This is a genomic window from Sinomicrobium weinanense, from assembly GCF_018863395.1.
Lineage (GTDB): Bacteria > Bacteroidota > Bacteroidia > Flavobacteriales > Flavobacteriaceae > Sinomicrobium > Sinomicrobium weinanense.
This window is the reverse complement of record NZ_JAHKRR010000013.1, coordinates 57,672-107,438: the sequence shown is the minus strand read 5'-3', so window position 1 is coordinate 107,438 and position 49,767 is coordinate 57,672. Positions and strand designations below refer to the sequence as shown.

30 protein-coding genes and 1 pseudogene (1 of these 31 cut by a window edge) are annotated in these 49,767 nt (G+C 47.1%); 16 read left to right on the top strand and 15 right to left on the bottom strand.

The window, feature by feature from the left end; all coding sequences use genetic code 11:
• From KN811_RS22150 to KN811_RS22145, 7 genes and pseudogenes are all read left to right on the top strand, one after another.
• Nucleotides 1-169, top strand: a 169-nt coding sequence (locus KN811_RS22150; protein ID WP_216335010.1) for an SIS domain-containing protein, incomplete at its 5' end; no start/stop codon positions are given.
• Between the two features lie 84 nt (nt 170-253).
• Entirely contained in the window at nt 254-379 is a 126-nt protein-coding gene (locus tag KN811_RS22175; RefSeq protein ID WP_486669417.1) for a hypothetical protein, read from the top strand.
• A 140-nt stretch (nt 380-519) separates the two neighbouring features.
• On the top strand, nt 520-1,083 hold the full coding sequence (locus tag KN811_RS20850; protein ID WP_187967144.1) for a Crp/Fnr family transcriptional regulator: 564 nt from the start codon (nt 520-522) through the stop codon (nt 1,081-1,083).
• Nucleotides 1,084-1,167: 84 nt separating this feature from the next.
• A complete protein-coding gene (locus tag KN811_RS20845; RefSeq protein ID WP_187967145.1) occupies nt 1,168-1,995 on the top strand; it encodes an SDR family oxidoreductase in 828 nt (275 codons plus the stop codon).
• Nucleotides 1,996-2,028: 33 nt separating this feature from the next.
• A complete protein-coding gene (locus KN811_RS20840) occupies nt 2,029-2,898 on the top strand; it encodes a DJ-1/PfpI family protein (protein ID WP_187967146.1) in 870 nt (289 codons plus the stop codon).
• A gap of 98 nt (nt 2,899-2,996) precedes the next feature.
• Nucleotides 2,997-3,461 (top strand): redoxin domain-containing protein, encoded by a 465-nt coding sequence (locus KN811_RS20835; protein ID WP_187967155.1) that lies wholly within the window; start codon nt 2,997-2,999, stop codon nt 3,459-3,461.
• A gap of 12 nt (nt 3,462-3,473) precedes the next feature.
• Nucleotides 3,474-3,563 (top strand): annotated as a pseudogene (locus KN811_RS22145) (hypothetical protein); the annotation flags it as partial.
• On the opposite strand, the gene KN811_RS20825 reads toward KN811_RS22145, so the two are convergent.
• From KN811_RS20825 to KN811_RS20795, 8 genes are all read right to left on the bottom strand, one after another.
• The gene (locus KN811_RS20825; RefSeq protein WP_247716576.1) at nt 3,563-4,048 is read right to left on the bottom strand and encodes an Arm DNA-binding domain-containing protein; all 486 of its coding nucleotides are present in this window, start codon (nt 4,046-4,048) and stop codon (nt 3,563-3,565) included. The pseudogene KN811_RS22145 and the gene KN811_RS20825 overlap by 1 nt on opposite strands.
• A gap of 346 nt (nt 4,049-4,394) precedes the next feature.
• Nucleotides 4,395-5,933, bottom strand: a complete 1,539-nt coding sequence (locus KN811_RS20820; RefSeq protein ID WP_187967156.1) for a sulfatase family protein — start codon at nt 5,931-5,933, stop codon at nt 4,395-4,397.
• 75 nt (nt 5,934-6,008) lie between these two features.
• A complete protein-coding gene (locus KN811_RS21975) occupies nt 6,009-6,140 on the bottom strand; it encodes a hypothetical protein (RefSeq protein WP_282097938.1) in 132 nt (43 codons plus the stop codon).
• Between the two features lie 63 nt (nt 6,141-6,203).
• Nucleotides 6,204-7,481, bottom strand: a complete 1,278-nt coding sequence (locus KN811_RS20815; RefSeq protein ID WP_187967148.1) for a sulfatase-like hydrolase/transferase — start codon at nt 7,479-7,481, stop codon at nt 6,204-6,206.
• A 55-nt stretch (nt 7,482-7,536) separates the two neighbouring features.
• On the bottom strand, nt 7,537-9,480 hold the full coding sequence (locus tag KN811_RS20810; protein ID WP_187967149.1) for a heparinase II/III domain-containing protein: 1,944 nt from the start codon (nt 9,478-9,480) through the stop codon (nt 7,537-7,539).
• Between the two features lie 28 nt (nt 9,481-9,508).
• A complete protein-coding gene (locus tag KN811_RS20805; RefSeq protein ID WP_187967150.1) occupies nt 9,509-11,230 on the bottom strand; it encodes a RagB/SusD family nutrient uptake outer membrane protein in 1,722 nt (573 codons plus the stop codon).
• Between the two features lie 25 nt (nt 11,231-11,255).
• Nucleotides 11,256-14,381, bottom strand: coding sequence for a SusC/RagA family TonB-linked outer membrane protein (locus KN811_RS20800; protein ID WP_187967151.1), 3,126 nt, complete (start codon nt 14,379-14,381; stop codon nt 11,256-11,258).
• A gap of 269 nt (nt 14,382-14,650) precedes the next feature.
• Nucleotides 14,651-16,252: a hypothetical protein gene (locus KN811_RS20795; RefSeq protein ID WP_187967152.1), complete on the bottom strand. Its 1,602-nt coding sequence runs from the start codon at nt 16,250-16,252 to the stop codon at nt 14,651-14,653.
• Between the two features lie 313 nt (nt 16,253-16,565).
• Between KN811_RS20795 and KN811_RS20790 the strand changes: the two genes are divergently transcribed.
• From KN811_RS20790 to KN811_RS20765, 6 genes are all read left to right on the top strand, one after another.
• On the top strand, nt 16,566-18,080 hold the full coding sequence (locus KN811_RS20790; protein ID WP_216335005.1) for a sulfatase: 1,515 nt from the start codon (nt 16,566-16,568) through the stop codon (nt 18,078-18,080).
• A gap of 19 nt (nt 18,081-18,099) precedes the next feature.
• On the top strand, nt 18,100-21,645 hold the full coding sequence (locus tag KN811_RS20785; protein WP_187967153.1) for a T9SS type A sorting domain-containing protein: 3,546 nt from the start codon (nt 18,100-18,102) through the stop codon (nt 21,643-21,645).
• A 29-nt stretch (nt 21,646-21,674) separates the two neighbouring features.
• Entirely contained in the window at nt 21,675-22,853 is a 1,179-nt protein-coding gene (locus KN811_RS20780; protein ID WP_216335004.1) for a glycoside hydrolase family 88 protein, read from the top strand.
• A gap of 45 nt (nt 22,854-22,898) precedes the next feature.
• Complete coding sequence (locus tag KN811_RS20775) at nt 22,899-24,083, top strand: aldose epimerase family protein (protein WP_187967698.1); 1,185 nt, start codon at nt 22,899-22,901, stop codon at nt 24,081-24,083.
• Between the two features lie 32 nt (nt 24,084-24,115).
• A complete protein-coding gene (locus KN811_RS20770; RefSeq protein ID WP_187967699.1) occupies nt 24,116-25,519 on the top strand; it encodes a sialate O-acetylesterase in 1,404 nt (467 codons plus the stop codon).
• A 170-nt stretch (nt 25,520-25,689) separates the two neighbouring features.
• Nucleotides 25,690-29,769 carry a hybrid sensor histidine kinase/response regulator transcription factor gene (locus tag KN811_RS20765; protein WP_216335002.1) on the top strand — a complete coding sequence of 1,360 codons (4,080 nt, stop codon included), beginning with the start codon at nt 25,690-25,692 and terminating at the stop codon, nt 29,767-29,769.
• A 227-nt stretch (nt 29,770-29,996) separates the two neighbouring features.
• On the opposite strand, the gene KN811_RS20760 is transcribed toward KN811_RS20765, so the two are convergent.
• The 5 genes from KN811_RS20760 to KN811_RS20740 all read right to left on the bottom strand — a co-directional run bounded on the left by KN811_RS20760 (nt 29,997) and on the right by KN811_RS20740 (nt 39,806).
• The gene (locus KN811_RS20760; protein ID WP_187966308.1) at nt 29,997-32,027 is read right to left on the bottom strand and encodes an RICIN domain-containing protein; all 2,031 of its coding nucleotides are present in this window, start codon (nt 32,025-32,027) and stop codon (nt 29,997-29,999) included.
• Nucleotides 32,028-32,095: 68 nt separating this feature from the next.
• Nucleotides 32,096-33,586 carry an arylsulfatase gene (locus KN811_RS20755; RefSeq protein ID WP_187966309.1) on the bottom strand — a complete coding sequence of 497 codons (1,491 nt, stop codon included), beginning with the start codon at nt 33,584-33,586 and terminating at the stop codon, nt 32,096-32,098.
• Between the two features lie 41 nt (nt 33,587-33,627).
• A complete protein-coding gene (locus tag KN811_RS20750) occupies nt 33,628-35,064 on the bottom strand; it encodes a sulfatase (RefSeq protein WP_216335000.1) in 1,437 nt (478 codons plus the stop codon).
• 96 nt (nt 35,065-35,160) lie between these two features.
• Nucleotides 35,161-36,714, bottom strand: a complete 1,554-nt coding sequence (locus KN811_RS20745; RefSeq protein ID WP_187966310.1) for a RagB/SusD family nutrient uptake outer membrane protein — start codon at nt 36,712-36,714, stop codon at nt 35,161-35,163.
• Between the two features lie 11 nt (nt 36,715-36,725).
• Nucleotides 36,726-39,806, bottom strand: a complete 3,081-nt coding sequence (locus KN811_RS20740; RefSeq protein WP_187966311.1) for a SusC/RagA family TonB-linked outer membrane protein — start codon at nt 39,804-39,806, stop codon at nt 36,726-36,728.
• Nucleotides 39,807-40,117: 311 nt separating this feature from the next.
• Here KN811_RS20740 and KN811_RS20735 point away from each other — a divergent pair, with 311 nt between their 5' ends.
• From KN811_RS20735 to KN811_RS20725, 3 genes are all read left to right on the top strand, one after another.
• Entirely contained in the window at nt 40,118-44,269 is a 4,152-nt protein-coding gene (locus tag KN811_RS20735) for a two-component regulator propeller domain-containing protein (RefSeq protein ID WP_187966312.1), read from the top strand.
• A 165-nt stretch (nt 44,270-44,434) separates the two neighbouring features.
• Nucleotides 44,435-46,027 (top strand): fascin domain-containing protein, encoded by a 1,593-nt coding sequence (locus KN811_RS20730; RefSeq protein ID WP_187966313.1) that lies wholly within the window; start codon nt 44,435-44,437, stop codon nt 46,025-46,027.
• Between the two features lie 48 nt (nt 46,028-46,075).
• The gene (locus KN811_RS20725) at nt 46,076-47,500 is read left to right on the top strand and encodes a sulfatase (RefSeq protein WP_187966324.1); all 1,425 of its coding nucleotides are present in this window, start codon (nt 46,076-46,078) and stop codon (nt 47,498-47,500) included.
• 144 nt (nt 47,501-47,644) lie between these two features.
• On the opposite strand, the gene KN811_RS20720 is transcribed toward KN811_RS20725, so the two are convergent.
• Both KN811_RS20720 and KN811_RS20715 read right to left on the bottom strand, forming a co-directional pair.
• The gene (locus tag KN811_RS20720; RefSeq protein WP_187966314.1) at nt 47,645-49,243 is read right to left on the bottom strand and encodes a sulfatase; all 1,599 of its coding nucleotides are present in this window, start codon (nt 49,241-49,243) and stop codon (nt 47,645-47,647) included.
• A 257-nt stretch (nt 49,244-49,500) separates the two neighbouring features.
• Nucleotides 49,501-49,767, bottom strand: partial view of a DUF1735 domain-containing protein gene (locus KN811_RS20715; protein ID WP_187966315.1) — the 3' end only. 663 nt of this gene lie beyond the right edge of the window; only the last 267 of its 930 coding nucleotides appear in the window; its start codon lies off the right edge, out of view; its stop codon occupies nt 49,501-49,503.

The window sequence follows — 49,767 nt, the reverse complement described above, 5'->3', positions numbered from 1 at the left end:
TAAATACACCTTCGACACGTCCGACCTAATCATTGTGATCTCTAATTCCGGCCGGAATGCCCTGCCCATAGAAATGGCCATGAAAGCAAAGCAGGAAGGACTGAAAGTCATAGCCATCACCTCATTGAAGCAGTCCAAAAAAATAAATCGAAAGCCCAAAAGAAGCTGAAATGAAAAGGTAGCCGCAGAAAGCAAAGCCTATCAGCAAATACCGCAAATCTTATCTTTTGTGAATGAGCAGGGCGAGGATAAAATGAAACACCAGATTCATAGTAATTACAGTCGGATAAAATCAGATGTGCTGCACATTGTGGAAAGCGAAATGGAGCGCATCAAGAACGCCCCGATCTTAAATTACCTGATGCAGCAGAAATCTTAGCTAACTTAGGGGAATAAAATAAACGATTCTTTAAAGTTTCCAATTTCCATTTTTTGCATTTTGAACAACTTTCGCACTCTTTTTAGGTGGAGAAAATTTCAGGATTTTTTTGTAAGTTTATTAAAAATAATTGGATAAAAATGACTGATTTTTTGCAACGACATATTGGCGAACATATTGATTTGAATGATGAAGAATTTCACACCGTTTCCAAATTTTTCAATTCAGTTAAAATTCGCAAACGTCAGTTTCTCATTCAGGAAAATCAGTCGGTAGATACAATGTATCTGGTAAAAACAGGGCTTTTAAAAAGTAGCCTGATCGATGAAATAGGAAAAGAACATATCTTACAGTTCGCTAATGAAAACTGGTGGATTTCAGATTTTGCTTCATTTTTTAAAGGAGAAAAATCGACCGTTGCCGTAGAAGTTATAGAAGATGCAGAATTATTTAGCATTACTATTAACGACTTAGAACAACTTTGCAAAGTGATGCCCAAGATGGAGCATTTCTTCCGTGTGAAGTCAAATTTCGGATATGTTGCCCTTCAAAAAAGAATCCTTTCACTAATGTCACACACGGCAAAAGAACGATATGATGAGTTTTGTCTGATGTACCCTAATATCTTTTCACGAGTTCCCAAAAGATTAATTGCTAATTATTTAGGTGTTACAAGAGAAACACTTAGCCGTTTGCAGATGTGATCTACATCACACTATTTTTGTGAGGTATGTCCTTGTTAAAAACTGTATTGGCGTCATAACTTTACTCTATTAAAAAAACAAGTTATGGATACACCAAAAGTTTGGTTGGTAACAGGCGCTTCAAAAGGATTTGGATACGAATCGGTGAAACTTCTATTAGAGAAAGGTTATCGCGTAGCCGCTACATCCAGAGATAGTTCAAAATTAGAAAAACGAATTAACAGTGACCATTTTCTACCGCTTACAATGGAAGTGGCGAATGAAGAAAGTGTTTCTAAAGCAGTTTCCGCAGTAATGCAGCGTTTTGGTAAAATTGATGTTCTGGTCAATAATGCTGGCTACGGTTTATTGGGTGGAATCGAAGAGTTGGCGGATGAAGAAATAAGAAAGGTTTTCGCTGTCAACGTATTTGGACTGATAAACGTTTCTCGGTCAGTTTTACCAATAATGCGTAAACAACAATCCGGACGTATTTTAAATATAGCCTCTGTTTCAGGTTCTGTATCAGCTCCGGCTACAGGAATTTACAGTGCTACTAAAGCAGCCGTTATTCAAATTTCTGAAGCTTTATCTAAAGAAGCCGAAGAATTTGGCATCAAAGTTACTGCTATTTGTCCGGGAGGATTTCGCACAGATTTTCTGGATAAATCTTCGATGGCTACGCCAAAAAATGAAATTCCAGAATACACTTTGGTAAGAAACACAGTGGAACGTTTTGGAGAACTCAACAAAAACCAAGGTGGCGACCCCAAAAAAGCAGCTGCAGTTTTTATAAAAATTGGAGAAATGCCAAATCCTCCTTGCAGAATTTATCTGGGTTCTGATGCGCTAAGGATGATGAAGAAAAAAATAGCAGATGTCAGTCAATCTTTAGACACTTATTTTGAAACCAGTCAGGAAAGCGATTATTAAAATATTCAATCATAAATTTTAAATACAATTATTATGTCACAAGAATTAAGTAAATCACCGGTATTTGACGGAACAGGTTATGAGCCTTCATTTTTCTCACGTGGAGAATTTGTAGCTCCTAAAACCGATTACAAAGAAATAGATTACAAAAACCTCAATACGGATAAAAATAAAAAAGTATTGGTAGTTTGTACGGAAGAAAAATATATGGATATGGCCAACGGGAAAAAATTCGCAACCGGGAACCATCCTGTAGAAACTTTCGTTCCTATTTTGCATTTGCAGTCGGCAGGCTATGAAGTTGATTTTTATACCATCAATGGTAATCCAATCAATTTAGAATTATGGGCTCTTCCGCTAAAAGATGCTGTCGTAAGCAACGTTATCGAAAAATACAGCGAGCAGTTAGCTCGTCCAAAAAGCCTGAAAGAATTCGTAGCGGGTGGTTTCAAATCAGAGTCAGAATATGTTGCGGTTTTCTTACCAGGTGGTCACGGTGCAATGTTAGGTTTGCCGGAAAGTGAAGACTTGAAAAAAGTAATCAACTGGGTAGTTGCCGAAGACAAATTTATGTTGGCTATTTGCCACGGCCCTGCAGCGCTGTTGGCAGCCGGATACGATGCAGATCCTGAAAGTTTTCCATATAAAGGTTATAAAATCAATGGCTTTCCAGATACGATAGATGTTACGCTTCCGGAAATAGGCTATCAACCGGGAGAAATGCCTTGGTTTTATGGCGGAAAACTAAAAAATTTGGGCGTCGAATTTCTGAATGATGATATTTCAGGAGCTTGTCATACCGACAGAAAATTAGTGACTGGTGACAGTCCATTAGCCGCTAACAAGTTTGGTGAAATGTGTGCGGAAGCCTTATTAAAGGATTCCAACGCAAACAATGACTAATTGCTTTTGCAGTATTTATTTAGATTGAAATAATCAAAATATACATTAAACATCACTGCTTCTTGCAGTGATGTTTTCAACCTAAAAAATTTAAAAAGATATTAGAAGCATTTTCAAAAGCACCAGATTTTACACTAATTGACCAAAACGGGAAGAAAGTGACACTCAGCGAATTTGAAGCTAAGAAAAATGTTGTCCTTGCATTTTATCCATTCGATTGGAGTCCCGTTTGCAGCGATCAGATTTCTTTTTATAACGAGATGCATTCGCTTTTTGAAAAGCGGGATGCCATAGTTATAGGTATTTCTGTTGACAGTATGTTTTGTCACACCGCATTTGCCGAAAATAGAAAATTAACTCTTCCTTTATTGGCAGATTTTGAACCAAAAGGTGAAGTTGCTAGAGAATATGGCGTATATAATAATAAAGAAGGACACGCAAGCAGAGCACTTTTTGTGATTGATAAAAATAGAACCATCGTGCAGAGTTATTTATCTCCCGATAGTGAGAACCCAGGAGCTGACGGCATTTTAGAAGCACTGGATACAATGAATAAAGCCTAAAAACAAAATATTATGTCACATTTAAAAGAAGCCATTTCGGCAAATGATTATACAAGAGGTGCAGAAAACTCTCAAGTCCAGATTGTAGAGTACGGTGATTTTCAATGCCCATATTGCGGACAGGCAGAGCCTATCGTAGAGAAAATGTTGAAGGATTTCGGAAGTGCCATGTATCTTTCAGTGGTGTAATAGTTCTTCATTGTCCCCTTTTTCAGAACAAATGCCATATTTTCGTGATGATATGCAATGAGTTCCCGTAAGGTCTTACTATTATCGTCTTCTCCTAAATATCGGGCTTTAATGGCTTCTGAGGATATAATTTTATCTTCCTCCAAAAGTTCTTTATGACATTCCAGTAGCCTGTTATATACTTCGTCCAGATAGGCATTTAACGTTCTTACCTTTTGGGAACTGCCCCGACCTCGGCTTTTGTTGCTGTCCCAATCTTTGTTAGCAATGGATCTCTTTAAACTGATTTCTGCGCGTTTTCCGCTAATGGTAATACGCACATAGATGGAAAGTTGATTTGGATTGCTCCTTGATTTTCTGGTAAAGAAGATTGCCGTAAAAGTGCTTTTTGTCTTCATTTTCAATGACTTTAAATTAAACAATACGTTGCTAAATCGAAAGTCAAATCATATCTGAAAGCCCTCTAAAGATAGTACAATTTTAATGAAACATTGCACACCGAATTACACACCTTTTATATGGTTTTAAATGAAATCAATTGAATGCATAAAAAACAAAAAACACTGAAAACCATACGATTAACAGTGTTTTGTTGTGACCTATTTCTAGGTTCGTCGGGGTGGCAGAATTGGAATTCATTTCACACACCCTTTAAAATCAGCATTTTACATCTCATATTTTCAAATAGGACACCCATTAGGGCACCTATAACGGCTATTTCGGCTTTCTGCATTGTAAATATAATTATTTTAACTCCAATTGTTGAATTTCATTGTAATCCTTTCCCCGGACAACTTCAAAATCTTTTACCATTTCTTCCAGTTTCTCCAGATTTTCTTCTGCGAAGTTATTTTGCTGGGACATATCGTCCTTTAAATTGTACAACTGGAATGCGGAGGAGTTCCCCAGTTCAATATTCACCAGTTTGTTAACGGCAGGGCCGTTATAGGGCGGGATCATCAGCCAGTTTCCTTTTCTGAAAGCCGTCCGGGAAGATGCTTCAATGACCAACGATTCCCTGCCTTCGTTACTTTGTCCCAGGAAAACAGACAACAGGTCTTTGCTGTCGGTGGTATTTTCTTCTGTCCCGGCCAATCCGGCCAATGATGCCAGCAGGTCGAGCTGGCATACCAGGGCATCTGATACCCCAGGTTGGATCTTTCCTTTCCAATAGGTTATAAAGGGCACTCTTGTCCCGGCTTCAAACAAACTGTACTTCCCCCCTCTTAGTCCGCCTTTAGGATCGTGGTTCCCTGTTTTTTCAACGGTATTATCATTATACCCGTCATTCAGAACGGGGCCGTTATCGCTGGTAAAGACCAGCAGGGTATTTTCGAGCAGGCCTTCTTTTTCGAGGGTTTTCACAAACTCCCCGACAACCCAATCGGCTTCGAGGATGACATCTCCCCGCGGCCCCAGGCCCGATCTGCCCGCAAAACGGGGGTGCGGGGTCCTGGGCACATGGGGTTGTTGCAGTGCATAATATAAAAAGAACGGTTTGTCTTTATGTTCTTTTACATAGTTCTTCGCTTTGTCCAGGAAATGGTCTGCCATCTCCACGTCTTTCCATTTTGCAGCTTCCCCGCCTTTCATATACCCTATCCGGGGAATACCGTTGACAATGCTGTTATTATGTCCATGGTGCCATGTCATGGTCAGCATTTCCGGGTTTGAAATGGCTGTGGGTTCTCCCTCGAAATTTTTGTTATAGTCCACTTCGATCGGGTCTTCCGGGTCCAGGCCAACCACGTCACCGTCTTTTATATACACGGTAGGCACGCGGTCCTGTGTTGCCGCCATGATATAAGACGATTCAAAGCCCACTTCATTGGGGCCGGGGAAAATATGTTCGTTCCAGTTTACATGTCCAGTTCCCAGCCCTAAATGCCACTTGCCTACAATCCCGGTAGCATATCCCTGCGACCTGAACATCTTAGGCAGGGTCTTCTGCGTTGTTGAAATTAAAAGGGGGGCTGTTCCCGGTAAGATCTTCGCATCTTTATTGCGCCAGGGGTACATTCCGGTTAAAATGGCGTACCTGCTGGGGGTACAGGTGGCCGAAGCAGCATATCCGTTGGTAAAGCGGACCCCGCCCTCAGCCAGTTTGTCGATATTCGGCGTCTGTAACCCGGTTGCCCCGTAGCAACCCAGGTCGCCATAGCCCAGGTCGTCCATATACAGGATAACCACATTGGGCTTTTGCTGTGCCTGCGCTACAGATGTATTTTCCTTTTTCTCTTTTTTGCATCCTGTTAGTATCAATCCTGCCAGGATAAAGGCCATGATATATACCGACCGGGGGTTTAATACGGTCAAAAGTGCTTTTCCCTTTAATGTTAACTTCACGATAAGATGGTTTTAAAGTAATTTTTTTCCGTTTTGCATGGACGGGTCACCATCCCTTTCATAAATAGCCCTGTCTATATCCTGGGGGTAATTGTTATACCAGTCCAGCAATTCTTCTTTTAATTCTTTTGTTTTACCCGGCATATCGGCAGCAATATTGACCGATTCCCCTTCGTCCTTTGCAAGGTTATAAAGCTGAATATGGGTTCAGTCCACATCCATCAGCAATTTGTAGTCCCCTTTTCTTATGGCCAGGTCGGGGTCGTTATTGCCAAACAGGCCCGGCCTGTCCGGGGGGCGTAACCAGAACAGCGCTTTTTGCCTTTTGAGCGATGTTTTTCCGGTGATCGCCGAAGAAACATCAAGTCCGTCTACCTGCAGGTCCCTGTCATTGGCAACACCGGCTATGGCCGAAAACGAGGGCAACAGGTCTATGGCAGAAAATACCGTTTGGGTGTCTACCGTACCTTGTTTTTCCTCCGGGATCACACCGGGATGCCAGGTGATAAAGGGTTCCCTGACGCCTCCTTCGTAAATCTGGGTTTTATGCCCTTTGAGGTTCCCTGCCTTATTTACACCGGCATCGGGCCCGTTGTCACTGGTCAATACGATCAGGGTGTTTTCAGACAGTTCGGGGTCCTCCCTGATATAATCGAATAGCCGTCCCAATTGCCTGTCCATCTCGTGCATAACCCCCAGAAACCTGGCATGTCGGCTGGAATCTCCCCTCAGGTCTCCCGGAGGTTCGAGCGGGGTGTGGATATCATCGGGCCAGACATTGATATAGAACGGTTTATTTTCTTTTCGGGCATTCTTTATGGCTTCAATGGCCCTGTCTACAAATATTTTGGTAAAATTTTCCCGTTTTATCCAGTGCACTTTTCCCCTTCCCAGCGCTGCGGATTGCTTTTCGAGGTCGGGGCGTTCGGGGTCATCGCCCAGGTCCAGGGTCTCAAATTTTGCGAGGTATCGCTCTCCAAGCCCTTCGAACTGGGTCACCGATTCGTCAAAACCGTATTCCGTTATTAAGGGGACATCGGCAATATCACGGCCCCCTCCCATATGCCATTTTCCGATATGTGCCGTATAATACCCTGCCTTTTTCATTTCCCTCGCTATGGTCGGGGCCTTGATGTCCAGGCTGTTCTTCATGCCCCTTTCTTTATTGGCCCGCCGGTCGTGCACATATGACGTGATCCCCCATCGGCTCGGGTATTGCCCCGTAATACAGGCCACCCTTGAAGGTGAACAGATCGGGGAATTGACATAGAATTGCGAAAAACTCAGGCCCTCGGAAGCCAGCCTGTTTATATTCGGGGCATCGACCTCGGTATTCCCGTAGGTGGGGAGATCCCCATAGCCCATATCATCGATCAATATAAAAAGAATATTGGGTTTTTCCGAATTATTTTCCGGGCCGTTCCCACAGCCGTACAAGGTAAGGAACAGGCTTATGATAAAGAATTTGCCGTATTTGGGTTTCATGGCCTATATATGAATCATGATAAAAATTAAACTCCGTTATTTTTCAGGCTTAAGACTAATCGGATGGCGCCTCCGTAAGACTTACCGTAAACCTGGCCACCGTATTTTCCGGGACCTTCACATCAAATCCTACCATCACCGTCCCTTTGTTTTGCAGATTGTAGGCGCCGTATTTATAATTTCCGAACTCACATAGGTATTCGGCCGGGTTTTCGGAAGGCCTGATCGCCAGTTTAACCGGTATATCCGAACTTACCTTTAACAGTATCACTTTCCCTTTTTGGGAGAGCCTGATGGTGTTCTTGTCCATGATCTCGGCCGATGCGGGAGTAACCATATTCCACCTCAGGTCCACAGGTTCGGCATTCACTTCGATACGATCTTCTATTTTCAGATAGGAATCGTCCACTATGGTCGCTTTCCTGCTGGCCATTTTTAATTCGTTATTAAAATTCAGCACCGATGTCAGGTCTATTCTCGCGCCCCGTTCGTGCCCTTTTTCAAAGGTTTCCGTGATCTCCGCTCTTCCTTCGACATTATGACGCCGGTTGTTAATGGTCAAGGTATTGTGATTTAAGTTATTATACCTGAACACCTCCCATCGTTCCGCATCCTGGTCCAGGTTCCACAGGTCCACACCTTCGGATTCGAGCGTAATATAGCTTTGCAGGCCGAAATCCATGGCCCACCTCAGCCCGTCCGCATCGTACACAAAGGTCCCCTGGTCCATATGTGAATGGCCGTCGGAAGCACTGCCTCCCTTAACTCCCAGGTATTTTCCTTTTGTACCTTCCCAGCTGGTACGTATAATGGACACCGGAGTAATTCCATGTCCCGTGAACATTTTGCGGGACGGCGGCTTAATTTCGGACAGGGTCAGCCCTTTTCCGAAAACAAGGGCATTGGGCAAAACCCTTTCGATATCGGACGATACTGTTTTGGTATATAACCCGTCACGGATCATATTGACCTCCTGGAAGATCAGGGACGGATCGTCTAATTTTTGTGCAAACCAGAACATGGAAGAGCGGGCAGTCTGGCTTTTTCCACAGTCGTAATAATTAAAGTAATCCCCGGAAGGCCCTCCAGCAAAAAGCATATAATACGCGGAGTCTAGGAATCCCGGCGCTTTTGACAAGCCGTTATCGGACCCCAGCGCACTTTCCAGGGCGGCGATCAGCATCACCTGGAATGTGGTGCCGTAATTCCAGTACCCCGGGCCTTCCGGATAATTGCCGTCCGGGGCATAGGCTTCCAGGGGCAAGCGGTTCGATTTCAGGGCCCTTTCAATAATGGCGACCGACTGTTCTTTTTCGTCTTCCATAATGGCCAGGGCCCCATAGACCAGTCCCGCATTACAGACCGAGTTCCAATTGCTATGGACATCGAGGAACCAGGCATGGTCTTCAATATACGAAGGCTCAAATGCTTTTTTCAGTATAGCCTCCCGTACATTTTTCCGGGTGCTTTCCTTCAGGTCGTCATACAACCAGTCGTAAGCGATGGAAACGGCCATGCACATCTCACCTACATCCAGGAAATGGGTAGGGTTCCAGCTTTCAAAGGCACAAACGGCATTGAGTTCCTTTTCAGCCCTGTGCAGGTATTTGGCACGGCCTGTCATGCGGTAGCTGTAAGACAGGTAGTACAGCCTGGTCAATGCCTTCCGGGAAACGGCCAGCAGCCTTTTGCCCTTTTTCTTAAAAACCAGCGGTTCTTCCGAAAGCAGATCATCGGACACCCGGCGTATATAAGCATCTACTTTTTTAAACTCCGGGTTTCTTTTTAATGATGCCTTCAGTGTTTTTTCATCCGCTTCGGACAGTAATATCCTGGGATGGTCCGCTATCCGGGAATAGTTGTATGAAAGTGCGGGCTCTGCACTTTGCGCATTTGCGCCAAGGCACAAAACAAGAACATACCCTATAAAAAAGCCTTTTAATATATTCCGGCAGGTATTTTTTCGTTTTCGGGGAATACTTGTAACTATGATCTTCATTGATTTAGGTTTTTATCGGGAACATTTACTACCACCCTGTCCTTTGTTCAAGACTTTGATTGATCAGGGTTTCCTGTAAGGGGTAAGGCAACAGGAGGTGCCTGGCCCTGTCAAAGTTATTTCCGGGGGACAGATAAGTCTGATGGAACTGATTCGTACTGTTAAAAAGTGCATGGTTGCTAATGGTTTCATTGGTTTCCATCAGTTTTTCCTCAAGCAGGTCCCACCGGATCAGGTCCTGTTTGCGGAGTCCTTCGAAACATAACTCGCGTAGCCTTTCATCGACGATCTCCTTAAAAAAATCATCGTGGTTCAGGCTTCCCGTATAAGGTTCCAGGCCCACCCTTTCCCTTACGGTATTAAGATCGTTCAGCGCAGCATCATTGGCTGCTGCCGTTCCGAACCTGCCCCCGATAACAGCCTCTGCATGCATTAAAAGTACGTCCGAATATCTTAAAACGGGGAAATTGATACTTGTAAAATTGGGGTCGGTATCTGATCCCGGTGTATTATTGAGAATGGTATAACCGGCATCTGTGATCTTTTCCTCTTCTTTTAATGCGTTGAGATTGGAGGGTTCCCATCTCCTGAATTTCCCTATGCCGTATTCCTGGTTCAGGGGGTAATCGAAAATATAACTCATGGTGTATGCCCGGTTGGCACTGGAATACTTGTTGCGATAGCCGGCAATATTCCACTCCCTTCTCGTATCTTCCTGTGAATATATATGGTAAACAGGTAGCCCCACATTGACCTTACAAAAACCCCGCGGGATATCCTGGGTCCCTACAAATTCGACACCGTTGATATTGCCCAGCCTTCCATCTACCGTTAACCCCATGCTCTGAAAGTTGCCGAACGAGATCTCAAACAAGGATTCCCTCAGGTCGTACCTGTCCTGTAAATAGCTCAGAAAGTGGTTCCTGTAACTCATACTGTCTACAGCATAGGGCACAATACCATGCCAGCCATCGTTGATAATGATCTCGCATTGTTCCCGGGCTTTCTCAAAATATTGCTGGTTATTCTCAAAGTAGGAACCCGCTTCGCTACCCGATAAATAAGGTTGAAACCCGCCCATTCTCAGGTAGAGCCGGGCCAGCAGGCCGTGTGCTGCCATCTTATTGGGCTCTCCCGGCACATATTCGGAGCTGTTGGCGTGTTTCAGGTGTTCTGCGGCAAACAGATAGTCGCTTTCCACCTGGGTATAGACATCGATCAGCGGGGATGCGGGGACATTGTTGTCTTCCTGGGAATAACTGGGTGTTAGCCTCAATGGCACCGGCCCGAACCAGCCGGCCAGGTTATAGTAGCAAAATGCCCTCATAAAACGCGCCTTGGCCAGGAGATTGTTATATGCTTCGGCAGTAAACAGGTCGGGGTTCAGGTTTTTCTCGAACTGGTTGACCAGCTGAATACAGGTATAGAACCTCAGCCATATATTTTTGATCGCATCGCTCGAAGGCGTATGTGCATATTTCGCATCGTCCCAGGTAGGGTTATTGGGATCGTTCGTATAGCTTTCATCCGTTCCGGCCTCGAGCAGGACATTGAACTTCCAGCCGTAAACATCGTCGTTGGCCAGCTCACTATAGATCCCTGACAGGGCCAGGTCTGCCTCTTCCCGGGTAGAATAGAAGGATTCGGCCTTCCAGGAAGATTTCGGCTCTACTTCCAGAAAATCGGAACAGCCTGTCCACATAAACGCTGCCAGGAATATCGCTGTGAAGTATATATTCTTTTTTTTCATGTGCTCAAAATTTATAACTGTTTTTTCAAAATGTAAGTTCAATTCCTCCCGACACCGTGACACTTTGCGGATAGGCGGAGTAATCCAGCCTGGGGGTCAAAGCCCCGAACCTTCCGACCGACACATCCGGATTATAGCCTTCGTAACGGGTCCAGGTATAGATATTTTGTGCGGACACCGACAACCTGCACTTTTTCAGCTTCAGTCTGCCGAGCACTTCTTCTGGCAGGTTATATCCCAGGACCACTGTTTTGAGTTTTAAATAGGAGCCGTCGTCGATATGCCGGGTATCGAGCTTATAGCCGAAAGGCGCTGTTAAATTTACCCCATCATATCTCATCCCGCCTATGGTTGTTTCGGTGTTTGTCGGTGTCCAGATGTCGGCCAGGGACGTCAGGCCGTTCCTGTTTTGCCGGTATATACTTCCGAATTCCGATTTATTGCCATTCAGTATATCAAAGTCATAGGCCCATTGCAGCAGGAACTGAAAATCAAAAGCCCCGATCTTAAAACTGTTGGACAATCCCCCGATATGCTTCGGCTGCGGATTTCCTATGATGGTCCGGTCCTCTTCATTGATCACCCCGTCGCCATTGAGGTCCCTGAATTTCACCATCCCCGGCCGCATTACGGTACGATAGGTGGGAATCCCTTCTTTCAGTTCATAATCCCCGCCATTGGTCAGTACAAAGTCCTCCATCTGGTAGATACCGTCAAACTCAAGCCCGTACATCATTCCCACAGGATGGCCTATCCTGGTAATATACTGGTATTCGGTCTGCATAAACTGCAGGTCCCACCCGGGGTCTATAAGAATTTCATTTTGTCCGCTGTTCAGCTTCTCTGTCCTGGTTTTGTTGAACGAGATGTTGAAATCCGTTTCCCAACGGAACCGTTCTTTCCTGATATTCCGGAAATTCAGGGAAAATTCCATCCCTTCATTGGAAATCTCACCTACGTTTTGCTGTACCCTGTCAAACCCGGTACTCAGGGCCATATCGGCATCCAGCAACAGGTCTTTTGTTCTTTTTTTGTAGTAATCTACCGTGAGGCTAAACCTGTTAAAGAGGTTCAGGTCCAGGCCCACATTGGTCTGGGCCGTTGTTTCCCAACGCAGGTCGGGGACTGCCATATTACTTTGATAGGCCCCCGGCGAAAAATCCTGGTTTGGCCCTAACACATAACCGCTGGATGCATTGACCGCAAACATGTTATAGGCGGCAAAATCCCCGATGCGGTTGTTTCCCGTCAATCCCCAGCCCGCTCTTATCTTTAAATCGGATACGGCCTCGACGCCCTTCATAAATCCTTCTTCCGACACTCTCCAGGCGAGCGAAAAAGACGGAAAATAGCCCCACCGGTTCTCTTTCTGAAATTTCGAAGACCCGTCGGTCCTGAAATTAACCGTGGCCAGGTAGCGGTCCTTATAGCTGTAATTGACCCTTCCGAAATAAGACAATAAGGCATTGGCCGAGTGGGAAGACCCCGCTATTGTCGCCGTTGTTGCGATCCCCAGGTTGTCTATACCGAACTGGTCTGTCGGGATATTCCTGTTTTCCAGGTTGGATGCCTCCCTGGTACTGTACTGGGCCTCCATCCCTACCAGTGCGCCATAGACATGACTTCCTTTCCTGTCACTGAATTTCAAGGTGTTTGAAGTTGACAATATATCCCATCGGATATCGGATATAGAACCGTGTATGCCCCGGTTGGTCCTGGATGCCTGCTGGGTGTCTGCGTTAAAAAATATGGTACTTTCCTGGCTGGTGGTCCTGTAATTCCCGTTGACATTCAGGGTGAATTTCTCCAGAAACTTATAATTGAGCCCCAGTGTTCCGGAGAGCACATCCCTGGTCACTGCCCTGTCGGTATTTTCCAGTGTTTTTACAGGATCGTACAGGTAGGGGTCCTGGTCCTGTATGGCACTTTCCTCTTCATCGCTCCAGTTTATGGGATTGACCGGCCTGAAGGAAACCGCATCCCGTATAACGCTGGTCCTGGTATTTCCGGCTACCTGTAAGCCTTTACTTTTTATTTTACTGTATTCTATCTGGCCGTTGACCTTGAGATTGTCATTTACTTTGTGCGTAAATTTCAACCGGTTATTGATCTTTTTAAAACTTGTAGTAATGAGCGTCCCTTCCTGGTCGAGAAAATTTCCGCTGTAATACAGGGAGGTCTTTTCGTTCCCGCCCCTCAGGGAAAGTGTGTGGTTGCTGGTATATGCCGTTCTGAAGATCTCGTCCTGCCAGTCGGTCCCCTTCACATTTCTGTACAATTCCGGGTCGATCCAGTTGGTCTTGAATATCCTTACGTTCTGCCCCGGGTCGTAGTTATCATTGGCATAGGCCAGTGCTTCCTGGTATCTGGCAAATTCATAAGGGCTCAGCACCTCCAACCGGTTGGGAATGATCTGTACCCTGGAGAACGAACTTATGTTTATATCCGTTTTCCCGTCAGACCGGCCGCTGCGCGTATTGATCACAATAACACCATTGGCCCCGCGCGAACCGTAAATTGCGGTTGCCGAGGCATCCTTCAGGATATCGAAACTCTCAATGTCGCGGGTATTGATGCTGGACGGGTCGAAGTCCTCAAGGGGAATGCCGTCTACCACATACAAAGGTGAATTGTCACCCGTTATCGAATTCCCTCCCCGGATCACTATATTCTGGGAACTCCCGGGCGTTCCGTCGCCCGCCGTAACCTGTACCCCGGCTGCCCGGCCTGCAAGGGCTTCGTCGAAATTCGCTGTTGGGGCCACCGAAAGTTCCTCGGGGTCTATGGCAGATACCGAACCGGTGAGGTCCTTCTTTCTGACAGCCTCATACCCGATAACCACCACTTCGTTCAGCTGTACCTGGTCCGGTTCGAGGGTTATATGGATCGTCGTCTGGCTAAATACATTCTTTTCAACTGTTTTAAACCCCACATACGAAAATACCAGGATGTCCGATGGTTCTATACCTTCAATGGCATAGTTCCCGTCAAAATCCGTTGTGGTCCCTTTCGGGATGCCTTTTACAATAACATTGGCCCCCGGTATGGGCACCCCTTTATCATCGGTGACAGTACCTGTAATGGTCGTTTGGGCAAAGACACCGACTGCCGGGATAAAAAACAATAGTACTAAAAGTTTGATTGGTTTCATATGGTTTGTTTTTGAGGTCAGAAGTCCGGTGTCCGAAGTATATTTACTTCCGATTTCGAACTGTCATCCCGAGCCCTTCGACAGGCTCAGGACAGGCTAAAGTCGAGGGACCGGCTTCCGACTATTTCATCGTTTTCTGGTTTGCAAACTAACGATATGTTTATTTTTTTGCTTCCGGAAAATATGCAGGCCACTCCCCTTTTACCCTAAAGCCCGGGGAGTTTGCCCGGACTGACCGGTTTATTTATAAATGAGGATCGGGCACCGCATTAATCGGTTGACTCGTCTGCCCTGTAATTAAAGTCGGAAAGGAAATACGTTCCCCCTCTTCCGGGCACCTCTGCGTTGTTCAATAATTCTCCCTCAAAATAGGAGGCCACCTTAAAGGCCACCGTAAAGTTCCGGGAGATCAATTCCGAAGGAATATCGAATGAACATTTCACCCATTTCCCATAGAATGTGGTACCGGGTGTTTTTCTCCCATCCGGATCGGGGCCTTCCTGGTTGCCGGGATATGGAGTTCCGATAAATTCGGGGCCCCAGGGCGGACCGGAAGACTTGCCGTCGGTTACGCCCTCCGACCTTCTGCACCTTATGCTCTCATTGACCCGGATCCAGGTGCCGTTGAGCCAGTTCCCTTCTTTGTCCTGGATGTCCCCCCCGGTATAATCGGTAGAGATATACACTTCCAGGTCTGTGGGGGTCCGCCCGTCTTCCATGTAGGTCTGGTAGGCCGGTTGATAGTAATAGTTAAAGGAAAGGTCATAACCGTATTGAAACAATGTCAGGTCTTGTGTGCCGGTAACCATCCATGAAGTGGCAGGATGTGTTACCCCACCGGCAAAAGTCTGGGTTTCAAGAACCGTCTGGGATGTATTTTCCCCGGGCCTTTCTTCAGGGGTCTCCAGAAATCTCCCGGCACTGTTATCTACAACACCCCAGATATCTTCCCCGTTTCCGGGAACAACAACCTGAACGGAAAACCCTTCCCCTCCTGTCGGGAAAGACCCCGAGGTCTTTAAAGTAGGATAGAACGGATAAACGGTTTCAACGGGCATCTCTTGCGGTGTATCTGTAATGATCGTTGTTATTTTGTCTTCAAATACCGTTACTTCATTACTGATATTGCTCACCACCCGGACCGTAGGAGATAAGGTATCATAGACCGAATATGTAAAGTCCGGGGCCAGGGAGATCTCCCCGGTTTCCCCGTTAATGGCCAGTTTATCGGTATGGTCCCCCAGTTCGAAGGTAACATCTGGATTGGCATTGGGAAGAAGGGGTGCGCTTGTCTTGCTTTCTGGATCGCCGTACACCAGGTTCTGGTTTTTGGGAGAGTAGATCAAACTACCGGGCAGAAGCGGGGCTATATAAAGGTGAAAAGCATCCTCGAACACGGTCGAATATTCCACGCCTTTGGCTTCCGTACTCACTTTAATGGTAAAATAATAATCGCCTACGGTAAAATTATGACCGCCGGCTATGGAAATAATACCATTACTGGCCGAGTTCGTTGCATTGACAGATTCCAGGGGGTTGCCATTTTCATCAACCTTACCTTCTTCGGGGTCTACCTCAAATTCAACAGAACTACTTTCGCCAATGCTCACGTATTGCAGATACGATTCGTCCAGCAGGGTACCATCTTCTTTTCTTATACTCACCAGTTCAAACTCAGGGGTAAGACCACCTGTTTGAACGGTGGGAGGTATGGTGGCAATATTTCTGCTCTCTCTCGCATCCGTAATACTCACATAGTTCAGGTTTGCCGGGTCCCCTATTTCTCCCGGATCCGATTTAAAGGAAGAATCGTCACAGGCCGATATCGCCAGAAGGTAAAACAGCAATAAAAGAAATCTTCTGTTTTTCATAATTCATAAATTAAAAGGTGATGATTTTGGCTGAATGTTAACAATAAAACCGAATTATTCACAAATATTAAAAAAAACAAATATTACCAAGGGGGGATAATCGTCTAAATCAAGGGGGTATTTTGATGGCAAGTCCATTCGTCCAAGGAGGTTTCTGGATTATTCTCCCTTGTTTCCACGGGTGATTCATTCATTTAAAACAGACTATTTATACCTCCTGTTTAGACGATTACCCCCCCTTTTCAGAACCCGAAATACAGTACATTGTTTACCGTAAAACACGCACTGTGTGCAACACTAAAATCCGCAAAAAATGAAACTGCAAATGGCAAATTCGTCCAGGTGGTATAAACTGCTTATGATTTGTTTGTGTTTTGCCCCGTACTCAAGGGCACAACAGGACGGCAGTACCGTTAAAAAAAACATCCTGTTCATCGCGGTCGATGACCTCCGGCCGGAACTGGGGTGTTACGGAGCTGCCTATATGAAAACGCCCAATATCGACAAACTGGCCCGGCGGGGAATGCTGTTTGAAAATGCGTATTGCCAGCAGGCCGTCTGCGCCCCGTCGCGAAACAGCATCATGACAGGGTTGCGGCCCGATGCCATGAATATTTACGACCTCGGCACCTTTTTCAGGACAACGGCCCCGGATGTGGTAACCCTGCCCCAGCAATTTAAAGATCACGGTTATACATCAGAAGTCGTAGGCAAAATATACCATATGGGCCACGGTAATCAGGACGATGAATTATCGTGGTCCGTACCTTCATGGGACTATAAACGTGAAGTTGAAAACCTGAAAAGGGTCAGGCGGGGAGATACCACAAGACTGGAATCGGACTTTCCGAGATTAGACGGCAAACACCTCCCCTACTATAAATCCGGGGCCCCCGAAGCACAAATGACCGACGCTATTATCGCACGGATCGCCATAGAACGTATACGCGAATTAAAGGATAAACCGTTTTTTATGGCGGTAGGGTTCAAAAATCCCCATTTACCGTTTGTGGCCCCAAAGAAGTATTGGGACCTCTACGATCCGGACAAGATCGAAATTCCCAAAAGAGAAGACCCGGAAGGTGTTTCGAAATACGCTTTTGTCCGCTGGTCCGGCGAATTAAAAAAATATTACGGAATCGACAGCTATAAAAAAGAGGGCTATCTCCCGGACGACCTCAGCCGTAACCTGATACACGGGTATTATGCCTCCGTAAGCATGATCGACGCCCAGGTGGGCAGGCTGATGGACGCTCTCGACGAGCTGGGCCTCCGGGAAAATACCATTGTGGTACTCTGGGGCGACCACGGCTGGAAACTGGGCGAATACGGCATGTGGGCCAAACATTCAAATACCGAATTAGATACACGCTCCCCATTGATCATAAGCGACCCGGGTTTTCCGGGAGGAAAAAGCAGCAGGTCGCTGGTAGAACTGGTAGACCTCTATCCCACACTCTGCGAATTATCCGGTATTGAACTTCCCGGCCACCTCCAGGGCGAAAGTTTAATGCCCGTGATAAAAGACCCCGCGTATACGGTCAAAAAAGTGGCCATGAGCCAATATCCCAGGGGAAAAGCCCTGAAAAACGACAAAACCCACCAGGAGGTCATGGGATATTCGGTTACGGACGGGCATTACCGTTTTACACGATGGCAATCTTATGAAAACCCCGGGATCGTTTTAGATAAAGAATTGTACGATCATTCCGGGGGGCGGGCAGACATTACCAACCTTGCCAAATTCAAAAAATACAGGTCCGTCGTTCAAAGAATGGAAAAACTGCTGGACGAAAACCTGGAAAAATATCGAAAAGCATCCCATTAATGTAAAACCAACCAAAACCATGAAAAAAAATTACGAGCTCATAGTCCTTTTTTTTTCGCTGTTAGCGGGTAGCTGTTACGCACAGAACAATACGATCGTTCTCGATCCCCTGCCCGGGGGCTCTGAAGGAAACACCAGGTATACGGATGCATCTACACTCCAAACAGATGCCTCAGGTACGGTTTCCTATTACAACAGTAACAGCTATGACGACTGGAGTGTTACCGCAACAACAGTTACCCCCACGGGCGCCCTGGACAAGACTTTTGCGATCACCTTCGGGGGTATGGCAGGCGTAAACACCACCGAAGGGAATGATTTCGGGGAAATGACCTCCCCGGGCGGGATAGACAGGGCCTCAGACGGTGCCCTGGGCATACGCGGGGGTATCGGTAACGGGATCGACTCCGGCGAAGGTTTTTATTTTGGCCTGGACCTGACCAACCTGAATTCCACGGCCGCGGTCCAGATCACCAAAATAGCAGTGGCCCATTTATCCGATCCGGGCGAAACCGGAATGATCGTAAGCCGGAAAAACCCCTTAAAAAGGTTTACTTTCGGGAATCCCGGGGCCCCGGGTGTGGATTACGAACTCAGCAATGGCGCAGGGGTCATCGATGTTTCCTCGTTTAACCTGTACGTCACCGGCGGGGAAGTGAACGAATCCCTGGTGTCCGTATTCAGCAATACCACGGTTTCCAGCGCCTTCAGGATCACACAGGTAGAACTAAAGGTCCTGACCAACATTTTTAATCCCGCTGTCATTGAAAACAAACCACACCCGAGGCTCCTGCTCAAACCGGGCGAAGAATCCGAAATCCAGTCGCTCGTAAACCAGTCCGGGGAGTTCAATGCAATACATTCCTATATCCTGGAACAGGCCGATGCCTTTACCCAGGCAAGCCCGTTGACATACAACCCCAGTAACAACCGTCTTTTAGCGACGGCCAGAAAAGCCATAAAGCAAATTTTTTACCTGGCCTATGCTTACCGGGTGACCGGCCAGGCCTCATACCTGACCAAGGCCGAAGAAGTGATCAATACCGTTTGCGACTTCCCCGACTGGGTCACGTATTCGCTGGACACCGCCGAGATGTGCTTTGCCGTGGCCCTCGGGTATGACTGGCTCTATAACGATCTTGCCGCCGCCACAAAACAAAATGCCCGGGAAGCCATATTGAACTATGCCTTCCTCACCCAAAAGAACAAGCCCTTCTGGGACATGACCTCCAACTGGAACCAGGTGTGTATCGGGGGGCTGGCCTATGGGGCACTGGCCATATACGGGGACGGCACTACCCAGATGAACCAGGAAGCCAAATTTATCTTAAACAATATCGCGGTAAAAAACCCCAATTCCATGAATACCTATGCCGGCGGGAACTACCAGGAAGGCCCCATGTACTGGTCGTACGGAACTACCTATGAAGTGCTGTTGCTGTCTGCCCTCGAAGGGATTTACGGCCAGAACCACGAAACGACCAACAGGCTGACCTATACCCCGGGCTTCCTGGAGTCTGCCGAGTATATGCAATACGTCACGGGAACTTCTTCGCTGTATTTCAATTACAGCGATTGCACCGAAAAACGGGTCCCCCTTCCCGCGACCCTATGGATGGCCGGTAAAGCCGGGAACCCTTCCCTGCTTACCGTAGAAAAAGAACTGATGAAAAACGGGCGGTATGCCAGCGATTATTCCGATGATTCCCGTTTTTTGCCCATAGCACTGGTATACGGAAAAGAGATCGACATGAATAATCTGGCTCCCCCGCAATCAAAAATGTGGAACGGTTACGGGGAGCAGCCTATTGTCCTGGTCCGTACGGACTGGCAGGGTCCCAACGGAAAATATATGGGTGTTAAGGGGGGAACGCCAACGTATAGCCATGCCCAGATGGATGGCGGGTCTTTTGTATACGATTCCCAGGGACTACGCTGGGGAATGGATTTCGGAAAATACGATTATGAAGCCGTAAAAGCCGGGATAGATCCCCCCGGAAGTACGAACGATTTTTCACAGGGCTCCTCCCGATGGGACATTTTCCGGGTGAGCAACCTGAACCACAACACCCTATCGATCAAAAAAAGTTCGGACAGTGAGTGGCAGCATCACAAGGCAGGTGGCCATGCCACTATTGGCCAGATCTATGACACCCCGGCAAAAAGAGGGGCCAGGGTACATTTAAAAGACCTCATCGACTTGAACAACAACCTGGATGCCATCCACAGAAGCATCTACCTGGTGGATGAATCTTACCTTGAAATTAAGGACTTTATCAATAACAAGGGGCAGTCCATGGATATTTACTGGAATATGGTCACCACGGCCCTGGTAGAAACCGTAAGCCCCTCCAAATTAAAGTTGACACAGGGCGGCAAAACCGTAGAACTGGAGATCGTTTCCTCCAATCCCCTGGTTACTTTCACCCTTGCAGATAACCGCTCTACCGATCCTGTCGACTATTTTCCTTCGGCCACCTACGAAAGGAAAAACCCGGGCACGGTAATGGTAGGATTTGAAGCTACCGTCCCTGCCCATGAAAATGTGACATTTACCGTAACCCTGAAAGACGGCGCCGAAGTGCCTCCTTCTACCGCAGAACCCGTAAATAACATCCTGCTGGAAGTTCCCGATCCCAATACGGGGCGGGAGGCCAACGCCTTGTATTACGACACTTCCGAATTTCACATCGATGCGCAGGGAAATGTGGGCATAGGAGGCATTTCTACCGATTATGCCTGGACCGTTTACGGCACCACCGATATCGACAGCGTCTTTGGCAAACCGTTCTTTTTCAGGTGGCACGGTATGGGCACTACCAACACCGGTGAAGGGACCAATTACGGGGCCCTGCTGAGCGAGGCCGGGATTGACAGGAGTTCAACAGGCGAACTCGGGATCCGCGGGGGCCCCAGTAACGGCATAGACCCGGGCGAAGGCTACCGCGTAGGGTTCGACTGTTCGGACCTGCCGGGTTCGGCCGACCTGCAATTAATAAAGGTAGGGATCAGGTTTGCAGGAGGCGAAGAAACAGGGATGATCGTAAACAGGAATGACACTTCCAAAAGGATCTCATTTGGTGGCGACCTGTCTGCGGCAGATGTCATTCTCCCCTCGGGAACGGGATTTGTGGATGTCGAAAATCTCGATATCAACATATCGGGAGGCCAGACAGATTTCGATCTGGCCTCTATCTTCAACACCAGTGCTTCGGGAAGTTACAGGGTAGACAAATTTGTATTTAAACTGATCTCCACAGGGGCCTCCCCCTTAAGCGAAGGTTCGGGGACAAGTGCATTCAAAACCACCGAAAGCGATGTTATCGTCTACCCCAACCCGTCTGCCGGACATATCACCCTGCATCACATCCGGGAGGGCGCAAAGCAGGCAAGAGTAAAGCTGTTTACCAACTCCGGGACCTGTTTACTGGACAAGACCTATAATTTTTCCTCCGGAAGCCATACAATGACCTTAAGCCTGCAGCATATAAAACCCGGCATCTACCTCGTTCAGGTCACCGATGATTTCGGGACTGTAACCACTAAAAAAATAATCAGAAACTAAAATATTACAAATACAAAATACAATCCATAATGAAAATCATCAAGTCGACGATCTTATTGCTTTCCTTAACTGTCTTAAATTGTAAATCGCCCGGGACCACTGAAGCACGACTGGAAAAAAGCGAACAACAACTCACCGCGTTACGCACGCTTTCCATACAGGAAAAAAAGATCCCGAGAAGTATTGACAAAAACGGTAAAAATATCTGGACAAGGCAGCCCTATGACTGGACCGAGGGGTTCTGGCCCGGTACCTGCTGGATGCAGTACGAAAGGACACAGGATGAAAAATGGAAAGAAGCGGCCATTGCTGCGCAAAACCTGTTTATACACCACAAAGACCTCACCAACGACCATGACCTCGGTTTTATCTTTAACAATTCGTTTGGCAAAGCCTACCGGATCACTGGCGAAGAAAAATACAAACAGGTCCTGATCGATGCCGCCAATGCCCTGATCACCCGCTTTAACAAAAATGTGGGGTGCGTCCAGAGCTGGGATGTCGTAGATAACTGGCAGAGCAAACGGGGCTGGAAATTCCCGGTCATCGTAGATAACCTGATGAACCTGGAGATGCTGTTCGAGGCATCGGAAATAACGGGAAACAACAGGTACAGGGAGATTGCCATAACCCATGCAAACACCACCATGCAAAACCATTTCAGGCCGGACGGAAGCTCTTACCACGTACTGGATTACAACCCGGAAACGGGAGCGATCTCCGCTAAGGTCACCGCCCAGGGGTATTCGGACGAAAGCGCCTGGTCGCGCGGGCAGGCCTGGGGCTTGTATGCCTATATCATGTGTTACCGCTATACCAAAGACAAAAAATATCTCGATTTTGCCGAAAAAATAGCAACCTTTATTCTTAATCACCCCAATTATCCCGAAGACGGCGTTCCGTACTGGGACTTCAATGCCCCGAACATTCCGGATGAGCCCAGGGACGCCTCCTCCGGGGCCATCATCGCATCTGCCCTTATCGAACTGAGCGATTATACGGGTGACAGGTATATGCAACAGGCCCTACACATCCTGGATTCGCTGGCCGGCAGTGCCTATACGGCAAAAGAAGGAGAGAACGGGCATTTTGTATTAATGCACAGCGTGGGGAGCATCCCACACGGGAATGAAATAGATGTTCCTATAAACTATGCCGACTATTATTATATCGAAGCCCTTTCCCGCCTAAGGGAAAAAGGCCTGTAACGAGCCACAGTTCAAAAACGAGTCCATAATCCGAAATTCAGACCTATGAAGAGAAATCCATGCTTTGCCATACTGCTTATTGCCCTGCTTTTTTCGGCCTCCTGTAAACAAAGTACGCAGGAAGCACAACCGGGATCGCCGGAAGATCACCGGGAAACCGTACACAAACCACTCCCAGCCCCACTTGCGGAAAAAGATTTTGAAACGGTCATAGACGGTAAACCCGTAAAATTATACCGCATCCGGAATCAAGGTATCGAAGCAGCCATTACCAATTACGGCGGGCGGCTGCTGAGCTTACGGGTGGCCGACCGGAACGGTAACCCCACCGATGTTATTGCCGGAATGGCCGATATAAAAACCTACCGGGAGTCCGACCAACGCTATTTCGGGGCCATCATAGGCCGGGTAGGAAACCGTATTGCCAAAGGAAAGTTCACCCTGAACGGACGGGAGTATTCCATTCCCGTCAACAATGGCAAAAATGCGCTTCACGGCGGCACAAAGGGTTTCCAGGACATCGTCTGGGACGCCGAAAAAAAAGATGAACACACGTTGGTCCTGACCTATGTTTCCCCGGATATGGAAATGGGCTTTCCCGGTACTTTAAACGTAAAAGTGACCTATACCCTTACCCCCGATAAAAGCATCAAAATGGAATACGAGGCCACTACCGATAAAACCACCGTGGTCAACCTCACCAATCATGCCTTTTTTAACCTCAACGGGGAAGGCAGCGGCACTGTCCTGGACCATGTGGTGCAATTCAATGCCGATGCCTACACCCCTGTGGATGCAGACCTCATCCCCACCGGGGAGATCGCCGATGTCAAAGGGACACCTTTTGATTTTTCCACGCCGCACACCATTGGCGAACGGATAGAAACAAAGAGCGACCAACTGAAAAAAGGGAGCGGTTATGACCACAATTTCGTATTGAACGGTACCGGGAAAAACGGGATGAACCATGTGGGCTCCGTTACGGGCGACAAATCGGGCATTGTCATGGAGGTTTACACCCGGGAGCCCGGAATACAGTTTTACAGCGGAAATTTCATGCGGAGCAAGAACATCTTCAAATCGGGGGCAAAAGACCATTACAGGACCGCATTTGCCCTGGAAACACAGCATTTCCCGGATGCGCCCAACCAACCCAGTTTTCCGTCCATAACCTTAAACCCCGGAGAAAAATACCATACAGTATCGATATACAGTTTTTCAGCCCGTTAATACGTATATTTATCCATTATAAAAAATAACCGATGAAACAACCAAAACACCTTTTACTTATTCTTCTGTTCCTTGGTATCAGTGCTGCAACCGATGCACAGACCAAAGTTTCTTCCCTGTTCAGTGACCATATGGTGCTTCAGCAAAACTCCGAGGTTGCCCTATGGGGCACGGACAAGCCCGGCACAAAGATCGAAGCCGATGCAGGCTGGGGCGGGAAGAGCACCGTTGTTACCGACAAACACGGAAAATGGAAACTCTCGCTTAAAACCGAAAAAGCAGGCGGTCCCTATACCGTGGAGATCAGGGGCACCGAAAAAATTCTGCTGGAAGATGTACTGTTGGGCGAAGTATGGCTGTGCTCCGGGCAGTCCAATATGGAAATGCCGATAAAAGGCTTCAGGGGCCAGCCCGTAAACGGGAGCAACGACCTTGTTTTGAACAGTTCCAACCCGCAACTCCGCCTCTTTCACGTAGGCCGGAATATGAGCAGGGAACCCCTGGACAGCTGTGAAGGCACCTGGCAGCAGTCTTCCCCCGAGGCCGTTTTAAAATTCAGTGCCGTGGCCTACCTGTACGGAAAGATGCTCCAGGAAAAGATCAACGTTCCTGTCGGTATCATTTGCAGCAGTTTTGGAGGCACCCGTGCAGAAGCCTGGACCAGGAAAAAAACACTGGCGGACGAAGGGTTCGGTACAGACACAAAAGACCATACCGAAAAGATAAATAAGAACGACCCCTCTGTATTGTACAACGCCATGATCCATCCCCTGATCCCCTATGGCATTAAGGGCGTGATCTGGTACCAGGGCGAATCGAACAGGGGAAATCACGGGCAGTACGCCAAACTGTTCCCCACCATGATAAACAGCTGGCGGAAGGAATGGAATTCCGGCGAATTCCCTTTTTATTTTGTGCAAATAGCCCCTTTTGAATACAAGCCTGACATTAATTCGGCCTTTCTGCGCGAAGCCCAGTTGCACGCCTTGCAGAACACCTCCAACACCGGGATGGCCGTAACCCTCGATATCGGGGAAAAACACTGCATCCACCCGGCCGAAAAAGAGGAGGTCGCAAAACGCCTCTCCTATTGGGCCCTGGCCAAAACCTACGGCTATAAGGGCATACAGTACAGCGGGCCGGTATATAAATCCATGGAAGTCAAAGGCAGCGAGATCCACCTCCATTTCGACTACGCCCCCGACGGTGTTTCCAGTTTCGGAAAAGCGCTCGATCATTTTACGATTGCCGGGGCCGATAAGGTGTTTTACCCGGCAAAAGCAGAAATAAAAAGAGGGGAACTCATTGTTTCGAGCGACCAGGTGGCCAGGCCCGTTGCCGTAAGGTATGGCTGGGAGAATTACCTCGAAGGCTGCCTGTTCAACCTTGCCGGGCTGCCTGCTTCCTCCTTCCGGACGGATCACTGGGAAGATTAATTACAACTCACGGCGCTAGCAAATAGGTAAAAAGCAAAGCGAAGAATCTCCCTTCCCAAGGCCCGGGGAATAGATTCCTCCTACCGTCGGAATGACACTTGTTATTGTTTTCTTATTCATGATTCACGTTATTTTAATTAAATTGACATTTCATTCCATTTTTTAAAAGAATGAAGATCCACCGTTTTTTAAGTCTGCTGTGTTTACTCGGGTGTGTTCAGCACATCGTGGGCCAGGGTGTGGACCATATGCCGAAAGACCTGAAATTTAAACACTTCACCTCCGCCGACGGCCTGTCCCAAAGGTCTGTTATGGCCATTTTACAGGACAAAAAAGGGTATTTGTGGTTCGGCACCAGGGACGGGCTTAATAAATTTGACGGGAACCGGTTTGTCGTATACAAGCACACCCTGGGCGATACCACCAGTTTAAGCAACAACAATGTCCACTCCGTCTACGAAGATACTTACGGGAACCTGTGGACCGGTACCCAGAACGGTTTAAGCAAATACAATCCCGGGCAGGATAACTTTGTCCGGTACAAATATCCGAATACCCAAAATACCGCCACGGACCATATTACCTGGGAGATCACCCAGATAGACCGCGACCTGCTTTGGGTGGCTACCAATAACGGCATCATCCAGGTCAACATTCATACGGATGAGGTCACCAGGCTGCGGAAAGAAGGAAAAGACGCGCCCTTTCTGAGTAATAATAATATCCGGGGCTTTTTAAGAACGGACGATGGTAACCTGTGGATCTGCAACACGAGGCATATCGACATTTACAACCCGGACCAGGGGACTTTCAGGCGTGTCGATTATCCCCGGAAACAAAAGGCCGACATCCACCTGAACCGCCCTCCTGCCCTGTTCGTGGACAGCCGGAATTCCATCTGGCTGGGCTATGAAGAAGGGCTTGCCCGGTATGACCCGGGATCAGATACCTTTGTGGATTTTGAATTGCACGGCAACAAAGCTGTTACCGCTGCGGTGCGAAGCATCTGCGAAGACCTCTCCGGGAATTTATGGATAGGCACCTACTCGGGCCTGTACATACTTCATTCCGGGTATTCCGGGCTGAAACACGTTATGCACGATAAAAACAACGCTACCAGCCTAAGCCAGAACTCCATTTACAGCATTACCCGCGATTCCAGGGGAGATATGTGGATCGGCACCTGGGCAGACGGCATCAACTATTACAACCGGGACAACGATGCCTTTAAGAACATCCTTTCGGGCAACAGCACCACCCAGTTAAATTATAAGGTAGTAAGCGGTATGGCCGAAGACCCCGACGGCAACCTGTGGATAGGCACCGAAGGAGGAGGGCTTAATTTTTACAACAGAAAAACAGGGGAGTTCACCTACTACAAAAACGACCCTGATGATAAAAACAGCCTCAGTGCCAACAATGTAAAATCGGTGATCCTGGACCGGAACAACAATATCTGGGTAGGGATCCACGACGGGGGCGTCAATTTTTTAGATCCCCGGAAAAAACCGCTCCGGTTTGAAGAGGTCGATTTTCCGGAATCGGGCAACATTTCCCTGAAAGCCTATAAAGTATTGACGCTGCTCGAAGATAAAAAAGGGAATATCTGGATCGGGACATTGACAGGCGGGCTTATTAGGTATGATATACAGACCAAACAACTGTCGAGGTTTGACAGCGATATAAGGACCGTCATGGACATCGTGCAGACCCCAAACCCCGACGTATTGCTCGTAGGCGGTGACAACGGGCTCGAAACCATAAACATCACCACGAAAAAAAGAAGCAAAATCCCGATAAAAAAGACTTCAAAAAAAGAACCTCCCCTCTACATCAATTGTATCTTTATAGACAATTATAACAATTACTGGATCGGCACCGAAGGGCAGGGCCTGTTCATGTACGATCCCAAACTCAAAAAAGCGGAAGCTTACGGCACCCGGGAAGGCCTGCCCAACGATATTATATACGGCATACTCCCCGATGACAACGGCAATATCTGGATCAGTACCAACAACGGCATCAGCCGGCTGAACACCGGGTCGAACGCCGTAAAGAATTACTACAAGTCCGATGGCCTCCAGGGAAACGAGTTCAACTATGGCTCCTTTTTAAAAACCGGCAACAGGGAGTTGTTTTTCGGGGGCACCAACGGGCTTACCTATTTTAATCCCAGTGACATCCGGAGAAATACGTTTGTGCCCGAAATAGACATCAGTCATCTCGAGGTCAACAATTCGCCCTATGCCATCATCACCGATTCCGTTTCAAAGATCACGCTAAAGCACCATGAGAATAATTTCAGCATCGACTTTACGGCCCTGAGCTATATGCAGCCCGAAAAAAACGAGTTTGCCTATATGCTCGAAGGCCTGGATAAAACCTGGAATGATGCCGGAAACCGGAAAAAGGCCTTCTATACCAACATCGGCCCGGGAAATTACGTGTTCAGGGTCAGGGGGGCCAACAACGACGGCGTGTGGAACGAAGAAGGGGATTCCCTGAACATCGGGGTCCTGCCCGCGCCCTGGAAAACGTGGTGGGCCTACCTGCTCTACGCAGTTTTTTGCATCGGAATAGCTCTGTATATCCGCAAACTGATCTTACTCCGGATCAAGGAAAAAAAGGAAAAGGAACGGCTGGAAGAAATAAACCGCTTAAAGCTGAGGCTGTTTACCGATGTTTCGCACGATTTCCGGACCCCGCTGACACTGATCATAGGCCCGCTTGAAAAAATGATCCGGAAAAATTCGGGCGACCCTTATATCCGGGAACAACACGAGATCATGTACCGGAATGCCCGGATGCTGCTTCAGCTTATCAACCAGATACTCGATTTCAGGAAAAGCGAGTCCGGAATACTCTTCCTCCGGGCTTCAAAGGGTAATATCGTTCCCTTTATCGCAGACATTAAAAAGTCGTTCGATGCATTGGCGGCGAAAAAAAACATCGAATATCAATGGATCGCCGAACATAAAAATATCGAAGTGTGGTTTGACAAGATCAAGCTGAAGAAAATTTTGTTTAACCTGCTCTCCAACGCCTTTAAATTTACCGATAACGACAAGATCATTATCAAGGTTGCCACAACTTCAAAAAAACAAGGGGCAAAGCCGGCAGACTATGTTAAAATAGACGTTATAAACTTTGGCCCTGTCATCCCCGGAAACGAGCTCAGGTTTATTTTCGACAGGTTTTACCAGCTCGACCAGGGCCAAAAAGACCCCGGGTCCGGTATAGGGCTGTCCCTCACCAAAAGGCTGGTAGAACTTCACAAAGGCAAAATAACTGTAAAAAGCTCGGAAGCCAAAGGCACCCGTTTCAGTGTTTTCCTCAGATTGGGCAACAGCCACTTATCGGAAAGCGAACGTATTGACGGAGCTGGGAACATCGGTGACTATGAGTTTTTTATAGATACGGGTACCGAAAATACCAAACCACCGGAGAGAACGGCGCCCGCACCTTCCGCGGAGGTATACAGGGAAGGCCTTCCCGGCTTATTGATCGTAGAAGACAACCCGGACGTACAGGACTTTATCAAGGAAATATTTGAGGACAGCTACCGTATTTTTGCCGCCGAAAACGGGGAGCAGGCCATCTCCATAGCCCACGACAACCCGGTAGACCTGATCATAAGCGATGTAAGCATGCCTGTCATGGACGGTTTCGAATTGTGCGACCGTATTAAAACAACCCTGATCACCAGTCATATCCCGGTCATACTGCTCACGGCAAAAACCTCGCCGGTACACCAGGAAAAAGGGTACAGGACCGGGGCAGATGCCTATATTACCAAGCCCTTTGATGCCGGGATCTTAAAAACCAGGGTAGATAATTTGCTGAAAACAAGGGAAAACCTGAAACGCAAATTCAAAAAAGACCTGATCCTGGAACCTAAAAAACTGAACATAACATCTGCCGACGAACTCTTTCTCGAAAAAGCGATCGCCGTCGTAGAACAGCACATTACCGATCAGGATTTCAATACCGCCATGTTTACAGACCAGATGAACATGAGCCGAACGGTGATCTATACCAAATTAAAGGCCCTCACCGGGCAGAACCTTTCGGCATTTATCCGCACCATCCGGCTCAAGAGGGCCGGGCTGCTGATCTCCCGGACCACCATGAACATTTCCCAAATCGCCTATGAAGTAGGCTTTAACGACTTAAAATATTTCCGAAAATGCTTTAAGGAGTTTTTTAAGGTAACCCCTTCCGAATATAAAAGGAAAAAAACTGGAAGGTGATTTCTGAAAAAGGTAACTTCAAACTCCATAACATTATTAAACACTGTAGCCTTAAGATGTGCGATAGTATCTCTTCCTTCATTTACATTATCCGGATATTCCATTATTTACCTCTGAATCTTAACATAAACCGAACAATAATCGGTTTTGCCATACAGCCTTTAATTAAATATCAATGGCCTGAACGAAAATTACGCATTGGTAAACAACCCTTTTTCCGTACCTTTTTATCCTTTTCCAGCCTGCAGGTTTTTATTATGCCCACGGTTTTGGATATAGTAATATCCATTTCCGGTATCGACCAGCTTCCATTGCGTCCAGGTACCCGTACTGGTTTTGTCAGCAAGGTGAATCGTATTGTCGGTCTGTCCCCTCATATATTTCTGAAAGCCGCGGTTTTCGAGGTGGTACCACCCCTCACCGGCATCCACCAGTTTCCATTGGGTCCAGGTTCCCGTATTATCGGTATATGCCAATCTTATACAATCGTTATCAAAGCCTTTTGCATAATGGTCATAGGCCTTGTTCCTGAGATAAAACCACTCACCTTCGGAGGGTATTTTTTCCCATTGCGTATCTCCTCCCTGACTGCCGGTGGAAACCATATCGATAGCAGTAGACCCGGTTTTAACGGTAAACGAACGATAGTCCTGGCTCCCCGTGGCATTCATAATAAATGAACTGCCCGTAATGCCTGTGGCGTCAGCCGGTATACTGGACACGTTCAATATGCCGTCAAAAGTAAAATTCACAGTTCCCAAAGCGCCGTAAAAGATTTTGGTCTTATCTGCCGTATCGGTTTTAAAAGCAATAGCCGCAGCACCGTAGCTATACGAAACAGTATCGCATTGCACCAGGGGATAGGACGAGGCTTCTACCAACTCCCTTCGGAAGGGGCCATTGTTGTTGTCTTCGTTGGTGTTATTGAGATGAGGGTCCCCCCAAAAGACCACCCCGGTAACTTTTCCCTTGTAAAACGACTGGTTGAATTCGTTGATCAGGCGGTAAAATTTTTCTGAATTGCCACCTATGGTTTCTCCATTCCAATTAAATTCTGCGCCTGCAGGCCAGTCGGGGGCCAATTCTTTGTTGTGGGTGGATTTTACATCGGTCACCCGGGACACCGCCGGCCACCAATCGACCGAATTTGTACAATTGGCAGCTTCCGGGCTTACAATGAGCGGGCTGTGGGTAAGGTTACTGACCACCTGAATAAAATCGTCCGTAGTCCAGTGATTTCCCAACTCGCACCTGGGCGCCAGGTATTTTATTGTTTTGCCGGTTTGTGCATAGATGTAATCGATAAAGGCATCTATAGCTGATGCAAACCCGGTAGCATCAATGCCATTTGTCGTGTAAAACGGGCCGAAATTAACATTGTGGTAGGTGCGAAAGTCCTGGCTGTCATAAATTTTATGCGAAGCATACAGATCGGGGTTCCCGTTGCTCTTGGCCCGGTTAATCGCATCGACGATCGCCTCATAGGGGTTTCCGCCAGCCTGTATGTATGTGTTGTGCCCCCGGTTTTCAATATACCGGTAACCATCACCGGTATCCACTAATTTCCACTGGGTGTAAACACCCGTACTGGTAGCATCGGTAAGGTGTATGGCATTATTGCTTTTTCCCCTCATATACTTTTGAAGGCCCCGACTTTTAATGTAAGACCACCCATCACCGGCATCTACCAGTTTCCATTGCGTCCAGGAACCTGTGTTGGTGGTCGGCGCAATTTCAACCGCATCGTCGTCAAAACCTTTAATGTATTGGTTATATGCCGTGTTTCTGATATAGAACCAATCGTTTTGGGCCGGGATTATTTCCCATTTCGTCGTATTGTCCTGAACACTGACAGGGGCCATTCTTACCAGGTAGTCTTCTTTTACCGATCCGTCCGGATTATGGGCCTGCCCGTAGATCGGGATCCGCAGTAAATTGAACTTCCCGTTTTGAAAGATCTGTTGGCAAGCCGCTACGGTCAGGTTTGCAGCTTTATTATCCTGCTTGATGTCATGCCCCCACTGTGTGATCTTTTGCATCTGGTTTTGGGTATTAACCTGCATGCTGTAATCCGAAGCACCGACAAATACCATGGGTGATGCTTCGGCCTGTGGCGGGGTCTTTTCCTCAAAAACTTCCTTTTCACAGGAAGAGAAGACTACACCGGCCAATACCAGGTATTTTACCCATGTATTCTTTTTTTGCCGTTTCCCGGGCATGTCTAATTTTGTCCCGGCATGTATGACTCTACGTTTCATTTTACACTGATTTTTGATAATGAGCAGTGAAATTTCCGATGGTTAACATATATTTCACCATACTTAAATCACTTACTGTTGAGATAAGTACTCTGACTAAATGTAAATACCTGCGACGGGGTCCTCACTGTATCCAGAATGCCCCCCATCTGCTCCACGATCTCCGGGTGTTGACCGGCAATATTGTGTTCTTCCCCGATATCGTCGGCAAGGTTATACAATTCCAAAGGCGCATCCGGTTGTTGCAGTACATTGTATTTTACCGCTTTCCAGTCGCCCATCCTCACGGCCTGGCGCCCTCCTTTTTCGTGAAATTCCCAGTATAAATATTGGTGTTTTGCCTGTTCATCTTTATGGCCCAGCAATTCGGGCAGAAATGAGATTCCGTCTATGTTATCCGGAACTTCAACACCGATGATCTCGGAAAAGGTGGGAAATACGTCCCAAAATGCAGAAAGATGGTCTGTGAAGCTTCCCGGTTCGACCTTTCCTGGCCATTTGACGATCATAGGAACGCGGATACCGCCTTCGTATAAATCCCTTTTTGTCCCTTTGAAAGGACCGTTACTGTTAAAATATTCCGGATCTGCTCCTCCTTCCCTGTGCGGACCATTATCTGAAGTGAAAACCACCATGGTATTATCGTCAAGTCCCAGTTCTTCCAGTTTCTGCATGATCTCTCCAACCTGTTCATCCAACACTTCTATCATGGACACGAAAGCCGCATGTGTTTCCGTCTGGGATTCATAAGGTCCTTTCCGGTATTCCGGCCCATCATCCAGGCCCTTATAGGCCTTCTCCGGGAGGTATTTGCCCCGGTTCTTTTTCATGAACACTTCGGGAGCGGCCAGTTCAGCATGGGGGATAATCGACGGTACGTATAAAAAGAAGGGTTCTTCTTTATACTGTTCTATAAACTCCAGGGTCTTTTCGTGGATAAGCGCGGGCGCATACACTTCCTTTTTTTTTCCGGAATTCTGTGCCAGGACAACAGAATCTTTATTGGACCAGAGGTGCCGCGGATAATAATGATGCCCGAGGCGCTGACAATTATACCCGTAGAATACATCAAACCCCTGGTTCACAGGATCTCCTTCGGAGCCCGGGAAACCCAGTCCCCATTTGCCGAATGCTCCGGTTACATATCCCGCTTTCTTCATAGCCTCAGCCAGGGTATATGTATTATCCGGTATGGGGTACTGCCCTTCGGGCTGGATCTCCTTATTTCCCCTTACAGCGGTATGCCCGGTGTGCATTCCCGTCAGTAAAGCGGAACGGGAAGGGGCACAGACCGTACTTCCCGAATAATGTTGTGTAAACATCATTCCCTGTGAAGCGAGCTTATCAATATTCGGCGTTTTGAATTTTGTTTGCCCATAACAGCCCAGGTCACCATAGCCCAGGTCATCGGCAAGAATATAAATGATGTTAGGTTTCTTTTGTACAGTAGCTGCATTTAATGATGTTTTCTCATTTTTCCTCTTATTACCTGTGTCTATGCATGAAGTCAGAACCAGAAAAACAAAGAGAACCATAAAATACCTGTTGAGTCTTTTCATTTAAAAATTTTTAGTTATTCGAAGATTTAGGTTGATATTATTCAGCGAAGGTTTTTCAGGGGCATTTGCGCTTTTGTTTCTCTCCACCACAATTCCAGGACCTGTTTCAGTTCCAGGGTCTTGTCCGCCATCCAGGAAGCCAGGTCACGGGATTCTCCAATGTCTTCCTTCAGGTTGTATAGCTCATCGCGATTGTCCTCAAAAAAATGAATAAGTTTCCAATCGCCCTGGCGTATGGCCGAATAAGGAGTTGCGCCACCGGGGTGATAATGGGGGTAATGCCAGAATATCGCCGGCCGGTCAAGTTCTGATTGCGGGTCTTTTAACAAATCCATCAGGCTTTTTCCGTCGTTTTCCTTCTTTCCCAGGCCGGCCAGTTCCGTGATGGTAGGGAATAAATCCATGGTAACTACCGGTTCGGAACAAGTAACGGATTCCGGGGTAACACCCGGTATCCTGGCAATAAACGGCACGCGGACCCCACCCTCATAGGCAGAACCTTTGCCTGCCCTAAGTGGAGTGTTATCCGTTACTTCCCGTAATACCAGTCCACCGTTGTCACTGGTAAAAAAAATAGCTGTGCGTCCTGCAAGCCCTTCTTCTTCCAATACTTCCAGGATACGGGCCACACTTTGATCTAGTGCATGTATCATAGCCGCATAGACGGGATTACGGTGCTGCCTGCCTTTCTTGTTCTTGCCTTTATAATATTGGATCAGTGAATCCGGGGTCTGTAATGGCGTATGAACAGCATAATGTGGAAAATAGAGAAAAAAAGGATCGTTTTTATTCCGGCGTATAAAGTGGGAAGCCTCTTCGGTCAGACGGTAGGTCAGATATTCATGATCATTCCCCTTTTCAAGGCCGGGAGGGGTTCCCAAATCGGGATTTTTTCCCTTATATGGATAAAAATACGATCCCGGACGTCCCCGTTTATATCCTCCTATATTAACATCAAAACCGTGATGTTCCGGCCAGTACACAGGTTTTTCACCCAGATGCCACTTACCGACAATACCGGTGGTGTAACCAGCCTTTTTCAGTTCTTCTGCAATGGTAGTTTCTGCAGTGTCCAAATACATCGTCCAGCCCGGTGCCTTTAACTTTGTATCCGGATAGTTGTACCCTTCGATCCAGTCCGTAATACGAAGCCTGGCCGGATATTTTCCCGTCATCAGTGCCGCTCTTGATGGCGAACAAACCGTACAGGCCGCATAGGCATCGGTCAGTTTTACTCCCTCCCGGGCCAGTTTATCGATGGCTGGGGTTTCATACAAATCACTACCGTAGCAACTGAGATCGGTCCACCCCAGGTCATCGGCATAAATCACCACGATGTTGATTTTCCTCTGGGCAGCCTCTTTTCGAATGTTCGACCTGCCTGTGCTTTCGGCAAACAACAGCAAGAACAGGATCAGGGCAGCCATATGTACCCGGTCGTTTGTAAACCAGCAGTTATGGTATTTCTTCTGATTCATTTCTTTGAATAATTATTGACACTCTTTCCAATAACACTATTCCGGAGCATCCTTTATTTTTTTCAGGAACTCCGGACGGTTTATTTGCTCCGAATATTACCTGTAACCATTATTAGTCGGATCGTTGTTTAAAAGATTGGGGTTCAACAATATTTCGTCCTGGGGGACAGGTAACAGAACGTGATAGGATTGGATATTGCTTGCCGGGTTATTCCACGGCCTGTGCTGAACATTCTTCACCACATCAAGCAATATGCCCCAACGGATCAGGTCCATACGGCGCCAGCCTTCTGCACACAGTTCAAACTTACGTTCGTCATACATGGCTTCCCTGAACTGTTGCTGGCTCATCCCCGACCAGGGCTTATCGGGTTCAAAGGCCCGTTCCCTGACCTTGTTCACATAGGGGTACGCATTGCCCGGCCCGTTCATTTCGTTTTCGGCTTCGGCGGCCATGAGGTATATATCGGCCAGTCTGAACACTACGTAGTTCTCATTATGATTTGAACGGGGGGAGGTATTGTTCAGGTTCCAGTTCTTCCTGAAATACGGGAATTGAAGTTCATATCCCAGGTATTCCCTGACTATAGTAGCATCGTACCTCAGATCATCGGGATCCCAATTGCTTTGGTCTGCCAGTTCAGGCAAAGGAATGGCCCAGCCAAAACCGGACATGTCCTGATCAATAGCCTGAAGATCTGCCTGTAAAAGCTCCCATCTCGTAGGTGTTCCCGGCCCGTCCGGACGGTTATTCCTGTTTTTAGGTTCGTCACGCAACCTCGGATTGTAATCGTCTGTTCTGCTTGTGCCTGAATCACCGAAAACACCATCGGTCGTAAAATCTACCACAAAAATCTGTTCATCATTATATTGATCCGAGGGATTTGTCTGATCAAATACCGCAGCAAAATCACCCAGTAGCTGATGCGGTGAATCGTTGATAATCCTGTCGCATTCTGTTTTGGTTGCCGCCCATTCCTTGTCAAATAAATGGAATTTTGCCTTTAATGTGGCTGCAGCCCATTTTGTGGCACGTCCCAGGTCGGAGCCGGAAGAGGTACCGGGTAATAACTCAAACGCCCTGCCCAGGTCTTCCTTCATATCTGCCCTTATTTCATCTTTCGGGTAGCGTTCCAGTGACCCCAGTTCGTCCAAAGGCAATAATTCCCTGAAATACGGCACGTCTCCCCACAGGTTGGTCAGGTGAAAATATGCCAACGCCCTGATAAACAGGGATTCTCCCAAGGCCTGGTTACGGATTTCTTCCGATATCTTTTCATTGCCCTCGAGGTTGGTAATATACAACGAGGCATTTCTGACTATTTCATAACAAGCTGCCCAGTTGGCATCACCATCGGCAACACCTTCGTTTATCAGGTAATTGTGGATCTCGCCATTCACATTCCTGCTTGGCCCGACTTCATCGGCACCGTTTACGTAATAGTTGTCCAATCCGCGTGTACGGTACATACTTGGCCTGTGCAGAATCCGGTACAGGCCGTTAACCGCTAACAGGGCCTCCTGATCGTTGTTAAAAAAATTATCCACTGCGATCTGGTCCCTCAGATCTTCTTCAAGAAATTTACTACATCCGCCAAAAACCAGGGAAAACAGTGTTAGTACCAATACTATATTCAATATTTTTTTCATGGATCTGCCTTTTAAAATTCAATTTGAACTCCGGTCACAATACTTCTCGCATAGGGATATTGCCCGGTTGCAAATCCCTGTGAAACCGATCCGAATCCACTGCCCGCGGTAAAGGAGTTAACTTCCGGGTCTCCCAGTGTAAAATCTGATAGCAACCATAGGTTCCGGCCTGTTATATAGAATTTCAGTTTTGTAAACAGGTGGTCGAGCCTGGCTTTTTGTAACGGAATATCGTACGACAGGGTCACGGACCGCAATCTTATAAAGGACCCGTCTTCCACGTTAAGGGTACTGTTCGGGTTAAACAGGTTTGTGGAGGTCCCTGCACGGGGAATATCCGATGTTTCATTCATACCCTCCATCCATCTGTCCTGCACCCTGGGGTCAATATTTTCATCTCCCCTGCCGAATAATGATCTTTGGGTTACGGTATTGAATATTTCCGCGCCATATGAATATTGGAAAAATATATCAAGGCTAAGGCCCTTATAAGAAAAATTGTTCCTGAAACCTCCGTAAAAATCGGGCTGCGGGCTTCCCATAACCGTGTAATCCTCCCTGTTAATAGTCCCATCCCCGTTTACATCCCGGTATCTCGGACTCCCTAAAAACGCCCTGCCTATGGCTTGGTCGTCGATGATCTCCTGGGGATCTTTATAGGTTCCCAGGTATTCCGCACCGAAAAATACGGGCATGGGTTCCCCTACCAATAGGCGGGCAGAAGGCCCTCCCTGGTTTCCCGTGGATTGAATATCTATAAATTCCTCGTCTCCGAGGTCCAAGACCTTACTTTTATTGGTAGACAGGGTAAACGACGTGTCCCAGTTAAAATTCCCGTTTGAGATGTTCACAGTGTTCAAAACAAATTCAAATCCTTTGTTTTCCACGCTACCCACATTTTCCAAAACCCTGTTGCCTGCGGTATTCGGGAGGTCCCGGAACAATAACAGATCTTCTGTCTTCTTTTTGTAATAATCGGCTTCCAGTGATATCCTGTTGTTAAAGAAGGCCATTTCTATACCTAGGTCCAGTTGCTTGGTGGTTTCCCATGTCAGTCCATCCGATCCGGGTGCGGCCAGGATCACTGCGGGGGTCAGGGTTTCATTAAAATAGTTGAACTGGGGGTTGAAAAGGTCGAATGAGTTGTAGGCACTCACCCCCTGCTCCCCCACAATACCGTAACTCCCCCTCAATTTTAAATTGCTCACGGTATTGTTGTCTTTCATAAAGTTCTCCTCGTGGACATTCCAGGCCACCCCTGCCGACGGGAAAAACGAATACTTATTCCCTTCCTCAAATACCGAAGAACCGTCCTGCCTGCCTACGAGAGTTATTATATATTTGCTTTTATACCCGTAAGTAAGCCTTCCGAGGAGCGAGGTTAAAGTACGTTGGTTATATCCGGATGAAACCTGGTATGTTTCCGGGTCCGAGCCCAGGGCCAGATTGTTGTATTTCACGACATCGTTCGGAAAGCCCTCGGCCGAAGAAGAAGTGCTTTCGGAGGTGATCTTCTGGGCGGTGAAACCGCCCAGCAGTTTCAGGGAATGATCTCCGAAGTCTTTGTCATAGGTGAAGGTGGTTTCACTGAGAATATCTTTGGTCTGAGCAGTATTTACCTGTGCAAATCCCCCTACATTATTGTTGAGTATACGCTCCGGAAGGGAACCCGGCTGATAGTTGTTGTTTTTATAAAAATTGAGTGTCGCCCCCAACGCGGTCTTGAGTTTAAAGCCATGGAACAGTTCATACTCAAAGTAGGCATTGGAAATCAGGTTGGTGACCAGGTCATGGGTCTGACGGAGTTGAATATCGGCCTCCGGGTTCCTCTGAAGGGTACCGCTGATGGGATTGGTCCCGGTAAAATTACCTTCGTCGTCATAAATGGTACGAATGGGCAGCACTGCGGTAACGATCTGGGAAAAATTGACCTTGTTGTTCTCCTTTTTAAAACTGCTCAGGTTTAAGCGCAGCCCCATTTTAAACCGCTCCGATACATCAATATCGAAATTGCTTCTGAAGGTAACGCGCTCCAGGCCGGAATTCCTTAAGACCCCTTCCTGCTTAAAGTAACTCAGGGAATTGTAATAATTGGTCGATTTTGTCCTTCCCTTTACGGAAATATCCGTATTGTATACAAACCCCGTCTGCGATACCGTATCGATCCAGTCTGTCGTGGGAACTTCTCCCGGGTTGTCGTATTGCAGGGGCAACGAGGTATCTGTCATTCCCACGGGGAGCATGGTGCCGTTATGGTCTATACCCGGCCCGGGAATAAACTGCCCGGCTTCGTTGATATAATCTACATATCCCTTTCCCCCGAGGATCGGTATTTTATTGACCATATTATCTACACTCACATAAGAGTTAATACTGAAGACCGGTTTGCTCTCCGGGAGGCCCTTACCGGATTTTGTAGTGATCAGAACCACTCCGGAAGCCCCCCTTGTCCCGTAAATAGAGAGTGCCGTGGCATCCTTTAGTACATCGATAGACTCAATATCGTTAATATTGATATTGTTCAGGTTAAAATCGGTGCCCACGATAAACCCGTCAACCACAAAAAGCGGGTTGTTATTTCCGTTGATGGAACTGTTTCCCCTGATCCTTATGGTTGCCCCGTTTCCCGGGGCCCCGTTATTGGAGGTTACCTCCACACCGGCCGCCCTGCCCTGGAGGGCCTGGTCTACCCTGGGGACCGGCTGGTTTTCCAGGGCATCCGATTTTACGCTGGACACCGAAGAAACAAGGTCTTTCTTGGAAGAAATCCCGTACCCGATAACAACAACTTCGTCCAGTTGCTGTGTATCGGTTATCATCCGAACAGACAGGGAAGCTTTATCTCCGACAGTAACTTCCCGGGGCAGGAACCCCACATAGGAGAACTCCAGAATATCGGACGTACCGGCCTCAATGGAAAAGTTCCCGTCAAAATCCGTGACCACTCCTTTCGATGTCCCCTGTACAATTACATTCACCCCCGGCAGAGGCTGCCCGGAATCGTCCGTTACCGTACCCGACACTGTTCTTTGTGCCGAAAGTGATATCAAACCGAAGTTCAGCAATAATAATGTCAATAGTTTTAATTTCATACAATAGAGTTAATTTAAAGTTTAGCTGGCTGGGATCGCCTTCTAAAAAATAAGGCTATAAATCCCGGATATAAAGTTATGGACTGCGGAACGCCGCTTCATCTCTTTAAACAGACAAAAATGTTGCATCCCCTGGTGTTAAAGGGTTTTTCATACCGTATGCAACATTATTCCCCATAAATAGTAACATTATTATCCCCCGCAAAACAGGATAAAAACAAAAAAAATAGGAATTTAGAAAATAATCCCTGGACATAATATCAATTCTTATTATTTTATCATAAATTAATGCGAACAGAACAACGAACACCATGTGTAAGACATATTTCAGGAGTTTGACCGGGCGGGATCATTGGGTGATGCTGGTAGCATTTGTTTTTCTGATGTTTCATTACGGCGCCTATTCACAATCCGGGGAAACTCATTTTCATGAACTGACCGTTAAAGGAGTCCCTTTTAACAAAAATATCAACGTACTTTTTGAAGACAGTTTCGGTTTTCTCTGGATCGGTTGTAATACGGGCCTGTACAGGTATGACGGAAACACCATAACCGAGTACCAGTACGACTCTCTCGACCCCAATTCCATTCCGAACAACAATATCAATTCTATTGTAGAAGACCCCGATAAAAACCTCTGGATAGGAAGTGAAAGCTATCTTATTTTTTATTCCCGTAAGAAAGATATTTTCAAGGGGTTTTACAAAAACTCCAGGTCGGACGCATTATACCTGGATTCCCAAGGTTTTGTGTGGTCGAACCGGAAAAAGACGGGCCTTATAAAGATCACCCCACATCAATCCGCAGACAGTATTAAGTTTGAGACCTACTTCAACTACATCCATTCTTCCACTTTTTTACGGGGCGAGAAAAAGATCGTGAATTCCATGACCGAAGATAACCTGGGCAGGAAATGGGTGGGCACCCCCCAGGGGATCTTCGGTATGACCCCCGACAACCTTATCATGCCTACCTCATTTGACAAACACGTAAAATCGCTAAAAAAGTTCGACGACGATTTGTTTATGGCCCTGACCAATAAGGGGCTTTATATCTTAAAATACAATGCAACGGATTATACGCTTCAGGTTGTCGAAGCCTATTCCACCCTGCTCAAAGCGGACCATATTACGCCCATCAATACTTCCATGGCGGTTACATCGGACGGAAATTTATGGATCGGCACCACTCACGGCCTTTTAAAAGGCGAACGGAAAAGATCGGGATATGAGTTCAACTGTTTTTCTTCCAGCAATACCAAAGGAAGCCTGTTGAACAACCAAGTCAACACCCTGACCATGGATTCTTATGAAAACCTGTGGATAGGAACATTAAAAGGGATCAACAAATATGTGGGGCGTACCTCCGTTTTTGAACATCACCCCGTTCGCGATAAGCACCTTACAAAAAATACACTGGTAAACCGTTTTATCACCTGCGGAAAAGATGTTTATCTCAGCACATCAACGGGGATCTACCGTTATAACCAGGATTCCAACACCTCTGAAAAACTGCATGAAACATTAGACAACATTAAGACCATAAAGTTCAATTATGAAAAGGACGGTTTTTATATAGCTCATAACAATTCGCTGTATAGGACAGGCAGCTTAAAAATACCAGACCGGTCTGACGGATTGAAGTTTGTGACAAAATTCAACAAAATCATTATGGATATGGCCTGTATCCGTAAAAATGAGGTTTGGGTTGGTCTATGGGAAGGGGGCGTTCAGATCTTTAACGGCAATAATCCGCTTTCGCCCTTCCAGGAAGATGTGGTCCGGAAAACAGCCATGACCCATGTTTCGGTTATGCTCCGGGACCGTTCCGGAAACCTGTGGGTGGGCGCCAGGGGAGAAGGGCTTTTTAAAATCAACCCGGACCGGAAAACGATAACACACTACACACCATCCAAAGAAAACAGCCTGTCTTCCGATGCCATACTTTCCCTCCTGGAAGATGAGCAACACAACATCTGGATCGGTACGCGCGGCGGAGGGCTCAATAGATACAACCCCTTCAACGATACTTTCACTTCATATACCAAAAAAGACGGGTTACGTTCAAATACGATCTCCGCCGTCCAAAAGGACATGCAGGGAAATATATGGGTCAGCACCAATGCAGGGCTGGCCCGTTTTGACATCAACAGCAAAAAGTTCATGTCTTTCGGGATCGAAGACGGTATCGGGGAAAGTGAATTTATCTTTAACTCCGGCAGTGCCAATGGCGGGCATCTTTATTTTGGCCATAGCAACGGCTTTTACAGTGTTAATACCAACAAATACTCCCAGACGGACATTGTACCGTTGACCGTCATTACCTCGTTCAATGCCATGGGGCCTTCCGAAAAAAAGAAGGGAATGCAAGCGGCATCCGGGAAAAACCGGCCCCTCTTGAATTCCGAATCGCCCATTGTGTTGCCCTTTGACAGAAACAATATTAATATTGAGTTCTCTTCCCTCGACCTTACCGCACCCCAGAAAAACAAATATGCGTACATGCTCGAAGGGGTCAACGATTACTGGATATATGCCCACGGGCCGAATAACAGTGTCAATTATAACGACCTGCTCCCCAGGACCTATACCTTTAAGGTCAAAAGCACTAACAGCGACGGTGTGTGGAACGAAACCCCGGCAAGCCTCACCTTTGAGATCATACCACCGGTATGGCTGAGCAAATGGGCCATAGCAGGATATGCTATTCTGGGACTTTTACTGCTTGGCGTTGCCTTTATCCTCGTAAAACGCTGGTACCGGTTAAAGAAAAAACTGGTTAAGGAAACCATTAGCAGGGAAAAGGACAATGAGCACAACAGGATGAAAATGATCTTCTTCACCGACATCTCCCACGAGCTGAGGACCCCGCTTTCACTCATCATGGGGAGCATTGAAAAAGTGGTCCGGAACAAGGACTTTACATTAAACCCACTGGCCATACAGCGTCTGCACAACAACTCCATCCGTATGCAAAGGCTGATCGACCAGATCATGGATATCCGGAAATTCGATGCCGGTGGATTCAGGGTCCTGGCCTCAAAAAACAATGCCATAAATGACATCCGTACATTCAAGAACGCGTTTAATGATTTTGCAAAAATATACCATATCCAATACAGTTTTATCCATGAGGATGAAGAGATCAAAGCCTGGTACGATACGGAGATCCTGGAAAAAATACTGTTCAACCTGCTGTCCAACGCCTTCAAATACACGCCCGAAAAGGGGGAGATCACAGTCACTGCCCAAAAAGCCCGGTTAGATGACGCAGCCGCCGGAAAACTTAATCTTTCCGAAGGAAAATATCTGGTGTGCAGTATCAGGGACAACGGGGTAGGAATCCCCGGGGAAGAACTCGGTTTTATATTCGACAGGTACTACCAGTCCACAAAGCTGCCCGGCAACCAGATCCCAGGTACGGGCATAGGCATGGAACTTGTACAGAAACTCATTACATCCCACCATGGGGCCATCGAAGTGGAGAGTGAAGAAGATGTTTATACCGAATTTACCTTCTACCTGCCCGTAAGCAAAAAACAATACCCGGAGTCGGAAATTTTAAAGGCCAACGGAAAAAGCATCAAACGCCATCCGTATAAAAGTAACCGGCAAATCATCGCTCCACCGCCTGTAACTGAGGGGAACACCGTTCCTAAACCGGGCAATAAACCAAAGATCCTCCTGGTCGAGGACCATGTAGAGCTCCGTACCATGATGAAAGAAGAACTCAGGGCAGATTTTCACGTCCTGGAAGCCTCCGACGGGCGCGAAGGGTATGCGCTCGCCACGGAGAAAACCCCGCAACTGATCATCAGTGATATCCTGATGCCCGTGGAGGACGGTATCGGCATGCTGAAAAAGATCAAGGAAAATACCGAAACAAACCACATCCCTGTTTTTATGCTTACCGCAAGGGATTCTGATGATGTTAAGGTCCAATGCCTCAGTTTGGGGGCGGACGACTATATCGAAAAACCTTTCAGCCTTGATTTTGTAAAGTGGAAGGTAAAAAACACTCTTTTGGTCCGCAGGCAATTAAAAGAAAAATACAGCAAGGTCATCACCGGAGGACCGTCGGAAATAGAAATTCCGTCAGTTGATGAAAAATTCATCAAAAAACTCGTGACCATTATCGAAAACTCCATGGACGACAACCTGCTCAGCGTGGAATACCTGGCCTCGGAAGTGGGGATGAGCAGGGCCAACCTGTATCGGAAATTACAGGCCATCGCCGGGGAAACCCCGGTTAACTTCATAAAAAAGATAAGGTTAAAAAGAGGGGCCCAGCTTCTGAAGAACAATAATCTTTATATTTCGGAAGTCGCTTATATGACAGGGTTCAGGAATCAAAAATACTTCAGCAACTGCTTTAAGAAAGAATATGGCATGGCCCCGAAAGACTATGCCAGGCAATATGCCGACCGGAAAAAAACGGTGAATAACGTCCCGGTTTCCGACTAAACCCTCCTCTTCCCCCCTATTCTCCCTATTATTCAACATTTGCCCCCTGAGAATGCGACGGCAACATACCCCTTTTCCGGTAACTTAATGGTATGTTGCCCCATGAAATGCTTATGCACGTAAGATCGTTGCATTCCTTAAAAAACCAATTTAAAACCTGATATTATGAAAAAAATGAACCCGATTAAACTCATGCTTGCTTCAGCGGCCTTAGCTTCCCTGGCATCCTGTACAGGCATGTCGGACGAACCTGAAGGGCCTATGGTGGCAGAATATGCTTTGGGGATGGTTGAAACAGATACCTTCCTGATCGAATCTGAAAAGGTCAAACAAAAGATCACCCGGTGGGGCCATGACATCAAACAGGGAAGAAAAGCCAGGAACCTGACCGTTGAAGCCTGTAAGCAACTATTTGAAAACGGCAGATACAACCTTTTAAGGATCCCTATTTATTCCAACGCCCATAACCCGGACGGGACAGTCAGGGAAGATTACCTGACCGGTTTATTGCCCACAACAAATTCCACTGATAACGTACAGTGGGAAACGGTCCATACAGAAGGGGACTGGTTTTACCTGAAGAACAAGGCATATAATAAATATGTAAGAGGGCTTAATACGGATGCCGTGGAAATCGACGCCGTTAGCTATACCGGAAGCTGGACCCAATGGAAACTTGTCGATGCCGGCGAAGGCTGGTATCACATACAGAGCAAAGGCCATCCCAATAAGCACTTACGGGGCGACCATCAGGGCAATATCACACTTGTGAACAATACCAACAGCATCGGGACCTGGACCCAATGGAAACTGGTGGATGCAGGAAACGGCTATCACTACATATTGAACAGGGGCCAAAATAAATATTTATCCGGCGGAGGAAATGAATATGACCTGATCATCGATGCGATTAACCGGGCCAAAAATAACGGGGATCCCGATCTGTATGCCTCCCATAAAATTTATGACAACTCAGATCACAGTACCGACAGAAATGCCAATTTCGGCCCCTTTTATACTGAAAACGGGATCGATATCCGGGGCTTTTCGGCCAGCATAGATGCCTTTATGGACTATATTGAAACCCATACCGGCAAAACCGTAAAATACCTTGCCCCGCGTTGCGAACTGGGCGCACACTGGACCCCGGCCGATTTTATTGATATTGTAAACAGCCTTAACATATCGCCGCTTATTGTTTCACCCGAGGCCGCATATGCGATCAACGGGGATAAATTCTGGACTTCCGGGGTTCAGGAGGTAACAGATATTAAGTCTACTCATAACAAGGAAAATTCCCCGCAATGGCCTTTAAACAGTAAATACGATTGGGATGGGGAAACCGTAGGCGGAAACCAAGAGAACTTTATAAAACTCTTTTTTAAACTGCACGAAGCTTTTTACAAAGGCGAAGTCACCGGTATCGTATTCTGGGGCGACCCTCACCTGAACAATACCGATGATGACGATAACAATGGCCCGTTTCGCAGGGAGCTGGTGGCCGCATCGGAATACAACCTCCTGGGCTGTTCCATCGCCAAAGATGAAGATGCTTCGGTCATTGCATTTGCCACGGGAGATGAAAATAAAATCAAGGTGTTTTATGCATCAATGAAACCCGTATACCTTAATTTTGACAGGAACATTGCAGATTCGGGGTTTCCCAACGGAACTATGAACAAGGCTGCTACCTCTTTCGTAATGCCCCCTACCGGAGAAACGCATTACCGAAGCTTTATCGTAGAATTCGATGAGTAGAATATTAAAAAATACGGAGTTAAAATGAAGGTCAAAAACATTCTTTTTATGATCACGGGATGCCTATTCATGGCTTGTACGCCACGGTCAAAACCTGTGCCTTCATCACCCAATATCATACTTATCAATGTAGATGACCTGGGCTGGAAAGACCTGGGGTTTATGGGCAGCAATTACTACGAAACCCCTAACCTGGACGCATTTTCAAAAGAAGGGATGGTTTTTACAAATGCCTATGCTTCTGCCGCAAATTGTGCCCCGAGCCGTGCCTGTATGATCTCGGGGCTCAATACACCGGAACATGGCGTTTATACCGTGGGGTCGTCTGCCCGCGGAGATCAAAGGACCCGGAAACTGGTTCCCATAAGGAATACCAAGTACCTAAAAGACAGCGTTTATACCCTACCGGAAATGTTAAAATCTGCCGGCTATCTGACCGCCAGTTTCGGCAAATGGCATATAGGCACGAATCCCGCAAGCCAAGGGATCGATTACAATATAGGAGGCAGTGACAGAGGGGCGCCCGGCAAAAAAGGATATTTTTCTCCCTATAACATCGATTTTATCGAAGATGGCCCCGAAGGGGAATACCTTACCGACAGGTTGACCTCGGAAGCCATTACATTCCTCGAAGAAAACAGGGATACCACATTCTTTTTGTATTTGCCCTACTATACTGTTCATACCCCGATCATGGGAAAGCCCGGGCTCATCGAAAAATTTAAGGATAAAAAGGGAAATGATGGCCAGAACCGCCCGGAATATGCCGCCATGGTAGCTTCCATGGACGAGAATATAGGGCGGATCTTAAAAACGATAGACCGGCTTAAACTGGGCCGGAACACCTGGATCATTTTTACCTCGGATAACGGGGGCATCCGTGCCGTTTCGGAGCAAAATCCGCTGCGTGCCGGAAAGGGGTCCTACTATGAGGGAGGTATCCGGGTCCCTTTAGTGATGCGGTGGCCGGGACATATCCCCGAAAGCACTGTAAACACCAACAGGGTGACCAACCTGGACTTTTACCCTACCATTCAGGAAATCGTAGGGCCGCAACAAAAAGCACCACACCTCGATGGCCTTAGCCTGGTTTCCCAATTTAAGGATACCACGAGGGTAAACAGGGATTTGTTTTTTCATTTTCCCGTTTATTTACAGGCCTACGACAAAACAAAGGATGACGGGCGCGATCCCCTGTTCAGGACACGGCCGGGTTCTGTTATGATCTCGGGCGACTGGAAACTACACGAATATTTTGAAGACGGTGCCCGGGAACTGTACTATTTAAAGACCGATACCGGTGAACGGAATAACCTGATAGATACTTATCCCGAAAAAGCCCGGGAGCTGTATGACAAACTCGTGAAGTGGAGAACCGGCAAAAAAGCCCCGGTCCCGCAAAAGAAAAACCCGGAATACGACGCAAGGTTTGAACGGGAAATATTGTCAAAGGTAGCGGGGGCAAAACCATGATGTAACGCTAAGTTTTAGTACATGAAAAAAACTCCAAATGTGTTCTCTTCCGGACTTATGATCTCAGGACCTATGACTTCAGGACTTATGACGTAAGACCAATATGGTAAAAGTCATACGTCATAAGTCCTGTAGTTGTACGTCCTAATCTTCAGTAATTATGCTTCCCCACCAATCCTCATTGGGGCTAAAACCATCGGACAAAAAGTGCCTGCGCTGTTTTTCCAGTTTGGGCAATCGCTTATTTATTATTTTATTGTGATAAGCAGATTTCTTTTCCGGGTCGAACTCTTCATCTTTTGCCGGGTAACTGGCTTCCACCCCGGCCAGCCAACGCTCCAGTTTGTCCCCGAGTTCAGCTAGCTTTTCGGGATGATCGGCTGCCACGTTCTTTTGTTCGTAAGGATCGTCAATGATATTGTACAGTTCATTCCTGTCTTCCTCGTAGTAATGAATTAATTTCCAGCGGCCTTCCCTGATTATGGAAGACGGGTCCCCTCCCTGGTTGCCGTAATGCGGATAGTGCCAGTACAATGGCCTTTCGGGTAGTATATCCCCCTTATCGATAACGGGTTTTAAACTAACACCGTCCAGGAGTTGTTCCGCAGGCAGGTCTATACCTGCATAATCCAGGATGGTGGGATAGAAATCGGCACCTGTCACCGGGTAATCGCTTTGCTTTCCGTTGGAATTTTGCCATGGAACACGAATCAAATACGGGACCCTTATCCCTCCTTCCCACTGGTAGCCCTTACCGCCGCGAAAAGGCAGGTTGGATGTGGAATAGGCATCTCCCGAAGCTACACCTCCGTTATCTGACGTAAAGATGACAATCGTATTTTTTTCCAGGCCCGATCTTTTAAGCCCGTCCAGTACAACCCCTATGGCATCGTCCATGGCTTCAACCAATCCGGCGTAAACAGGATTATCCTGGGTTTGCCTGATCGGCAGGTTTTTTTCCATGACAAAACCTTTTTCGGCAATCCCCGTCGCTTTAGCTTTGTTCTTGTATTTCTGCCATTTCTCCCGGGTGGTCTGGATGGGCCCGTGCACCGCGTAAAAGGAGAGAAAAGCAAAAAATCCGGACCTTTTATTTTCCTCCATAAACGCTACGGTTTCTTTGGCCAGGCGCATGGACAAATTTTCACCGTCGCGTATATCCTTTAATTTCGGGTTGTCAAAGGGTGAAAAATATCCCCCGTTAGGGTTTCCTTTCTCCCATCCTCCCTTGTTTATTTCGAATCCATGATCTTCCGGATAGGACCCTTCTCCTCCCAAATGCCATTTTCCTGCAAAAAAGGTTTTATAGCCATGGGCTTTCAATACTTCTGCCAGGGTCGTCCCGTTTTCAGGCAAATGATGTTTATACCCCGCAGGCAACAATCTGTCGAACCTTTTGGTTTTACGCCAATCCGCTCCGCTTTTAGCCCCTATCCAGTCCGTTACTCCATGCCTTGCCGTAAATTGCCCTGTCATGATCGTGGCACGGGCAGGGCTACAAACCCGGCTTCCGGCATAGCCTTGTGTAAAAATCATCCCTTTCGATGCCAACCGGTCTATATTAGGGGTTTCGTAAAAGTCACTTCCCACAAAGCTCATATCCTTCAGGCCGAAATCATCGGCCAATACAAAGAGTATATTGGGTTTCCCGGGAATTTCCGTTTGCTCCTTACCCTTTTCACTGCAGGAATTGAGTAACAGTACAGAAAATACCAAAAAAGTAATATTAATATTTTTCATCATTATATGATTTTATTTTAACATGAGTTTGAAATAAGCTGAAACCGTCATTGCGAGGAACCGACCGAAGGGAGGTGACGTGGCAATCTCATGGGGGCTGGCAGATATCTTCAATGGCATGCGCATACCTGCCGGGAGACTGCCGCGCTCCGCTCGCAGTGACGGATGATTATTATCTATTACTTATCAAAGTAATGCTCTTTAGCCTATTTCAAACTCACGTTTTATTTTATATCTATTCCCCGGTACATCCCGTAAAGTCACCATTCTTCAAAAACGAGGTCTTCTTCGGGCGGGCGTCTTAAATATAACACTTCCGTGACGGTGTAATCGCTATCGCCCCTCGTAAACGAATACTCAAGGGAGAGGCTCCGGTCTTCGGGGTCATATGTTCCCGATCCTGAAAAATTCGTAACCTCACTGCTGACTGTTGACAGGTCAACGGTATTTCCTTCATCAATATGCAGTATAAGGCCGGCATCGTTAAAATTTCCCATACCCGAAGTTTCTACGGTATTGGCATTGAT

Coding starts and splice junctions, on each gene's coding strand:
- KN811_RS22175 (WP_486669417.1), top strand. CDS start 254: ATGAAACACCAGATTCATAGTAATTACAGTCGGATAAAATCAGATGTG.
- KN811_RS20750 (WP_216335000.1), bottom strand. CDS start 35,064: ATGAATCAGAAGAAATACCATAACTGCTGGTTTACAAACGACCGGGTA.
- KN811_RS20785 (WP_187967153.1), top strand. CDS start 18,100: ATGAAAAAAAATTACGAGCTCATAGTCCTTTTTTTTTCGCTGTTAGCG.
- KN811_RS20780 (WP_216335004.1), top strand. CDS start 21,675: ATGAAAATCATCAAGTCGACGATCTTATTGCTTTCCTTAACTGTCTTA.
- KN811_RS20840 (WP_187967146.1), top strand. CDS start 2,029: ATGTCACAAGAATTAAGTAAATCACCGGTATTTGACGGAACAGGTTAT.
- KN811_RS20795 (WP_187967152.1), bottom strand. CDS start 16,252: ATGAAAAACAGAAGATTTCTTTTATTGCTGTTTTACCTTCTGGCGATA.
- KN811_RS20800 (WP_187967151.1), bottom strand. CDS start 14,381: ATGAAACCAATCAAACTTTTAGTACTATTGTTTTTTATCCCGGCAGTC.
- KN811_RS20815 (WP_187967148.1), bottom strand. CDS start 7,481: ATGAAACCCAAATACGGCAAATTCTTTATCATAAGCCTGTTCCTTACC.
- KN811_RS20730 (WP_187966313.1), top strand. CDS start 44,435: ATGAAAAAAATGAACCCGATTAAACTCATGCTTGCTTCAGCGGCCTTA.
- KN811_RS20770 (WP_187967699.1), top strand. CDS start 24,116: ATGAAACAACCAAAACACCTTTTACTTATTCTTCTGTTCCTTGGTATC.
- KN811_RS20810 (WP_187967149.1), bottom strand. CDS start 9,480: ATGAAGATCATAGTTACAAGTATTCCCCGAAAACGAAAAAATACCTGC.
- KN811_RS20825 (WP_247716576.1), bottom strand. CDS start 4,048: ATGAAGACAAAAAGCACTTTTACGGCAATCTTCTTTACCAGAAAATCA.
- KN811_RS20845 (WP_187967145.1), top strand. CDS start 1,168: ATGGATACACCAAAAGTTTGGTTGGTAACAGGCGCTTCAAAAGGATTT.
- KN811_RS20740 (WP_187966311.1), bottom strand. CDS start 39,806: ATGAAATTAAAACTATTGACATTATTATTGCTGAACTTCGGTTTGATA.
- KN811_RS20850 (WP_187967144.1), top strand. CDS start 520: ATGACTGATTTTTTGCAACGACATATTGGCGAACATATTGATTTGAAT.
- KN811_RS20820 (WP_187967156.1), bottom strand. CDS start 5,933: ATGGCCTTTATCCTGGCAGGATTGATACTAACAGGATGCAAAAAAGAG.
- KN811_RS20725 (WP_187966324.1), top strand. CDS start 46,076: ATGATCACGGGATGCCTATTCATGGCTTGTACGCCACGGTCAAAACCT.
- KN811_RS20765 (WP_216335002.1), top strand. CDS start 25,690: ATGAAGATCCACCGTTTTTTAAGTCTGCTGTGTTTACTCGGGTGTGTT.
- KN811_RS20760 (WP_187966308.1), bottom strand. CDS start 32,027: ATGAAACGTAGAGTCATACATGCCGGGACAAAATTAGACATGCCCGGG.
- KN811_RS20790 (WP_216335005.1), top strand. CDS start 16,566: ATGAAACTGCAAATGGCAAATTCGTCCAGGTGGTATAAACTGCTTATG.
- KN811_RS20755 (WP_187966309.1), bottom strand. CDS start 33,586: ATGAAAAGACTCAACAGGTATTTTATGGTTCTCTTTGTTTTTCTGGTT.
- KN811_RS20745 (WP_187966310.1), bottom strand. CDS start 36,714: ATGAAAAAAATATTGAATATAGTATTGGTACTAACACTGTTTTCCCTG.
- KN811_RS20735 (WP_187966312.1), top strand. CDS start 40,118: ATGTGTAAGACATATTTCAGGAGTTTGACCGGGCGGGATCATTGGGTG.
- KN811_RS20775 (WP_187967698.1), top strand. CDS start 22,899: ATGAAGAGAAATCCATGCTTTGCCATACTGCTTATTGCCCTGCTTTTT.
- KN811_RS21975 (WP_282097938.1), bottom strand. CDS start 6,140: ATGCCGGGTAAAACAAAAGAATTAAAAGAAGAATTGCTGGACTGGTAT.
- KN811_RS20805 (WP_187967150.1), bottom strand. CDS start 11,230: ATGAAAAAAAAGAATATATACTTCACAGCGATATTCCTGGCAGCGTTT.
- KN811_RS20720 (WP_187966314.1), bottom strand. CDS start 49,243: ATGATGAAAAATATTAATATTACTTTTTTGGTATTTTCTGTACTGTTA.